Genomic DNA, 44,232 nt, shown 5'->3' on the forward strand with positions numbered 1-44,232 from the left:
CGGGCGAAGCCCCAAGTACATCCAGTACGAGGGACTCCGCCCGGGGCGCCGAGAGCACGCACCAGACGCCGCGGGGCCCGCCCTTCGGGCGGACGACGGGACTTTGCGGACACGACCTAGCCCAGCCGCGGGATCTCGATCGCCGGGCAGCGGTCCATGACCATGTCGAGACCGGCGGCCCGCGTGCGGCCGTACGCCTCCTCGTCGATGACGTCCAGCTGGAACCAGACCGCCTTGGCGCCCTTCGCGACGGCCTCGTCGGCGACGGCTCCGGCGAGGTCGCTGTTGACGAAGACGTCCACCACGTCCACGTCGAAGGGGATGTCGGCGAGCGAGGCGTAGCCCTGCTCGCCGTGCACCGTCTCCGCCTTCGGGTGGACGGGCACGATGCGCTTGCCGAAGCGCTGGAGCACGCGGGCGACGCCGTGGGCCGCGCGCCGCTCGTTGTTCGACAGGCCCACCACGGCCCAGGTGTCGCCGCTCTCGGTGAGTATCTTTCGAACGGTGGCTGCGTCGCCGTACACGGGGGCCTCCCGGGCCTTGTGGACTTCTCCTGGTGCTTCGAGCAGGAGAACGGCCGACGGCGGGCGAAGATTCCCGGCCCCGCGCACCTGCGCCCGGGCGGACCCGGGCCTACGCTCGCACCGTGCTGCGCATCATCGACGCCGGAACCGGCGAAGTCGTCGAGGCCGCCCCCGCCCGCCGCGGTCTCACCCGGGTCGAGGCCCACGCGCCGGGCCTCGACCCCACCGCCCTGCGCGTGCTGCTGGTCGCCGACCTGCTCGTCCGGGCCCTGGAACTCGGCGGGACACCGGTCTGGGGGCTGCTCCGCGCGGAGCGCCCGCAGACGGAGCTGCGCGCGGCGGCCGACACGCTCGGCATCCGTCCTCTGGAGGACCGGGCGCAGGCGGGGCCGGGACTCGGGGAGCGGCAGGTGCTGCACGTGATCGCGGAAGGAGCCGCGGCGCCCGACGGGGTGCGGGTGGGGGTGGCGGCGGTCGAACCGGCCAGGCCGGCGGATGCGCCGGGGGAGGGCACCCAGGCGCTGCTGGGCGGCGATCCGGCCGTGCTGCGGCTCGCGCTGCTGGCCCGGCCCCGGAGGGAGCCGGTCCGGCTGGACGCCGAGGCGCTGGCCGGGGCCGGGCGGACGCTGGGCCGGTGGCGGCGGGCCGTCGCCGGGTGGGCGCGGGAGCCGTCGCGACCGGTCCCCGAGGAGGTGCGCGGACGGCTCCGGGCCGCCTGGGAGGACGACCTGGACGTGCCCGGCGTGCTGCGGGTCCTGCGGCGGGTGGAGAACGAGCCGGAGCTGCCGGACGGCGCCCGTTTCGAGACGTACGTCTACGCCGACCGGCTCCTGGGTCTCGACCTCGCCCGTGACCTGGGGGTCCTCGCGTGATCAGCCGGGCGGAGGCCGGTCCGCTGCGCCGCCTGGTGGTGCTGCGGCACGCCAAGTCCGCCTGGCCGCCCGACGGCCCGGACGTCCCCGACCACGACCGTCCGCTCGCCCCGCGCGGACGCCGGGACGCCCCGGCCGCCGGACGGGCGCTCGCCGCGGCCGACTGCCTGCCGGACCTCGCCCTGTGCTCCACCGCCCTGCGCGCGAGGCAGACCTGGGAACTGGCCGCCGCCCAGTGGGGCACCCCGCCGCCGGCCCGGCACGACCCGCGGCTGTACGCCGCCGGTGTGCCCGGGCTGCTGGCCGTCGTCCGCGAGGTGCCGCCCGAGGTGAGCACCCTGCTGCTCGTCGGGCACAACCCCGGCCTGGAGGATCTGGTCCTCGACCTGGCCGGGGACGGCCTGGACGACACCCTGGACCGGGTCCGGACGAAGTTCCCGACCTCGGCGATCGCCGTCCTCGCCTGGCGCGGCGCCGACTGGGGGGCGCTCGCCCCCGGCGCGGCCCTGCTGACCTGGGTGACGGTGCCGAGGGGGAGGAAGAGGTAGCCGCCGCATAGGCTGGCCGGATGCAGGACGAGTACCGCACGGTCGCCCGCGCGGGCGTGCACGAGACCGAGGTCAACCGCTCCCGCTTCCTGTGCGCCCTCGCACCGGCGGCCACGGAGCGTGAGGCGCAGGACTTCATCGCGCGCGTGCGCAAGGAGCACGCCGACGCCACCCACAACTGCTGGGCGTATGTCGTCGGCGCCGACGCCGGGATCCAGAAGGCCAGCGACGACGGCGAGCCCGGCGGCACCGCCGGCGTGCCCATGCTCCAGATGCTGATGCGCCGTGACATGCGGTACGTCGTCGCCGTCGTCACCCGCTACTACGGCGGCGTGAAGCTCGGCGCGGGCGGGCTCATCCGGGCGTACGGGGGCGCGGTCGGCGAGGCCCTGGACGCGCTCGGCACGATCACCCGGCGCCGGTTCCGGCTGGCCACGGTGACCGTCGACCACCAGCGTGCGGGCAAGATGCAGAACGACCTGCGCGCGACCGGCCGCGAGGTGCGGGACGTGCGCTACGGCGAGGCGGTCACCCTCGAGATCGGTCTGCCGGACGCCGACGTGGACGCCTTCCGGGCCTGGCTGGCGGACGCCACCGCGGGGACGGCCGGGTTCGAACTGGGCGGGGAGGCGTACGGCGACGCCTGAACCACGGCCGCCCGTGCGCTGCCTGCGCCTCCGCTTCCGCCTCCACGCCGCTACCGCCTATGCTCCCGCCCCCGCCTGCCCCTGGGCCAGGGTCTCGCCTACCGCCTGTGCGAAGGCGCGGGCCTGCGGGGTGACGGTGTCGCGGCGGACGACCAGGCCCAGCAGGGAGTCCGGCAGGCCCTCGACCGGGACGAACGCCAGGGAGGCGCGACTGCTGTGGTACTCGGCCGTCGAGCGGCAGAGCAGCATCGCTCCCCGGTCCGCCGCCGCGAGCGAGAGGCCTTCCTGAAGGGTGTTGACCAGAGGGCCGGCAGGGATCGGCCGACCGCCCGGCGTCTCGCGGGGGGCCTGCACCCGGCGCCAGTACTCGGGCGCGGAGTCATGGACGCCGATCAGCCGGCAGTCCGCCAGTTCCTCCGCCGAGACCGACTCCCGCGCCGCCAGCGGATGCCGGGCGGAGACCGCCAGGGTCTGCGGCTGCCGCGAGAACACCGGCCCCAGCACCAGGTCGTCCTCCGCCACCGGCAGCAGCACCACCGCGCAGTCCACCTCCTTGCGGCGCACCGGCCCGAACGGATCGGACAGCGCGATCTCCGCCACCTCGATCGCGCACGTCGGGCAGCGGTCCTGGAACAGGGCGACGGCCTGGGCGAGAGCGTCGTCCACCGTTCCCTGGAAGCCGAGCCGCAGCACCCCGCCCACACCGCGGGCGGCGGCCCGCGCCTCGTCGACGGCCGCCCGCAGCGCCTCGTACGCCGGGCGCAGCGACGCCAGGAAGGACTCACCGAGCGGCGTCAGGCTCACGCGGCGGCTCGTGCGCTCCACCAGCGGAGCGCCGATCCGCCCCTCCAGTGACCGCAGCAGCTGGCTGACCCGGCTCTGGGACACGTACAGCCGCTCGCCCGTGCGGCCGAAGTGCAGTTCCTCCGCGAGCACGAGGAAGGCCTCCAGCTCGCGGACCTCCAGACTGCTCACAGCCCCCTCCCCGCGCGTCGATCGAGTAGTCCGGCTCATCGAACCATGAGAGACGGGCCGTTGTTCCCGCAGGTCGCGGCAGGTTGGCTGAACGCATGGCACAGACAGAGAAGTCGGCAGGCGTGACTCCGGACCGCTCGCGCCCGTGGGGCGGTGGCCGGCCCGCCGTCATCGCCGCCGCGGGCGCGACGTTCACGGTGGTCACGTCCGAGATGCTGCCGGTGGGCCTGCTCACCCCGATCGGCGGAGCGCTGCGGGTGACGGAGGGCACGGCCGGTCTGACGCTGACCGTCACGGGCCTGGTGGCCGCGGTGTCCGCGCCGCTGCTCACCCCGGCGCTGGGCCGCTTCGACCGCCGCCCGGTGCTGTGCGGTCTGATGGCGGTCGTCGCCGCCGGGAACCTGCTGGCCGCCTGGTCCCCGCACTTCGCGGTGATGGTGGCGGCCCGGATCCTGGTCGGTATCGGCATGGGCGGTGTGTGGGCCGTCGCGGCCGGTCTCGCGGTACGGCTGGTCCCGGGCAGGTCCGTGGGGCCGGCCACCTCGCTGATCTTCAGCGGCGTCTCGGTGGCCTCGGTGCTCGGCGTACCCGCCGGCACGTACATCGGTGAACTGGCCGGCTGGCGCATGGCGTTCCTGACCGTCGCCGGTCTCGGGCTGGTGGTGCTGTTGGCCTTGGCCGTGCTGCTGCCGAAGCTGCCGGCCGATCAGGAGGTCCGGCTCGGCGGCGTGCTGCGGCTCGGCGGCGACCCGGGGGTGGCGACCGGGCTCGGTGTGGTGGCGCTCCTGGTCACCGGGCACTTCGCCGCCTACACGTACGTGCGGCCCGTCCTGGAGGAGACCGCCGGGGCGAGCACGTCCGTGATCGGCACGCTGCTGCTGGTGTACGGCGTCGCCGGTGTGCTCGGCAACTTCGCTTCCGGCGCCGGTGCTTCGCGCTCCCCGCGCGGCGTGCTCGTGGCGATCGGCCTGGTGCTGGCCGCGACGGTCTGCCTGATGCCGCTGATCGGCGGCTCGGTGATCACGGCGACGGTGCTGCTGGCGGTCTGGGGCCTGTCCTACGGCGGAGTCTCGGTCTCCACCCAGACCTGGCTGCTCGCGGCGGCCCCCGAGGCGCGCGAGGCGGCGTCGGCGCTGTTCGTCGGCGTGTTCAACGGCTCGATCGCGCTCGGAGCGTTCGCCGGGGGCCTCGCCGCGGACGGTCCCGGCGTCGCGGCCGTGATGTATCTGGGCGCGGCGCTCGCCGCCGGGGCAGTGGCGGTGGCCGCCCTGGGCCGCGCGCCGGTCGGCGGCCGCCGCTGACCGGCGCGACGTGACCCTTGAGTGAGGTGCACAACCCTCGACAGGTCCATAACGGGCATATCCCATCATTCTCCGTCAAGTGCGTGCGGACAGTCCGAGGTCGGTGGGGGACCAGGGGCCAGAGGCGTTAGCGTGGTGACCCCCGGTGTGCGTGCCGGGACCGGTCCATGCTGGTCTTTGAGGGACTCGAGGGTTGAACGTGCAGGTCAGAGAGATTCCATGAGATTGCTGCACACGTCCGACTGGCATCTCGGCCGGGCGTTCCACCGGGTGAACATGCTCGGGGCCCAGGCCGGCTTCATCGACCATCTCGTCGGCACCGTGCGGGAGCACGGGGTGGACGCGGTGGTCGTGTCGGGAGATGTGTACGACCGCGCGGTACCGCCCCTCGCCGCCGTCGAACTGTTCGACGACGCCCTGCACCGGCTGGCCGGCCTCGGCGTGCCGACCGTGATGATCTCCGGCAACCACGACTCGGCCCGCCGTCTCGGCGTGGGCGCCGGGCTGATCGGGCGGGCGGGCATCCACCTGCGCACCGATCCCGCGGCGTGCGGCACCCCGGTCGTGCTGCGGGACGCGTTCGGAGAGGTGGCCTTCTACGGCCTGCCGTACCTCGAACCCGCCCTGGTCAAGGACGAGTTCGGAGTGACGAGGGCCGGACATGAGACGGTGCTGGCCGCCGCCATGGACCGGGTCCGCGCCGACCTCGCCACCCGGCCGCCGGGCACCCGGTCCGTCGTCCTCGCCCATGCCTTCGTCACCGGGGGCGAGGCGAGCGACAGCGAGCGGGACATCACCGTCGGCGGCGTCGCCGCCGTCCCGGCCAAAGTCTTCGACGGCGTCGACTACGCCGCCCTGGGGCACCTGCACGGCAGTCAGACCATCACCGACCGCGTGCGCTACTCCGGCTCCCCGCTGCCGTACTCCTTCTCGGAGGCGCGGCACCGCAAGAGCATGTGGCTCGTCGACCTCGACGCCGACGGCGCGGTGACCGCCGAGCGCGTCGACTGCCCGGTGCCCCGCCCGCTGGCCCGCATCCGGGGCACCCTCGAGGAACTGCTCGCCGATCCGGAGCTGGCCCGGCACGAGGAGGCGTGGGTCGAGGCCACCCTCACCGACCCGGTCCGCCCCGCCGAGCCCATGGCCCGCCTCACCGAGCGCTTCCCGCACACGCTCAGTCTCGTCTTCGCCCCCGAACGCGCCCCGGACGACCCCGACGTGTCCTACGCCCGCCGCCTGGCCGGCCGCAGCGACCGGCAGATCGCCGAGGACTTCGTCACCCATGTCCGCGGCGCCGGACCCGACGAGCGGGAACGGGCGGTGCTCCAGGAGGCGTTCGACGCGGTCCGCGCGGACCAGACGGTACGGGAGGTGTCCTCCCGATGAGGGCGTACGGGACCGACGCGGTGAAGCGGGGCATGGGCTCGGCCGGACGGACGGCGGACCCGCACGCGCGTGCCGCCGCGCGCCCACGGCGGGCGGGAGCCGCCCGATGAGGCTGCACCGGCTCGACATCACCGCCTTCGGGCCGTTCGGCGGTTCCCAGAGCGTCGACTTCGACGCGCTGTCCGCCGCCGGGCTGTTCCTGCTGCACGGGCCGACCGGTGCGGGCAAGACCTCCGTGCTGGACGCCGTCTGCTACGCCCTGTACGGCTCGGTGCCGGGCGCCCGGCAGAGCGGCCAGGGCACGGGCCTGCGCAGCGACCACGCCGCACCGGGCACCCGGACATCGGTGACACTGGAGCTGTCCGTCGCCGGACGCCGCCTGGAGATCACCCGGCAGCCGCCCTGGGAGCGCCCCAAGAAACGCGGCACCGGCACCACCCTGGACAAGGCCCAGACCTGGCTGCGCGAGTACGACGCCGAGGCCGGCGCATGGCGGGACCGCAGCCGCTCCCACCAGGAGATCGGCGAGGAGATCACCCAGCTCCTCGGCATGAGCAGGGAGCAGTTCTGCCAGGTCGTGTTGCTCCCGCAGGGCGACTTCGCACGGTTCCTGCGCGCCGACGCCGAGGCCCGCGGCAAACTGCTCGGCCGGCTCTTCGACACCCAGCGCTTCGCGGAGGTCGAGAAGCGGCTCGCCGACCGCCGCCGCGCCACCGAGGCCGGTGTGCGCGAGGGCGACGCGGTCCTGCTGGCCGACGCCCACCGGATGCAGCAGGCGGCGGGCGGCGCCATGGAGCTGCCCGAGCTGGCCCCCGGCGACCCCGGCCTGGCCGACGCGGTGCTGAGCGCCGCCGCGATCGCCCGCAGCACCGCCCGCGAGGAGCTGGCCGTCGCCCAGTGCCGCCTCGCCGCCGCCGAGTCCGCGCGGGCCGCCGCCGACCGCGCCCTGGACGACGTACGGGAACGGGCCCGCCTCCAGCGGCGGTTCGCCGAGGCCCGGCAGCGGGCCCGGCTGCTGGAGGAACGGGCCGACGACCACCGCGAGGCACAAGCGCGGATGGAGCGCGGCCGCAAGGCCGAGGCCGTCGCACCCGCCCTGGAACTGCGGGAGTCCGCCGACGCGGAGCACCGCCGCGCGGTCACCGCCGAGGCCCACGCGCGCGCGGCGCTGCCCGCGCGGTACGCCGACGCCGGTGCCGCCGGGCTCGCCGCCGACGCCCGCCGGGCCGCCGAGGAACTGGGCGGACTGGAGTCCGCCCGCCGCGCCGAGCGCCGCCTGACCGACCTCGTCACCGAACGCGCCGGCCTCGACCGCCAGGAGCGCGCCGACGAGGAGATCATGGCGGAGGCGGACTCCTGGCTCGCCGAGTGGGAGACCACCCGCGCACGGCTGCGCGCGCGCATCGAGTCCGCGCAGGAGGCCACCGGGCGGGCCGAACAGCTCGCCGAACGGCGCGAACCGGCCCGGCGGCGACTGGACGCCGCCCGGCGCCGCGACCGGCTCACCGAGGAGGCGGACGCCGCCCAGCGGCAGGCCCTGGCCTCGGCCGAAGCGGCCGTCGAAGCCCGCGCCCACTGGCTGGACCTCAAGGAACAGCGGCTGAACGGCATCGCCGCCGAACTCGCCGCGGGCCTCGCCGACGGCGAGCCCTGTGCGGTCTGCGGGGCCACCGACCATCCCGCCCCGGCCCGCAAGGTGGCCGGCCATGTCGACCGGGAGGCCGAGGAACGCGCCCTCGCCGACCACCAGCGCGCCGACGAGCGGCGCGCCGAGGACGAGCGGCACCTGAGCGCCGTACGACAGGCTCTGGCCGCGGCCGGCGCCGAGGCCGGGGACACGCCGGCCGACGTGCTCGCCCGCGAGGCGGAGGAGGTGGAGCGGGAGTACCGGCAGGCGCGCGCCGCCGCCTCCGCGCTGCACGCCGCCCAGGAGGAACTGCGCCACGCCGAGCAGGAGCACGAGCGGCGCACCGCCGCCCGGCAGCAGGCCGAGGTGCGGGCCGCCGCCCGGGTCGGCCACCGGGAGCGGCTGGAGAGCGAACGGGCCGCCCTGGAGGAGGAACTGGCGCAGGCGCGCGGCACGGCCGACAGCGTGGCCGCGCGCGCCGCCCAGCTGGAGCGGTGGGCCGCCCGGCTCACCGAGGCCGCCGAGGCCGTCCGCACCGCGGAGGACACCGCCCAGCGCCTCAAGGAGGCCGACGCCCGGCTCGCGGACGCCGCGTTCCGGGCCGGCTTCGACACCCCGCAGGCCGCGGCCGCCGCCCTCCTCGACGACACCGCCCACCGCGAGCTGCAACGGCGGCTGGACGCCCGGCAGGCCGAGGAGGCCGCCGTCCGCGCCGTGCTCGCCGAGGCCGACACCGCCGCCGCCGCCGAACAACCGCCCGCCGACCTCGCCGCCGCCGAACGGGCCGCCGCCGACGCGGAACGCCGGGTACGCGAAGCCGCCTCCGCGCGGGACGCCGCCGGCCGCCGCTGCGCGGAGCTGGACCGCCTGTCCGCGCGCGCGGCCACCGGTGCGCGCCGGCTGGCGCCGCTGCGCGAGGAGTACGACCGGGTGGCCCGGCTCGCCGGGCTCGCGGCCGGCACCTCGGCGGAGAACGGACGCCGGATGCGCCTGGAGGCGTACGTCCTCGCCGCCCGGCTGGAGCAGGTGGCCGCCGCCGCGACCGTACGGCTGCAGCGCATGTCGTCCGGCCGGTACACCCTGGTGCACTCCGACGACCGGGCCGGCCGCGGTCGCAGCGGGCTCGGACTGCATGTCGTCGACGCCTGGACGGGGCGCGAACGGGACACGGCGACGCTGTCCGGCGGCGAGACCTTCTTCGCCTCGCTCGCCCTCGCCCTCGGCCTCGCCGACGTGGTCACCGACGAGGCCGGCGGGGTCCGCCTGGACACCCTCTTCATCGACGAGGGCTTCGGCAGCCTCGACGACCAGACCCTGGACGAGGTGCTGGACGTGCTGGACTCGCTGCGCGAACGCGACCGCAGCGTGGGCATCGTCAGCCATGTCGCCGACCTGCGGCGGCGGATCCACGCCCAGCTGGAGGTCGTCAAGGGCAGATCGGGATCGACGCTGCGGCAGCGGGGTCACTGACCGAGCGGACGGCGGGGCAGCGGGGAGGAGTAGACGACACTGGTCGTCACGGAGCCCAGCGTCCCGATCCGCCCCGACACCTCCTCCAGGTGCCGCATCGACCGGGCGGCCACCTTGATGACGAAACAGTCGTCGCCGGTGACGTGGTGCGCCTCCAGGATCTCCGGGGTCGCGGCGACCAGGTCGTGGAACGGCTTGTAGTTGCCGGTCGGGTAGCGCAGCCGGACGAAGGCCAGGATCGGCAGCCCCAGCCGTTCCGGGTCCACCACGGCGGCGTATCCCTGGATGACGCCCGCCTCCTCCAGGCGGCGCACCCGCTCGGTGACCGCGCTCGGGGACATGGAGACGGCCCGGGCCAGCTCGGCGAAGCTGGCGCGGCCCTCCCGCTGGAGGACGTCGAGGATGCGCCAGTCGGTGGCGTCCGGGGAAAACGCGGTCATGGGCGATGGATAGCAGGGAGATCCCGGGCGGATCAAGGTGTGGGCCGTGGAACGGCCCTTCAGGAAGGTGATCACCGACCGTAGATTTCTGGTCATCGGACGCCACGGGTTCGGACCTCACAGGTTCGGACACCACGGGGTCGCACACCACCGGAGAGGGAGCCCCGCGATGACCGCCACCGTCACCACCACCGCCTCAGCCGCCGTCAACCCCGTCCTGCGCGTCTCCCCCGCCGCCCCGGCCGACGCCGCCGCCTACTTCCGCGCGAGCCTCGTCTTCCACGCCGATGTCTCCGACGTCGCCACCGCGCTCGCCGCCGACGGCGACCCGGGCTTCGTCGTGCTGGACTCGCGGTCCACCGCGGCGTGGGACCAGGGGTACGTACCCGGCGCGGTTCATCTGCCGACCGGGCTCATCCCGGAACAGGCCGAGCACCTGCTCGACAAGTCGGTGCCCGTGGTGACGTACTGCTGGGGGCCCGGATGCAACGGCGCGACCCGGGCGGCCCTCGCGCTCGCCGAACTCGGCTTCCGGGTCAAGGAGATGCTGGGCGGGTTCGAGTACTGGGTGCGGGAGGGATTCGCGTTCGAGACCTGGGAGGGGCGTGAGCGGCGGGTCGCCGACGCGCTGACGGCGCCGGCGGATGCCGGGGACTGTGGCTGCTGAAGCCTCCGGCGGTTCGGCAGGTGCGACTCGTGGTGGGCGGGTCGCGCGGTGCCCCGCGCCCCTGACCGGGCTGCGGTGGCCCCGTCGCCAGGGTCCCCGGGAAAGTGGGATGCCGCGGGCCCGGGTCGCCTCGCATCATGATCCGTATGCCTCGACTGCCGCACCCCACCCCCGAAGAGCTCCGTCGTGACCCGCTTCCGCTGCGCGGGCGGACCGCCCTGGTCACCGGGGCCAGCCGGCGCGGCGGCATCGGATACGCCGTGGCCCGGCGCCTCGCGGCCTACGGCGCGAGCGTCTGTCTGCACCATCACGTGCCGCACGACGCCGGGCAGCCGTGGGGCGCCGACCGGCCCGAGGAGGTCGCCGCCTCCGTCCGCGAGGTCCTCGGCGACCCGCAGGCGCGCGTCGTCCACTGCCCCGGCGACCTCGCCGACCCGGCCGCCCCCGCCGAGCTGATCGCCACCGCCGCGCAGGCGCTCGGCGGACGGCTCGACATCCTCGTCGCCAACCACGCCCTCAGCGGCTCGGACGGCACCCTCGACACCATCGACGCCGCGATGCTCGACGCGCACTGGGCGGTCGACACGCGCGCGGTGGTGCTGCTGGTGCAGGCGTACGCCCGGCTGCGCGCCGCCCTGCCGCCGCGCACCCCCGGCGGGCGGGTGGTGCTGATGACCTCGGGACAGGACCACGGGGGCGGTATGCCCGGCGAGATCGCCTACGCCCTCCAGAAGGGAGCCCTCGCCTCCATCACCCGCTCCCTCGCGACCACGCTCGCCGAGCATGCGGTCACCGTGAACGCGGTCAATCCCGGACCCGTCGACACCGACTACCTGTCGGGCGAGGCCTACGACTGGGTCGCCTCCCGCTTCCCCGCCGGACGCTGGGGCATGCCGGACGACCCGGCCCGCCTCATCGCCTGGCTGGCCACGGACGAGGCGGTCTGGGTCACCGGTCAGGTGATCGACTCCGAGGGCGGTTTCCGGAGGTGACGGGCGTGCGCGGCGCCGCGGCGGGTCAGAGCCGGGACAGCTCGTCGACCAGGTCGTCCAGGCCCAGCGATCCCTGGGAGAGGGCGGCCATGTGCCAGGCCTTGAGGTCGAAGGCGTCGCCGTGCCGCTCGCGCGCCTTCTCCCGGCCCAGCAGCCAGGCCCGTTCGCCCAGCTTGTAGCCGATGGCCTGGCCGGGGATCGTCAGATAGCGGGTCATCTCGCTGGAGACGTAGTCCTCCGGACGGCTGCTGTGCGCGCCGTAGAACTCCTCGGCCAGCTCCGGCGTCCACCGCTCGCCCGGGTGGAACGGCGAGTCCGCGGGGATCTCCAGCTCCAGGTGCATGCCGATGTCGACGATCACCCGGAGCGCCCGCATCATCTGCGCGTCGAGGTAGCCGAGCCGCACCTCGGCGTCCGTGAGGAAGCCCAGCTCGTCCATCAGCCGCTCCGCGTACAGCGCCCACCCCTCGGCGTTGGCACTGACCAGGCCGACGGAGGCCTGGTAGCGGGACAGGCTCCCGGCGACGTGCGCCCACTGCGCCAGCTGGAGGTGATGGCCGGGCACGCCCTCGTGGTACCAGGTGGAGACCAGGTCGTAGACCGGGAACCGGGTCAGGCCCATGGTCGGCAGCCAGGTGCGGCCCGGGCGGGAGAAGTCCTCCGACGGCGGTGTGTAGTACGGGGCGGCGGCGCTGCCGGGCGGGGCGATGCGCGACTCCACCCTCCGCACCCGCTCGGCGAGTTCGAAGTGGGTACCGTCCAGCTTCTCGATCGCCTCGTCCATCAGGTCCTGGAGCCACTCCCGGGTCTCGTCGACGCCCTCGATGTGGCGGCCGTGCTCGTCGAGGTGCGCGAGCGCCACCCACGGCGTCTCGGCGCCGGGCAGGATCCTCTCCGCCTCCGCGCGCATCTCGCCGAGCAGGCGGTGGAACTCCGACCAGCCGTAGGCGTACGCCTCGTCCAGGTCGAGGTCGGTGCCGTTGTAGTAGCGCGCCCAGCGGGCGTAGCGGTCACGGCCCACCGTGTCCGGGGCGCCCTCGACGGCCGGCGCGTACACCTCGCGGATCCAGTCCCGCAGCTCCGCCACGGCGGCCGTCGCCGCCCGGGCCGCCTCGTCCAGCCCGGTCCGCAGGGCCTCGGGGCCGGCCGCGGCGAAGTCCTCGAACCAGCCGCGGCCGGAGCCGTCGGTGTCCGCCCACTCGGTGAGCTGCTCCAGGAAGACGGCCGTGGGGCGGGGACCCGCGTACAGCTTGCGGTCCAGGCCGAGCGCCAGGGACTCGCGGTATCCGGCCAGCGCGGCGGGCACCGCCCGCAGCCGCTCGGCGATCGCCGCCCAGTCCTCGTCGGTGTCCGCCGGGGTCACCGTGAACACCTCGCGCACATGGTGGGCGGCCGTGCTCATGTTGCCGACCGCGCGCAGTCCCTCGTCGGCCTCGTGCACGGCGAGCTCGGCGGTCAGCCGCTCGCGCAGCAGCCGGGCGCAGCGCCGCTCGATGTCGCTGTCCGCGCCGGGCCGCCGCTCGGCCTCGTCCAGCCGCGCCAGCGTCCGGCGCGCCAGCTCCGCCAGTGCCTCCTGGCCCGCGGGCGAGGTGTCGGGCAGCCGGCTCGAACTCTCCTTCACACCGAGGTAGGTACCGGTCACCGGGTCGAGGGCGATGAGCTCGTCGACGAACGCGTCGGCGACCTCACGGGGCAGCGGGCTCTTGGTCTCTGACATGCGGACCATCCTCGTACGACGGCCCGGACCCGGCACCCGGTTTGCGCCTACGGCAACGGCGGCAGCAGGGGGCCGCAGTCCCACTGCTGGAAGATCAGACGGGTCTCCACCCGGGCCACCTCACGGCGGGCCGTGAACTCGTCGAGGACGAGCCGCTGCAGGTCCGCCATGTCGGCGACGGCGACATGGACGAGATAGTCGTCCGGCCCGGTGAGATGGAAGACGGTCCGGGACTCCGGCAGCGCCCGGATGCGGTCCACGAACGGCCCCACCAGCTCCCGGCGGTGCGGCCGGACCTGCACCGACAGCAGTGCCTCCAGACCGCGCCCCAGCTTGGCCGGATCCAGCCGGAGCTGGTGCCCGAGGATCACACCCGCGCGGCGCAGCCGGGTCACCCGGTCGAGGCAGGTGGACGGTGCGACCCCGACCTGCGCGGCGAGGTCCCGGTAGGTCGTCCGGGCGTCGTTCTGCAACAGCCGCAACAGATGGAGGTCCACCGGATCCAGTACGACAGATTCGGCCACCGGCCGAACGTAGCACGGGATTTTCGGATCCGGCCCCGGCCGGTGTTCACCCTCTCGCCATGGAGACAGCGCGCACACAGTCACCGACCCGTACCCGGGCACTGGCCACCGAGGCCGTGCACGCCGGCCGCGACGACCTCGCCGAGCAGGGCCTGCACGTCCCGCCGATCGACCTGTCGACCACCTACCCTGCCGCCGACAGCCGGGCCGAGGCCGCCCGGATCGACGCGTTCGCCACGACCGGCGCCGAGCCGGACGGCCCGCCCGTCTACGCCCGCCTCGGCAACCCCACGGTCGCTCGCTTCGAGACCGCGCTCGCCCGGCTGGAGGGCACCGAGGCAGCCGTCGCGTTCGCCAGCGGCATGGCTGCCCTCAGCGCGGTCCTGCTGGTCCGGGCCTCCCTGGGCCTGCGGCACGTGGTGGCGGTACGCCCGCTGTACGGCTGCAGCGACCACCTGCTGACCGCCGGGCTGCTCGGCTCCGAGGTCACCTGGACCGACCCGGCCGGGATCGCGGAGGCGCTGCGCCCGGACACCGGTCTCGTCCTCGTCGAGTCCCCGGCCAACCCGACCCTCGCCGAGGTCGATCTGCGGGCCGTCGCCCACGCCTGCGGGTCCGTGCCGCTGCTGGTGGACAACACCTTCGCCACACCCGTGCTCCAGCGTCCCGTCGAGCACGGCGCGCGGCTGGTGCTGCACAGCGCCACCAAGTACCTCGGCGGGCACGGCGACGTGCTGGCCGGAGCCGTCGCCTGCGACGAGGAGTTCGCGGGGCGGCTGCGGCAGGTCAGATTCGCCACCGGCGGGGTCCTCCACCCGCTGGCCGGATACCTGCTGCTGCGCGGCCTGGCCACCCTGCCGGTCCGGGTGCGGGCCGCATCGAAGACCGCCGCCGAACTCGCTCGCCGGCTCGCCGCCGACCCGCGGGTCGAGCGGGTGCACTACCCCCGCATCGGCGGCGCGATGATCGCCTTCGAGGTGTACGGCGACCCGCACGCGGTCATCGGCGGCGTCCGGCTGGTCACCCCGGCCGTCAGCCTCGGCAGCGTCGACTCCCTCATCCAGCACCCGGCGTCGATCAGCCATCGCATCGTGGACGCCGAGGACCGCCGGGGCGCCGGTGTCAGCGACCGGCTGCTGCGGCTGTCGGTGGGCCTGGAGGACGTGGACGACCTGTGGGCCGACCTGGACGGCGCCCTCGGGTGAACGAGCGAACGGCCCGGCGCGGCCGGGCCGTTCCGCCGAGCGCGCCGGGCCGGTCGCGCCGGGTCAGTCGCGGGCGGGCAGCCCGGTGGCCACCGGGGCCGCCTCCAGCCGGGCCGTGATCACCAGCGTGCCCTCCTCGATCTGGTAGTCGAGGGGCAGGCCGAGGCCGCGCATCGCGGCGACCATGCCGGTGTTGGAGGACTGGGTGACGGCGTAGACGCTCTCGCAGCCCGCCTCGGCCGCCATCGCCACCAGGCGGCCCAGCAGTTCGGTGCCGATGCCGCGCCGCTGCCAGGTGTCCTCGACGAGCAGCGCGACCTCCGTCTCGTCGCCGTCCCACAGCAGGTGGCCGAGGCCGACGATCCGCCCCGAGGTGGTCCGCACGGCGAGCGTGCGGCCGAAGCGCGGGGAGAGCAGGTGGCTGAGGTAGCGGTCCGCGTCGCCGACCGGCCCGTGGTAGCGCATGGCGAGGGTGCGGGCCGAGCACCGCTCGTGCATCTCCTTCGCCGCCTCCAGGTCGCCGGTGTCGGCCCGGTGCACGGTGATGGCGTTGCCCTCCGGCAGGGTCAGCACGTCCTGGCCGCGCGGGATGCGCGGGCCGAGCCGGGAGTCCAGTTCCACCAGCGCCCGCGCCCGCGCGAACTCGGTCGGGGTGAACGGCAGATACGGCCGCTCCACGGTGATCACACCGCCCTCCGGGGCGCGCAGCCGCAGCACGGTGTCCTCCAGGACGCCCTCCGCCGGTACGGCGCCGGCGTCACCCGCGCTCCCGGCCGGGGCCGCGGGCAGCTGGCGGATGGTGCAGCGGCCCAGCAACTGGCGCAGCGCGAGGGGCAGTTCAGCGGCGTCCAGGGCGGTGCGGGTGGCCAGGCCGAGGATCCGGGTGGGGGCGTCCACCAGGTCGTGGGCGTCGGCCCGCTCGATCCAGGTGCCGGTGCCGCCGGCCAGGGACACCGCCCGGGTGAGCTCACCGGCCGCGAGCGAGCCGGGGGCGCGCAGCAGGAACTCGTCGACCGTGCCGTCGCCCAGCGGATGGGTCTGCAGGCTCAGGATGTCCACCCGGTGGCCCGCGAGGGCCGTGCACAGCGCGGCCAGTGAGCCCGGCTCGTCCCGCACGGTCGTCCGCAGCCGCCACAGCGCGCTGCGGGGGGAGACCTCGTCGGCCGCCGTCCGCCCGGCGGTGCCCGGCCGGGCACCGGTATCGTCGGCCGGCGGTGCGTGGCCGTGGCGGCGTGCCCACCAGGTGTGGAAGGCCGCGGTGGCGATCAGCGCGACCGCGGAGACCAGCAGCAGCGTCGGGCCGTCGGGTCCGTGCCCGATCAGGTTGGCCACGGCGTCGGCGACCGCCACGGCGGTGAAGAGGGCGGCGAGTTCGACGACGTCCCGCCGCCAGTGGTGCACGGGACGGCCGTTCTTCGCGCGCGTCACATCAGTCATCTTCCGCTTCATGCACCCACTGTGAAGGAACGGTGTTGCGTGATCACGAACAGTATGTGACTGATGGGTTAAGCGGCCTTCTGTCCCATTTAGGGTTCAATTGACGGTTCAATGTGTCCGCCGCTGACCGTTCGATGTGCCATGCCGCGCACCGCGGGATGACGGCGGTGCGCGACACGGTGACGAGGGTACGGGATCTACTGGCCGACGAGGCCCGGCCGGAGCACCTTGGTGAACAGCACGGTGCCGTCCTGCTCGCGCAGCCGGACCGTCAGTTCCGCGCTGTCGCCGTCGATGTCGACCTCGCCGAAGAACTGGTAGCCCTCCGCGGGCGAGACGTTCGCCCTCGTCGGAGCCTTCACGAAGACCCGCTCCGGGCCGAACGTGCCGTCGAGCGCGTTGGCCGGGAAGGCACCGGCGTTCAGCGGGCCCGAGACGAACTCCCAGAACGGCTCGAAGTCGGTGAACGCGGCCCGCGACGGCTGGTAGTGCTGCGCCGAGGTGTAGTGCACGTCCGCCGTCAGCCAGACCGTGCCGGTGACGCGCCGGTGCTTGACGAACCGCAGCAGCTCGGCGATCTGCAGCTCACGGCCGAGCGGGGCGCCCGGGTCGCCCTGGGCCACCGCCTCGATGTTCGGCCTGCCGTCCCCGGTGTCCGGCACGACGAGACCGAGCGGCATGTCGGAGGCGATCACCTTCCACACCGCGCGCGACCGGGACAGCTCCTTCTTCAGCCACTCCAGCTGCTCGCGGCCGAGGATGCCCTGCTGGTCGGCGGCCTGGTCGCCCGGGGAGTTCGCGTTGCGGTGGGTCCGCATGTCCAGCACGAAGACGTCCAGCAGCGGACCGTGGTGCTGCACCCGGTAGACCCGCCCGCCGGGGCGGCGCAGCGTGGAGATCGGGAAGTACTCCGAGAACGCCCGCCGGGCCCGCGCGGCGAGCACGTCCACGTTCTTCTCCGTGTACCGGCCGTCGGCGAGGATCTCGCCCGGGTACCAGTTGTTGGTGACCTCGTGGTCGTCCCACTGGATGATGGACGGCACCCGGGCGTTGAACGCGCGCAGGTTCTCGTCCAGCAGGTTGTAGCGGAAGTTGCCGCGGAACTCGGCCAGGGTCTCGGCGACCTTCGCCTTCTCCTCGGTCGTGACGTTCCGCCAGATCCGCCCGTCGGGCAGGGCCACCGTCCCGGTGATCGGGCCGTCGGCGTAGACGTTGTCGCCGGAGCAGAGGAAGAAGTCGGGGTCCACGGCCGCCATCGCGTCGTAGATGCGGTAGCCGCCGAGCTCCGGGTTGATGCCCCAGCCCTGCCCGGCCAGGTCGCCGGACCAGACGAACCGCACGCCGTCGCGGCGCCGGACGGACGCCGTGCGGAAGGTGCCGGTGACCGGTTCGCCGGTACGGCGCGGGTCGTCCGGGTCGGCCAGCAGCACCCGGTAGTGGATCTGCTCGCCGGGCGGCAGGCCGCGCAGCCGGGTGGTCCCGGTGAAGTCGGTGTCCGCGCCCAGCAGCGGGCCGTGCCATCTGCGCGGATTGCGGAAGGACTCGGTGGCCGACGTCTCGACGATCATCCGGGCGGGCCGGTCCGAGCGCACCCACACCAGCCCGGAGTCCGTCGTCACATCGCCCGTCTGCACGCCCCAGCCCGCCCGCGGACGCCCCGACAGGGCGAGGGCGGGAGCCGCGCCGAGACCGACGGGCAGGGTCAGGGCGGCGGACGCGGCGAGTGAACCGCGCAGCACGGTGCGGCGGTCGGGGAGCGGACGAGATGCCATGAAAGGGCCTCCAGGCGGGATCCGGCCAATGGGTGAAGCCACACCTACTGGTGCACCGCGGCGGACACGGAAACCGCAAGTGAACAACTGCCGCACCCGGCGGGGAACCGCCGCGCGCGTCACACCGCCTCGGCCATCAGCCGGACGCCCTCCCGGATCCGGCCCGGCGACAGGTGCGCGTATCCCACCACCAGCCGTACGGCAGCGGCCTTCCCCGGATCGCCCCCCGGCCGGTACCGGCAGTCCGACAGCGGGCGTACGGCGACCCCGGCACCGGCCACGCGCGCGAGGAAGCGGTCCTGAGGGCCGTACCGCTCGGGCAGCGTGGCGATGACATGCAGGCCCGCCGCGATCCCGGACACCTCCGCGCCGGGGAAGTGCTCCGCCAGCGCGGCGACGAGCGCGTCCCGCCGTTCCCGGTAGGCGCGCTGGCAGCGGCGCAGCTGGCGGTCGTAGTCGCCGCGCTCCAGGAACCGGGCGAACACCGCCTGGTCGACGCTGGGGTGGCCGAGGTCGATGGTCCGCTTGCGCCGGACGACGTCCTCCGCCAGCCACTCGGGGACCATGAGCCAGCCCAGCCGCAGCCCGGGCGCCAGGGACTTGCTCACCGAGCCCGTGTAGGCGACCCGTTCCGGGTCCAGGCCCTGGAGGGCGCCGACGGGCTGGCGGTCGTAGCGGAACTCGCCGTCGTAGTCGTCCTCCAGGATCAGCCCGCCGGTCCGGCGGGCCCAGTCGACGACGGCCGCGCGCCGTTCGGGCCGCAGCGTCACCCCCATGGGGAACTGGTGGGAGGGGGTCAGCAGGACGGCGCGTTCGCCGGCGAGGCCGTCCGGGTCGGTGCCGGACGCGTCGAACGGCAGCGGCCGGGTCCGCAGCCCCGCCCGTTCGGCCAGTGACCAGTGCACGTCGAGGCCGTACGACTCGACCGCGAGGGTGCGCAGCCCGCGGGCGTGCAGGACCTGGGAGAGCAGGCGCAGGGCGTGGGCGAAGCCGGCGCTGACCACGATCCGGTCCGGGTCGGTGCGCACGCCGCGGGCGCGGGCGAGGTAGCCGGCGAGGGCGGTGCGCAGTTCGGCGCGGCCGCGGGGGTCGCCGTAGCCGAGGGCGTCGTTGGGAGCGGCGGCCAGGGCGCGGCGGGCCGCCTTGAGCCACTGGGTGCGAGGGAAGGAGGCGAGGTCGGGGCTGCCGGGGATCAGGCTGTACGCGGGGCGTCCGGTGCGGCTCGGGGTGGGGTCCGGGTGCCGGGCGGGCGGCGGTACGGGGCGGTCGGCGACCCGGGTGCCGGAGCCCTGGCGGGCGGTGAGCCAGCCCTCGGCGACCAGGTCGGCGTAGGCGCCGGCGACGGTGTTGCGGGCGAGGCCGAGGTCGGTGGCGAGCGAGCGGGAGGAGGGCAGCCGGGTGCCGGGGGCGAGCCGGCCGGTGCGGACGGCGTCGCGCAGGGCGACGGTGAGGCCGCGGCGCACCCCGCCGCCGGCCGGCTGCAGATGGAGGTCGATGCCCAGAGTGGCCCACGGTTTCTCCATGGAAATGGACCATACGCGCGGGCAGCTTTCTCCCTAGGGTCGGGGGCATGACCACAGAGACCGTCAGCTATGCGACCGAAGCGGCCCCCCGACTGGAGTGGGCCAAGCTCGTCCCCGATGTCTACAAGGCGATGATCAGGCTCGACACGGCCGCCAAGCAGGGCCTGGACCACAAGCTGTACGAGCTGGTGAAGATCCGCGCCTCCCAGATCAACCACTGCGCCCTCTGCATCGACATGCACTCCAAGGACGCCCTCGCGGCCGGGGAGAGCGTGGAGCGGATCATCCAGCTCAGCGCGTGGGAGGAGTCCCGGCACTTCTACACCGAGAGGGAACTCGCGGCGCTGGAGCTGACGGAGGCGGTGACCGTCCTGACGGACGGGTTCGTCGCGGACGAGGTGTACGAGAAGGCCGCCAAGCACTTCGAGGAGGCGGAGCTGGCGCAGCTGATCGCCGCGATCACGGTGATCAACGCCTGGAACCGGTTCGGTGTGACCTGCCGGATGACGCCGGGTCACTACCAGCCGGGCGCCCACAAGTGACCGCGCGCACCACCCGCCTCGCTCCCGAGGTCCGCACCGCGATGCAGTCCCTGAGCGCCGCCGCCAAGCGCGGCCTCGGGGACCCGGCCCTCGCCGAGCTGGTCCAGATCCGCGCCTCGCAGCTCAACCGGTGCGCGTTCTGCCTGGACATGCACGTGGCGATCGCCCGCAAGGAGGGAGTGAGCGAGCGTCGGCTCGATCTGCTCGCCGTCTGGCAGGAGGCCGGGGACGAGGTCTACGACGAGCGGGAGCGGGCCGCCCTCGCGCTCACGGAGGCGGTCACCGTGCTGACGGACGGGTTCGTGCCGGACGAGGTGTACGAGACGGCGGCCAAGCACTTCGACGAGGCCGAACTCGCCCACCTGATCGCTCTGATCACCGCCATCAACGGCTGGAACCGGCTGATGGTGGCCCGCCGGATCCCCCCGGGAGGGCCGGCTTGGTGAGCGAGGGCGGGCTGAGCAAGGCCGAGGTCTTCCGTGCCCTCCACCACGGCCGGGCCCCCGGCGATCCGCTGGTGCTGCCGGGGCCATGGGACGCCGCCTCCGCCCGCGCCCTCGTCGCCGCCGGGTTCCCGGCGCTGGCCACACCGAGCGCCGGTGTGGCCGCCGCCCTCGGCTACGCGGACGGCGAGACGCCCGCCGACGAGATGTTCGCGGCGGTGGCGCGGATCGCGCGGGCGGTGGACGTGCCGGTGTCGGCGGACGTGGAGGACGGGTACGGACTGGCGCCCGGTGAGCTGGTGGAGCGGCTGCTGGAGGCGGGGGCCGTGGGCTGCAACCTGGAGGACTCCGCGCACGGGGTGCTCAAGGACCCGCACGAGCAGGCCGGGTTCCTGGCCGGGGTGCGGGCCGCGGCGGGCGACCGGCTGTTCGTCAACGCGCGCGTCGACACCTTCGTACGGCAGGTCCCGGACGTGGCGGAGACGATCGAGCGGGCGCGGCTGTACGTGGCGGCGGGCGCCGACTGCGTGTATCCGATCCTCGCCCCCGTGGACGCCCTGCCGCTGCTGCGGGCCGCGGTCGAGGGCCCGCTCAACGCCGTCGCGACGGTGGGCGACGGCCCCTCGCCCGCCGAGCTGGGCGAGCGGGGGGCCACCCGGATCACCTTCGGGCCGGGCCTGCAGCAGCGGGCGACGGCCGCGCTGCGGGAGATCGCCATGACACTGCGCCGCGGGCGGAGGGGCTGACGGAGCTACGTCCCCCCGCGGCCACGCCCGTCACGGCTGCCACGCGGTCACGGCAGCCACGCCCGCCAGGTGGACTCGTGCCGCTCCACCCACTTCTTCGCCGCCTCCTCCGGGCTGAGCTTCTGTTCGGCGATCATGAGGGAGACCTCGTTCTGGTCCTCGGTGGTCCACCGGAGGTTCTTCAGGAAGGCCGCCGCCTCGCCGCCGGTCTCGGCGAAGTCGGTGTTGAGGTACTTCTGCAGCGGGGTGTGCGGGTAGCCGCAGGCGACCTTCGCCGGGTCCGCGTCGCAGCCCTCCTTGTGGGGCGGCAGCTTCACCTCGGTCATCGGGACCTTCTCGAACAGCCACTGCGGGGAGTACCAGTACGTCAGGAACGGCTTCCTCTCCTTGGCGAACTGCCTGATCTGGGTGATCTGCGCGGCCTCGGAGCCGGCGAAGACGACCTGGTAGTCCAGGTCCAGGTTCTCCACCAGCGCCTTGTCGTTGGTGACGTAGGACGGCGAGCCGTCCATCAGCTGGCCCTTGCTGCCGCTCTCGGGGGTCCGGAACTCGTCGGCGTACTTGTCCAGGTTCCGCCAGTCCTTGATGTCCGGGTGCTGCTCGGCGAAGTACGTGGGCACGTACCAGCCGATGTGCCCGGTCACCCCGAGATCGCCCGCCCGGGTGACGGTCTTCTTGTCCTTGACGTACCGCTGTTCCTGCTCGGGGTGTCCCCAGTCCTCCAGGAGCGCGTCCACCCGGCCCTGGCTGAGGGCGTCCCAGGCAGGGACCTCGTCGACCTGGACGGTGTCGACGCGGTAGCCGAGTTCGTGCTCCAGCAGGTACTGGGCGACGGCCACATTGGCCTGCGCGCCCACCCAGGACTGCACGGACAGGGTCACGGTCTTCGCACCCCCGGCGTTCGCGAACGGCGAGGCCTGCCGGGTCATGTCGGCGGCGCCGCAGCCGGTGGCCAGCGTCAGCACGGCCGCCGAGGCGGTCAGGGCCGTACGCCGGATCGTGCGGCGGGTCGTACGGCGGGTGGTACCGCGGGTGGTACGGCGGAACATGTCACGCTCCCTTCGCCGTGCGGCGGTCGGTGGGCTGCGTCACCCGGTCGAGCATCAGCCCCAGGCAGACGATCGCGGCACCGGCGACCAGGCCGGTCGCGAGGTCGCCCTGGGCGAGGCCGAAGACGACGTCGTAGCCGAGTGCGCCGCCGCCGACCAGGCCGCCGATGATGACGACGGCGAGGACGAGCACCACGCCCTGGTTGACCGCGAGCAGCAACGAGCGCCGGGCGAGCGGGAGCTGCACCTGCCGCAGCTGCTGGCCGCTGGTCGCGCCGAGCGAGCGGGCCGACTCCAGTGCGGCCGGGTCGACCTGGCGCAGGCCCTGCGCGGTGATGCGGACGACGGCGGGCAGGGCGTAGACGACGGCCGCGGCGACGGCCGGGGCGCGGCCGACACCGGCGAGCGCGACGACCGGGATCAGGTACACGAACTGCGGCATCGTCTGGCAGACGTCCAGGACCGGCCTCAGCAGCCGTTCGACACGGTCGCTGCGGGCCGCCGCGACACCGGTCGCCACGCCCAGCACGAGGGTGACGGCGACCGCGGCCAGCACCTGAGACAGAGTGTCCAGCGACGGCTCCCACACCCCGAGGACGCCGATCGCGGCCATCGCGAGCACGGCGGTCAGCGTGGTGCGCCAGGTGCCGATCAGCCAGGCCAGCGCCGCGACCACCAGCAGCACCGACCACCAGGGCAGCCACTGCAGGCCGTCCCGGAGCGGGTCGAGCACCCAGGTGGTGAAGCGGCCCGCCCAGTCGGCGGTGCCGCCGATGACGGGGACCCCGGTGTAGAGGTGCCCGGTCATCCAGTCGACGGCCCGGTTGACCGGCTCGGCGATGTTCACCGTCCACGCGTCCGGCCAGTCGGTACGGCCCGTCAGGCGCCCGGCGACCGCAACGGCCACGGCGGCGCCCAGCGCGAAGGGCCACGCCCTCCGGCCGGTCGAGGCCGCGCCCGCACCGGGCGCACCCGATCCCGCCGCGCCCGTCACCCGGTCGAGGACGACCGCCAGCAGCACGATCGGGATGCCCGCCGCCAGCGCGGCGCCCACGTCGACCGAGGCCAGCGCCTGGTAGACGCGGTCACCGAGGCCGCCGGCGCCGATGACCGAGGCGATCACCGCCATGGACAGCGCCATCATGATCGTCTGGTTGACGCCGAGCAGGAGCTCCTTGCGGGCCAGCGGGATCCGGGCGGTCAGCAGCCGCTGCCGGGACGTCGCGCCCAGCGACTCCACCGCCTCCAGGACGCCCCGGTCGGCGCCGCGCAGTCCGAGCGCGGTGAGCCGGGCCATGGGCGGGGCGGCGTAGACGACGGTGGCGAGGACGGCGGCGGGCACGCCGATGCCGAAGACCAGCACGACCGGCAGCAGGTAGGCGAACGCGGGGAGCACCTGCATGGTGTCCAGGACGGGCCGCAGCATCCGGTCCAGCCGGTCCGACAGCCCGGCGGCGAGCCCCAGCAGGGCGCCCACCGCGACCGACGCGAGCACCGCGACCGCCATCAGGGCCAGCGTCTGCATGGTCGGCACCCACATGCCGAGCAGCCCGCAGGCGAGGAACGCGGCCGCCGTGCCCAGTGCGAGCCGCACCCCCGCGGCCCGCCAGGCGACGAAGGCGCAGAGCGCCGTCACGCCCGCCCAGCCGGCGGCCAGGAGGGCGAGGTAGACGGCGCGGACGCAGAGCACGACCGCGTTGCTGACGTGGCCGAAGAAGTAGAGGAACAGCGGGTGGCTGTCCCGGTTGTCGATGATCCAGTCGCTGGTGTCGGTGAGCGGGCCGGACAGGTCGACGGTCAGCGCGTCGGGCCAGGTGCCGCTCGCCCAGCGGGCGTGGGCCAGCGGGACGAGGACCAGCGCGACGAGCGCGAGGGCCGCCAGCTTGGCCGCGGCGCGGTTCCTCAGGAGCGCGGGCAGGGTGCGCGCCGGGGTCGCGGTGATCGTCGCCATCAGACCGCCTCCGGGTGCGGGCTGGCGTCGGGGCGCTTCGCCGGCCCGCGCCGGCGGGAGGCCACAGCGTCCACCCGGGCCGCCCCGGTGACGCGGCCGTCCCCGACTCCGTCGGCTCGGCCGCCCGCGGTCGCGTCGGCGCGTACGTCCTCACCGGCACCCGGGACCGCGTCGGCGCGCGCGTCATCGCCGTCGCCCGCGGCCACCTCGTCGCGGCGGGCGGGGGCCACGCCCGCCACCACGTCCAGCAGCCCCTCGTGGTCCACGACGCCCAGGCAGCGCGGGCCGTCCATCACCCGCGCGGGTCCGCCGCTGCGGGCGACGGCCTCGATGGCCTCCGCCACGGTCGCGCGCGGGGACACGGCGGGCCCGCTCCCGGCCTCCTCCACGGACGCGGCGCGCATGGCCGCGCGGACGGTCATGACCTGTTCGCGCGGCACGTCGCGGACGAACTCGCGGACGTAGTCGTCGGCCGGGGAGCCGACGATCTCCTCCGGCGTGCCCAGCTGCACGATCCGGCCGTCACGCATCAGCGCGATCCGGTCGCCGAGTTTGAGGGCCTCGCTGAGGTCGTGGGTGATGAAGACCATCGTGCGGCCCTCCTCGCGGTGCAGCCGGACGACCTCCTCCTGCATGTCCCGCCGGATCAGCGGGTCGAGGGCGCTGAACGGCTCGTCGAAGAGCAGCACCTCGGGGTCCACGGCCAGGGCCCGGGCCAGACCGACGCGCTGCTGCTGGCCGCCGGAGAGCTGGCCCGGCCGCCGCTGCTCCATGCCCTCAAGGCCGACCTTGGCGACGACCTCGGCGGCCTTGGCGCGCCGTTCGGCCCTGCCCATGCCCTGGATCTCCAGGCCGTAGGCGACATTGTCGAGGACCGTGCGGTGCGGGAGCAGGCCGAAGTGCTGGAAGACCATCGCCGCACGGTGCCGGCGCAGTTCGCGCAGCCGGGCCTTGTCCATGGCGCGGACGTCCTCGCCGTCGATGGCGATGGTGCCGGCGGTCGGCTCGATCAGCCGGGTCAGACAGCGCACCAGGGTGGACTTGCCGGAGCCGGACAGGCCCATGACCACGAAGACCTCGCCCTTGCGGACGTCGAAGGAGACGTCCCGGACGGCCGCCGTGCAGCCGGTGCGGGCGCGCAGCTCGGCGGGGGCGAGGGCGGTCAGTTCGGGGTCGGCGGGGACCCGGTCTGCCTTGGGGCCGAACACCTTCCACAGGCCGTCGACCGAGAAGACGGGCGGCGTGAGGGTTTCGGGAGTGGGGTGGGCGGTACTCATCGGGCGTCACCACCGATCAGGTCGACGGCGCGCTCCCCGACCATCAGCACCCCGATCATCGGGTTGACGGCGGTCATGGTCGGGAAGACGGAGGCGTCGGCGATCCGGATGCCCTCCAGGCCGCGGATGCGCAGTTCGGGGTCGACGACAGCCGTGTCGTCGTCGACGGCACCCATCTTGCAGGTGCCGGCCGGGTGGTAGACGGTGTGCGCGACCTTGCGGGCGTACTCGCTCAGCTCGGCGTCGCCGACGACCTCGGGCCCGGGGCACACCTCGCGCTTGAGCCAGCCGGCCAGCGGCTCGGTCTTGGCGATCTCGCGGGCGATGCGGATGCCGTCGACGAGGGTGCGGCCGTCGTAGTCGTCCTCGTCGGTGAAGTAGCGGAAGTCGAGGGCGGGCTTCACGGCCGGGTCCGGGCTGGTCAGGTACAGCCGGCCGCGGCTCTTCGGCTTGGGGATGTTCGGGGTCATGGACACCCCGTACGGCGGCCGCTCGTAGCCCAGGCGTTCCGGGTTGTCCGTGAAGGGGATCTGGTAGAAGTGGAACATCAGGTCGGGGCCCTGGTGTCCGGGGTCGCGGCGCACGAACAGGCCGGCGTCGGAGTCCATCGCGGAGTTCTCCGGGATGGGGCCGTGGGTCTCCCAGACGATCACCGACTCGGGGTGGTCGAGCAGGTTCTCGCCGACGCCCGGCAGATCGTGGACCACGGGCAGCCCGAGCGCCTCCAGGTCCGCCGCCGGTCCGATGCCGGAGTGCAGCAGCAGCCGCGGGGAGTCGATCGCGCCCGCGCACAGCACGACCTCGTTGCGGGCCCGGATCAGCAGTTCCTCGCCGTCCTTGGTGCGCACGTGGACGCCCTCGGCGCGGGTGCCGTCCAGCTCCAGCCGGTACGCCCAGGTCTCCAGCAGGATCGTGAGGTTGGGGCGCTCGTCCATCACGGGGTGCAGGTACGCCACCGACGCGGAGGACCGCTTGTTGTCCTCCGGGTGGTAGGCGAGGTCGAAGAAGCCGACGCCGTCGGTGAACGGCTTCCTGTTGAAGCCCTCGACGCGCGGCACGCCGAGCGCGGCCTGCGCGGCGTCGACGAAGTCGCGGGCGATGGCGTTGCGGTCCTTCTCGTCGACCGGGACGATGTTGTTCTTCAGGCGCGCGAAGTACGCCTCCATGGGCACCGAGCCCCAGCCCTTGGCGCCCGCCTCCTCCCACTCGTCCCAGTCGGACGGCAGCGGCTTGAAGGCGATCAGCGTGTTGTGGGAGGAGCAGCCGCCGAGGACGCGGGCGCGGCTGTGCCGGATGTGGGAGTTGCCGCGGGGCTGTTCCACGGTCGGGTAGTCGTAGTCGAGTTCGCCGCCGAGCAGGCCCATCCAGCGGCGCAGGGTGAGCACGTCGTCGCGGCCGACATCGCTGGGGCCGCCCTCGATGACGGCGACGGTGACGTCCGGGTCCTCGGTCAGCCGGGAGGCGATGACGGAGCCTGCCGTGCCGCCGCCGATGACGACGTAGTCGTAGACGTGGTTGTTCTCGGGCATGGGGGTACTCCAGGTGGGGCTGGTGCGCGAAGGGAGGTGAGGGGTGTTCAGCCGGCGAACCAGCGGACGGGCTTGGGGGCGAGGTTCTGGTAGACGTGCTTGGGCTCGCGGTACTCGGCGAGCCCGGCGGGGCCGAGTTCGCGGCCCGTTCCGCTCTTCCCGAAGCCGCCCCACTCCGCCTGTGGGAGGTAGGGGTGGAAGTCGTTGATCCAGACGGTGCCGTGCCGCAGCCGGCCCGCGACCCGGCGGGCCCGGCCCGCGTCGGCGGTCCACACGGCGCCCGCGAGGCCGTACTCGGTGTCGTTGGCCAGGGCCACGGCCTCGTCCTCGGTGCGGAACGTCTCGACGGTGACGACCGGGCCGAAGACCTCCTCGCGCACGACCCGCATCTCGCGGTGGCAGTGGTCGAGGACGGTCGGCTCGTAGAACCAGCCGGTCGCTGGGCGGACGTCGCTGGGCTGCGGGCGCTTGCCGCCGCACCGCAGTACGGCGCCTTCCGCCAGCGCGGAGGCCACGTACGCCTCGACCTTCGCGCGGTGCTGCTCGGAGACGAGCGGGCCGCACTCCACGCCGTCGGCGGTGCCGCGGCCGAGGCGGATCCGCTCGGCGCGGCGGGCGAGTTCGGTGACGAAGCGGTCCCGGACGGACTCCTCGACGATGAGCCGGGCGCCCGCCGAGCAGACCTGTCCGCTGTGGATGAAGGCGGCGTTGAGCGCCTGGTCGACGGCGGTGTCGAAGCCCTCCTCGGTGGCGCAGGCGTCGGCGAAGACCACGTTGGGATTCTTGCCGCCGAGTTCGAGGGCCACCTTCTTCACGGTGGGGGCCGCCGCCCGCGCCACCTTGGTGCCGCTGGCCAGGCCGCCGGTGAAGGAGACCAGGTCGACGTCGGGGTGCTCGGCGAGGCGGGCGCCGACGGTGTGGCCGGGGCCGGTGACGATGTTGGCGACGCCCGCGGGGAGCCCGGCCTCGGCCAGCAGCCCGATCAGCGCGATGGTGGTCATGGGGGTGATCTCGCTCGGCTTGACCACGAAGGTGTTGCCGGCCGCGAGCGCCGGGGCGATCTTCCAACTCGCTTGGAGCAGCGGGTAGTTCCAGGGGGTGATCAGCGCGCAGACGCCGACCGGCTCGTGCACGACGACGCTGTGGATGTCCGGCGAGCCCGCGTCGACGACCCGGCCGGGGGCCTCCGCGGCGACGAGGTCGGCGAAGTAGCGGAAGGCGTCGGCCACGCAGTCGATGTCGACCCGGCCCTCCTCCACGGTCTTGCCCGCGTCGCGGCTCTCCAGCAACCCCAGTTCCTCGCGGTCTCGGACGAGGAGGTCCGCGACACGGCGCAGCAGGGCGGCGCGCTCGGCGACGGGGGTGCGCGGCCAGGCGCCGGCACCGCCGTCGAAGGCGGCGCGGGCGGCCTCGACGGCGAGGTCCGTGTCCTTCTCGTCGCCCTCGGCGACCAGGGCGAACGGTGCGGCGTCCGCGGGGTCGAGGATCGCGCGCGTGGCCCCGGAGACGGCGTGCCGCCATTCGCCCGCCGCGTGGATGCTCTTCCGAGCCTGGAGTTCCGTACTGTCCGCCATGCCTGGTGCTGCCTTCCGTTCCTGTGCGTCCCCCGTTCAGGACCGGGAGCGCCTGCCCTTGCCCCCTTCGATGCATGCGCGATCCATGGCCGAAAGTGCGCTGCGTCACTGACACTGCGGACATGTGGGGGCGAAACGTAAGCTGAAAATTGATGCGCACCACCGGGTGACGCCATGGCCGCGGAGGTGACGCCATGGTCCGGAAGGCTCTGGCCGGCGCGCTGGCGAGCGCGGGCCTGCTGTTCTCACCCGTCTCACCGCTCTCCCTCCTCTCCCCCGCCCCGGCCGCCGCGAGCGACGCCGACGGCCGCACCGCCGCGGAACTCGCCGAACAGGCGGAGGACCACCTCCTCGACGCCGAGTCGGTCCGCCTGACCATGACCGACCGGATCGCCGAGGCCGAGGGCACCGTGACCGAGCCGTCCGCGATGGACCTCGCCCTGGACCGGGACGGCAACTGCGTCGGGACGATCGAGACCGGCGGCGAGGGCGGCGGACGCGTCGAGATCGTCAAGCGCGGCGAAGAGGTGTGGCTGAAACCGGACGCCGCGTTCTGGAAGGCCCATGTGCCCGGCGGTGAGGGCGACGCGGTGGCCGGACTGCTGAAGGACCGCTACCTGCACGGCACCACGGACGACCCCGCCCTCGAGGGCATGGCCGGCGTCTGCGATCTGGGCCGGTTCCAGCGGGAGATCGGCACCGGGGCGTCCTCCGGGGGCGCCTCCCTGATCAAGGGCGAGGAGACGACCCGGCAGGACACCGCGGTCGTCCCGCTGACGGGCGAGGAGGACGGCGGGACGGGCGAGGAGGACGGCGAGAGGACGACCCTGTACGTCACCGCCGACGCCCCCCACCGGCTGATCGAGGCGGACCGGCGGGGCGAGGGCACCGATGTGACGCTGACCTTCGAGGACTACGGCAAGCCGGTGCCGGCCGGCACCCCGTCCCCGGCCGAGACGGTGGACATCGGCAGGCTGGAGGAGGAGCTGCTGGACGCGTGAGACGCGTGGCCGGCCCCGGAACGCGGTGATCCCCGGGCCGCCTGGGCGGACCGGGGATCAGCGGTGGGACCGGACGGCTCAGCCGCGGAACGGCGGCTCGGCCGGGGGCCGGGGTGGCTCAGATCAGGCCGAGGGCGCGGACCGCCTCGCGCTCCTCCGCCAGCTCCTGGACGGAGGCGTCGATGCGGGTGCGGGAGAACTCGTTGATCTCCAGCCCTTGGACGATCTCGTACTTGCCGTCCTTGCAGGTGACGGGGAAGGAGGAGATCAGGCCCTCCGGGACGCCGTAGGAGCCGTCGGACGGGATGCCCATGGAGACCCAGTCGCCCTCCGGGGTGCCGTTGACCCAGGAGTAGACGTGGTCGATGGCGGCGTTGGCGGCGGAGGCGGCCGACGAGGCACCGCGGGCCTCGATGATGGCGGCGCCGCGCTTGGCGACGGTCGGGATGAAGTCGTCGGCCAGCCACTGCTCGTCGTCGACGACCTCGGCGGCGTTCTTGCCGGCGATGGTGGCGTGGAAGATGTCCGGGTACTGGGTGGCGGAGTGGTTGCCCCAGATGGTCAGGCGCTTGATGTCGGAGACCGTCGAGCCCGTCTTCTTCGCGAGCTGGGTCAGCGCGCGGTTGTGGTCCAGGCGGGTCATCGCGGTGAAGCGCTCGGCCGGTACGTCCGGGGCGGCGGCCTGCGCGATGAGCGCGTTGGTGTTGGCCGGGTTGCCGACGACGAGGACCTTGATGTCGTCCGCGGCGTGGGCGTTGATGGCCTGACCCTGCGGCTTGAAGATGCCGCCGTTGGCCTCCAGCAGGTCACCGCGCTCCATGCCCTTGGTGCGCGGGCGGGCGCCCACCAGGAGGGCGACGTTGGCGCCGTCGAAGGCCACGTTCGGGTCGTCGGTGATGTCGATGCCCTGGAGCAGCGGGAACGCGCAGTCGTCCAGCTCCATCGCGGTGCCCTCGGCGGCCTTGAGGGCCGGGGTGATCTCCAGGAGGCGCAGGCGGACCGGCACGTCCGCGCCGAGCAGCTGGCCGGAGGCGATGCGGAAGAGCAGGGCGTAACCGATCTGGCCGGCCGCGCCGGTGACGGTGACGTTCACGGGAGTGCGGGTCATGGCGTTCTCCGTATGACAGCTGGCGGTGGGGCGTCCCTGCCCCGGGGGGTTCGGATGATCGATCTCTCGGCGTCAAGAGATATCCGCGGGTCAGGCTATCGCGCATCCGGGATCACCGGCCCCCGGGTCGGTGTGGCCCAGCCCACAGACCGCCCGAGTGCCACGGTTCACCACCCCGTACGGAGAAAAGGCGGCCGCCCGTCAGGGAGAGGGGGAGACGGAGGCGGCCGCCGTGCGGGGGTACCGAGTCTTGCCGGACTCCCGTGGGGGTACTGTCCGCCTGCCCCGGATCGCGGCGGCCATACCTGTTTCCCCGGCACTTTTTCCGGCGGTTCTCCCGGCCGGTTTCCCACCGGCCGGGGCCGAGCGGCTACGGCTGCCGGGTGCAGCCCTTCTCGCCCGAGGCCAGCGTCACGCAGGCGTTCGCCTCACCGGCGTCCTTGACGGCCACCATCGGGGTGTACGCGCTCCTGTCGCCGGCCACGGCGACGGAGCCCTGCTGCCGGGACCTGTCCGTCGACACCTCGACCTGGTCCCCCTGCGCGGCCTGGGTGATACGGCCCCAGGCGGCGCCGCAGGCCCGGCTGTAGCGGACCTCGACGACCGTGGTGCCGACGGTGGCGGTCTGGGTGGTGGTCACCAGGTCGCCGCTGCACCCCATGCTCTCCGCGTCCTTGCCGGTGCAGCCGTCCCCGGTGCACTTCACGCCGGGCGGCGGCGCGGCGTCGGTGGTGACGGTGGGCGACGGCGGAGGCGTCGCGCCGGCCTTGTCGGCACCGCGGCCGCTGGTGACCCAGAACGCCGCGGCGGCCACGACCAGCACGCCGACGGCGCCCGCGGCGAACATGGTCGTCCGGCGCATGCCCCCTCCCGGGGGCGCGGCGGGGGCCCTCCTGGACGCCCGCCCGCCAGATCCCGCGCCACCGGCTCCCCCGCCGGCAGCCACACCGGCACCGGCTACGGCACCGGCTCCCGCGCCGCCCGCCGGGCCGCCCCGCCTGCGGTGGCCCGTCGGGGACGGCCCGGCGTACCCGGCGACGCCCCAGGAGTTGGTGCCGGTGGAGCGCTGACCGGTCGACGGGGTCCGGGCGTCCGCGTCCGACGCGGTCGGCTGCGCCGGGACGGTCGGGGCCACACCGGCCGGGCCCGCGAGGCCGGGCGTCGCCGTGGCGCTGCCGCCGCGGCGGGCGGGCCTGCCCTTGGCGTTCGCGGGCGGCGGGCCGAACTCGCTGAGGGCGGCGCGCGCCTGGGAGATCCGGATGGCCTCGATGGTCATGTCGTGGCGCATCTCCGAACGGCTCCAGGCGCGTTCGGCCAGCTCCCACATGGTGGTCAGATGGATCGGATGGGTGCCGGTGACCTCGGCCAGGGCCACGATCGCGCCCTTGGGCGCGAGCAGCCGGCCGCCCAGGTAACGCTCCCAGGACGTCTTGCTGTAACCGGTGCGGTCGGCGAGCGCGGCGACGCTCAGGCCGCTGCGGTCCACGAGCCGCCGCAGCTGATTGGTGAACTCCGCGATCTGCGGATCCAGTTCCTCCGGCAAGGCCTTCCATCGAGGCATTGCTTCCCCCTCTTCCCCCCGGTACGTGCTTGCTGTTCCCCCGCCCACGGGGATGCGCGTCGTCAGGATCTCAGGTCCCCCGGCGACGGCACACCCCCGCACCGCCCCGATTGCCCGATCTGCCGCCCAATGGGCACGGTCTCGCCCGAATCAGGCGTTTTCCGATCACTCACCGGCACCGTCGTGCCGATGTGCGACAACGCGCGGACACCGTAGCGGAACGGTCACTTCCGTGCCACAGCGAACTGACAGGCGTTGATCCGGCCGTCCGACGTGCGGAAGGTTGGTCGTGGGCGGCGGCCCGTCTTCTCACGGGGGTGAGGACGGGCCGCCGCGCCGCAGGTCAGCCGCTGACCGTGAAGTGCAGGGTGTCCTTCAGGAACGGGATCTCGAGCCAGGGATTGGGCTGCACCATCAGCGCCAGCAGGACGATCACCGACCCCAGCGCACCGTACGTCGCGATGTCCGTGAACCGGGACCGCACCGCGAGCATCCCGACGCCGGGCAGCAGCCAGCGCAGCACCGCGCCACCGAGCAGCGCGACACCCACCAGCAGCGTGCCGAGCCGGAACATGTCGAACGCGGTCAGCAGCAGCCCGAGGCCGACCGTGCCCAGCACGGCGAGCGTCGGCCACTGCCGGGCGGGCGCCGGAGCGGCACCCGAGGCGGCCCGCCCGCCGCCCTCCGGGCGGGCTGTGTCCCGGGTGAACAGCGGGAAGCGGCGGGTGGCGCGACGCGGTACGCCGTCGGCGTCCGGCGCGCTGACCGGATCCCGCACCTCGATGGTCTCGGGCGTACTGCCGATGACCCGCGGCTCGCCGTCCTCGTCGGCGCTCCGCGCGTCCCGCGGCCCACTCTCACCGGCGGTGCCGTGCCGCGGCCCACCCTCACCGGCGGTGCCGCGCGGCCCGGCGTCACCGTCCGCGCCCCGCGGCCCCCTGTCACCGGAGGTGCCCCGCGCGTCGTCGGGCCCGGCGCCCGCCGCGGTGCCGATCGCGTCGTGCTCCTCAGCCGACACCGCGCTCCGCCGCCTCGACCACGTTGACCAGCAGCTGGGCCCGGGTCATCGGGCCGACGCCGCCCGGGTTCGGGGAGATCCAGCCGGCCACCTCGGCGACGCCGGGGTGCACATCGCCGACGATCCTGCCCTCGGCGTTGCGGGAGACCCCGACGTCGAGGACGGCCGCGCCCGGCTTGACGTCCTCGGGGCGGATCAGATGGGCGGACCCGGCGGCGGCGACGATGATGTCCGCGCGGCGCAGGTGGGCGGAGAGGTCACGGGTGCCGGTGTGGCACTGGGTCACGGTCGCGTTCTCGCTGCGCCGGGTGAGCAGCAGCGGCATCGGGCGGCCGATGGTCACTCCGCGGCCGACGACCACGACCTCGGCGCCCTTGATCTCGACGCCGTAGCGGCGCAGCAGGGTGAGCACGCCGTTGGGGGTGCAGGGCAGCGGGGCGGGCTCGTTCAGGACCAGCCGGCCGAGGTTCATCGGGTGCAGGCCGTCGGCGTCCTTGTCCGGGTCCATGAGTTCCAGGATCCGGTTCTCGTCGATGCCCTTGGGCAGCGGCAGTTGGACGATGTAGCCGGTGCAGGCCGGGTCCTCGTTCAGCTCCCGGACGACCGCCTCGATCTCCTCCTGCGTCGCGGTGCCCGGCAGTTCGCGCTGGATGGAGGCGATGCCGACCTGCGCGCAGTCGCGGTGCTTGCCGGCGACGTACTTCTGGCTGCCGGGGTCGTCCCCGACGAGGATCGTGCCGAGGCCGGGCGTGACGCCCCTCTCCTTCAGCGCCGCCACGCGGGCGGTCAGATCGGACTTGATCTCGGCTGCGGTGGCCTTGCCATCGAGAATCTGGGCGGTCATGGCCCCATCCTCCCGGATGACCGGCCCCCGGTTCCAATCCGGGCCGCCGTTCCCGAGCCGTGACCTTGTTGCACTTGCACAACACATGGGAAACCCGGCTGGACAATCCGCCCGTGACTGAAGAACGATTGAGGCCACAGTGCCGCGGGCAGTACCGGGGGGACGAACCGCATCTGTAGAACCTTCCTCCGCATCGCGCCGCGTCGTCCCCGCACATCAGGCAACGGAGGAAAGACCGCCATGAGTTTCGGCGACCCGAACAACCCCTACGGGCAGCCGCCCCAGCAGCCCCCGGCCGGCGCTCCCGGCTACGGCTACCCGCAGCAGCCCCCCGGCGTTCCCCCGCAGGCGAACTACGGCTACCCGCAGCAGCCGGCGTACCCCGGCTACCCGGGCGGCAACATGATGCTCCCGCAGTCCATGCCGGGCCTGCTGGTCACCGCCCGTGTCTTCCTCTTCATCATCTCCGCGGTGCAGATCCTGGGCGCGCTGGCGTTCCTGTACTTCGCGGCCTTCGCGAGCGACGTCTCCGACGGCGCGGACGAACTGGGCTTCAGCTCGGTCGGCGACGGCGGTGACGCGGCGGCCGGCATCTTCGCCATATTCGCCCTGATCGCCGCGGCGCTGGCGGCGCTCTCCATCACCCTCGGCGTCAAGTTCGGCCGGGGCGGCCAGGGCATCCGCATCACGACGGTGATCTACGGCGCGCTCGGCGCGATCGTCGGCCTGGTCGGGCTGTTCGTCGGCCTCGACACCGGCATGGCCTCGTCCGTCATCGGCCCGCTGCTCTGGCTGGTCTTCGGCGGCATCATCGCGGCGGCCCCGGTCGTCCCCAGCGGCACCGCCTGGTTCGCCCGCCCGCGCTACTGAGCGCAGCTCCGGCACCGTTCACACCAAGGGCCGTGTCTCACCCGATCGAGGGGGGACACGGCCCTGGTGCGTCCGCGGGAGCCGGGCTGGGTAGCACTCGGGCGGCCGGTCCGTGGAGCCGTCGAGCACGGGCCGGGCTCGGGAGACGCACCGTGTACAGCATCATCGTGGTACCGCCGCCGGCCACGACGAACGACACCCGCCCCGCACAGCTCCGCCTCGCCCCCGGCGAGCGGCTGGCCTTCGGGCGCGGCGCCGGGAACGGCCTCGTGATCGCCCACGACGGGGTCTCCCGCAGAGCGGGCGAGATCGCCGCGCAGGGCGCCTTCTGGATACTGAGCAACCTCAGCCGGGAACAGACGTACGTCGTGGAGAACCCGGAGGGGGCCGGCGAGCACATCAAGGTCGCCCCGGGGCGGCTGGACGCGCCCGTGCCCTTCGAGTTCTCCCGGATCGTGCTGCCCGCCGCCGGTGATCTGCTGCCGGTCGAGGTGTGGGCGCCGCGCCACGACCACCTCCGCCCCGAGTCCGGGCTCGACGGTGTGACCACCGCGCCCGCCTTCTCCCTGGACCCCACCAAGCGCTACTTCGCGGTGCTGGCCGCCCTGTGCGAACCCCGGCTGCGCGGCGCGCCGCACGCCCCGCTGCCCACCGTGGACCAGGTCGTCGACCGGCTGCGCCCCGGCTGGCCGGCCGCGTCGCGCGCCTCGGTGCAGTGGAACATCGACTACCTCGCGGTGAAGCTCCGGCTGAAGCCGGGCCCGGAGACGGCCGACGCCGGGCCCCGGCTCAACGGCAAGAAGGAGTCCCTGGTGTCGCTGGCGCTCCGCTTCGACCTGGTCCGGGAGGAGGACCTCGGCCTCCTCGCCCCGGGGCGGCCGGCCGCGGACCGGGCGGCCGGGTGACCGGACGGGACGGGCCGTACGCGGTACCGGTGCCACGCGGGTACCGGGTGGGCGCATGGGAGGTGCGGGCTCCGATCGCGACCGGGGCGTTCGGCAGCGTGTACGAAGGGTGCCGTGTCGGAGACGGTGGCGCCCTCCCCCGCACCGCCGCCCTGAAGTTCCTGCCCACCGGCACCAGCACCCCGCGCCACCTGGCCCATCTGCGCGAGCTGACCGACCGGGAGGTCGAACTGCACCGCCGGGTGACCCGGTCCCGGCTGATCCGGATGTACGAGACGCTGACCGTCGACGATCCGGGCCGCCCGGGACTCGACGGTGCCACCGTCCTCGTCCTGGAGAAGGCGGAGGGCTCGCTGGCGGCGCTGCTCGCCCGGGCGCCCCGACCGCCCCGCGGCCCCGCCCTGCTCGCGCAGATCTGCGAGGGCCTGCACCAGCTGCACGGCGCGGGCTGGGTGCACGGCGACCTGAAACCCGCCAACGTGCTGCTGATGGGCGACGGTTCGGCCCGCCTCGCCGACTTCAACATGGCCGCCGAGTTGGAGGGCACCCACGCCTACACGCCCGCCTTCGCCACCCCCGACTACACCCCGCCGGAACTCCTCTGGTCGGAGATCGGCGAACGCGGGCGCCGGATCCGCCCGTCGGCCGACATCTGGGCCTTCGGCGTCCTCGCCCACCTCGTCCTCACCGGCGCCTTCCCGCTGCCCGGCGGCACTCCGGCGGCCCGCCGCGACGCGGCCGTCGCGTACGCCCGCGGCGCGGAGGAGCTGCGCCTCTCCCCCGGGCTGCCGGAGTGCTGGCGGGAGATCGTGCGGTCCTGCCTGGCCCGGACGCACGAGGAGCGGATCGGCGGTGAGGCGCTGCTGCGGGGGGGTGCGGGAGGCGGCGGGCGAGGCCGGGGCGCGCCGCCCGCGCCGCCGTACGGCCGGTCTGGCCGCGGCGGTCGCCACGATGGCCGCGGTGGTGGTGCTCGGCCACGGCGACACCGCCCGCACGGGGGGCGAGGGTGCCGCCGGTCCGGGCCGCGCGGGCACCACCGCGCCGGCCCCCGCGCCGGCTGCCGGCTACGGAGCCGACGAACTCCGTACCGACAAGGGCGTCCCGGTCGCCTACCGCCGGCTCATCGTCGACTCGGCGCACGCCTGCGTCCGGCCGCTGATCAGCCCGGTGCTCATCGCGGCGATGCTGAAGGCGGAGAGCGACTTCGACCCCGGCCTCGCCGATCCCGCGCGGGACGAGTACGGCATCGCCCGCTGGACCCCGCGCGTGCTGCGCTGGTGGATCCGGGCGGACGGCCTGCCCGCCGACGAGGTCCCCGAGCCGCCGTTCACCCCCGCCGAGTCGATCCCGGCGATGGGCCGCTACCTCTGCGCCATCGAAGCGCGTCTGCACCGGTCCCTGCCGGGCGACCGCCGGCTGCTGGTCGCCGCCGCGTACCGGACCTCGTACGGGACGGTGAACAGGACGCGCAAAGTGCCCGCGGCGTACCGCGCCTACACCGACCGCGTCGCCCGCTACCTCCAGGAGTACACCCCCGCCCCGGCGCTGCTGTGACCCTCGGAAGTCCGAGGTACCGGCGCGGGCGGCGGGGCGGCACGGTGGAGCACGACCAAGGACGGTCGCCGGCTCCCCCGGGGGAGGGCCGGGGACCGGCCGCACCACCGCACACGACTGGGGGAACAGTCATGTCCACCACCTTCCGCAAGGCCCTCGCCCTCGGCGCCGCCGCCGTCACCGCCGGCGCCGCGCTCACCCTGACCTCGGCCGCCAACGCCCAGGCCGCCGCGCCCTGCTGGCAGGACGGCTCCGTCTGGTACTGCAACAACGCCACCGGCGCGAACGTGTACGCGGGTGCGAACAGCAACCGGGTCGTCGGCCGGATGTACTCCAACCCGTCCTTCTTCGTCTGCAAGTTCGACGGCGGCCAGAACCACGGCGGCCCGCACCCCACCCGCTGGGTCCACACCCAGGCGGACAACGGCCAGTGGGGCTGGATGAGCGACAACGACATCTCCTCGGAGACGAACCCGCTGCCGTCCTGCTGAGTCAGCGGCGAGGATGTTCGGCCACTCACACGGAGTGTGGGTGGCCGACTCGCCTTGTCCGGCGAAAGCTTCGCGGCCGGGGCGCCGGGCAACCTACCCTTTCCCTCACGTATGCGGGGGAAGGGGACGACCGGTGTACAGCATCATCGTCGTGCCGCCGGCGTGCGGCACACCCGACGGCCAGATCAGGATCGCGCCCGGGGACCGGCTCGCCTTCGGCCGGGCGGAACTCGACGGCGGGCTCGTCCTCGCCCACGACGGAGTGCCCCGGATGGCCGGCGAGATCACCGCGCACCGCACCTACTGGCTGCTGAGCAACCTCAGCGAGCACCAGACCTACGTGGTCGAGAACCCGGAAGGCGCCGGGGAACACGTCAAGGTCGGCCCGGGACGGCTGGACGCGCCCGTCCCCTTCGAATTCTCGCGGGTGGTGCTGCCCGCCGCGGGCGACCTACTCACCCTCGACGTCTGGGCGCCGCGCCACGCCTTCCGCAGCGCGGGCCGCGCCGTACTCTCCGGGGCCGCCACGGCACCGGCGTTCACCCTGGACCGCACCAAGCGGTACTACACCGTGCTGGCCGCCCTGTGCGAGCCCCGGCTGCGCGGCGCGCCGCACGCCCCGCTGCCCGCCGTCGAGGAGCTGGTGGAGCGGCTGCGCCCGGTGTGGCCCGCGGTCACCCGGTCCGCCGTCTACTGGAACATCGACTACCTCGCCGTCAAGCTCCGTCTGCGCCCGGGCCCCGACACGGCGGAACCGGGCCGGCGCGTCCACGGCAAGAAGGAGTCGCTGGTCTCCCTCGCGCTCCGCTTCGACCTGGTGCGCGAGGAGGACCTCGGTGTGCTGAACCCGGCCGGCGACGAGGCCGCCCGATGACCGGGGAACACGGCGAGAGCCACACGGTGACCGTCCCCAAGGGCTACCGCGTCGGCCCCTGGGAGGTCCGCGAGCCCCTCGCGTCCGGCGCCTTCGCCACCGTCTACGCCGCGCACAACTCCGCCGGGGACGACGGACTGCCGGCCCGGGCGGCCCTGAAGTTCCTGCCCACCGGCACCCGCACCCCCCGCCAGCTCAGTCATCTGCGGGACCTCGCCGAGCGGGAGGTGGCGCTGCTGCGGCGGCTGCGCGCGCCGCGTCTGATCCGGATGTACGCCGCGCTGACCGTCGACGACCCGGACCGCCCGGAACTGGACGGGGCCACGGTGATCGTCCTGGAACGGGCCGAGCGCGCCCTGCAGGATTCTCTGGACCGGGTTCCACGACCGGGCGTCCTGCTCACCCAGATCTGCGAGGGACTGTGCCAGCTGCACGACGCGGGCTGGATCCACGGCGACCTCAAGCCCGCCAACGTCCTGCTCATGCGGGACGGTTCGGTGCGCCTGGCCGACTTCGCCCTGGCCGCCGAACTGGAGGGCACCCACGCCTACGCGCCCGCCTTCGCCACCCCCGACTACACCCCGCCGGAACTCCTCTGGTCGGAGATCGGCGAACGCGGCACCGTCGTCCGCCCGTCGGCCGACATCTGGGCCTTCGGCGTCCTCGCCCACGTGGTGCTCACCGGCTCCTTCCCCTTCCCCGGCGCCACCACGGAGGCCCGCACGGACGCGGCGGCGCGCTACGCGCGCGGAACGGAGGAGCTGCGGCTGCCGGATGACCTCCCGGACGAGTGGGCGCAGATCGTGCGAGCGTGCCTGGCCCGCGAGCACACCGGCCGGATGGACGCCGGGACGCTGCTGCGCCGGGTGCGCGAGGCCGCCGCGGGGGCGCGTCGCAAGCGCCCGGCCAGGGCGCGCGGGCCCGGATTCCGGCGCGGCCACCCCGTCCTGGCGGGGTGCCTCGCGGCGGTGCTGCTCGCCACGTCGGGCCTCGCGGTCGCGTCCTTCGCGGCGCACCGGTGGGCGACCCGGCCCGACGGCACACCGGTGTACGAGGCCCTGCCGAGTGCCTCGGCGGCCCCCACCGGCCCTGCGGGCGAGGTGGTCTGGGGGTACCACCGCTGCGCGGAGGACCGGGTGTGCTTCTTCAGCGAGCACAACGGCAACGGGCAGATGTGCAGCTGGCGCGAGAGCGACCCGGACTGGGGAACGGGGGCCGAGACCTGTCCCTGGGCCGCGCACAGCCCCGTCCGCTCGGTCTTCAACAACATCGCGGACGACCAGGGCTTCCTCGGCGTCGTGTACTACCGCGGCGCCGACTTCGCCCCCCGGGGCCACGACCGCCGCCGCCCGGCCCAGCGGGCCGGTTGCAGCAACATCAACAGCATGGGGAACCTGGCGGGCACCTACGCGCCGCGCTCGCACAGACTGGTGAAGAGCTGCTCCTTCTCACCGTCGGTGTGGGGGCTGCTGTCGTCGCTCTGGTGAACCGCCTCCCGCGGGAGTGACGGGCGAACCGGGACCCTGGAACGTTCGAGGTACCGCGCCTCGCGGGGCCGCTGCCATCGTGGTTCCTGCAACGGCACGACATCTTCAACGGGGGAAGGACCCATATGAACTTCCGTACCTCGCGGGCCCGGCTGGCCACCGGCGCGGTGGGCGCCGTCGTCGCGGGCGCGCTCGCGCTGAGCGCCTCGCCGGCCTCGGCGTCCTCGTCCAACGGCTTCATCAGCGGCGGCGGGTCGTTCTACGACGACTTCGGCGACGAGGGCACGCTGTCCACCTCGTCCCACAAGGACACCAACGCCACCTGCCTGTGGCAGATCATCCTGTACGCGGAGGGCGTCAAGGAGAGCAACGGAACGCAGTTCGACCACGCCGACATCGACGGCAGGTTCGGCTCGAACACCGCGTACGCCACCAAGCAGCTGCAGAAGGCCTGGGGTCTGACGCAGGACGGCAAGGTCGGCACCAAGACCTTCGGTTCGGCCGACGAGAAGTGGAACCCCACCACCCGTGCGGGTGAGCTGGAGTTCCGGAGCACCGGATCGACCGACGCCACCAAGTACAAGCTGCGGTACCACGGTTCGCGCTACTACTTCGACGTCTTCCGCACCGCCGACGGCAAGTACCGCTTCTACCACAAGAACGTCTGGCACTACGCGTCGTACAAGAACAACAGCGGCTGCAGCTGACGCCGCCCGCACGGACGCGCCGGCCCGCCGGTCACCACCGGCGGGCCGGCGCCCTTGCGCACGGCTCAGTGGAAGAAGTGCCGCGTGCCCGTGAAGTACATCGTGACGCCCGCCTTCTTCGCGGCCTCCACAACCAGCTCGTCACGGACCGAGCCGCCCGGCTGGACGACCGCCTTGACGCCGGCCGCGGTGAGGATCTCCAGACCGTCGGGGAAGGGGAAGAAGGCGTCGGACGCGGCGTAGGAGCCCTGGGCGCGCTCGGCGCCCGCGCGCTCGACGGCCAGCTTCGCGGAGTCCACGCGGTTGACCTGGCCCATGCCGACACCGACGGAGGCGCCGTCCTTGGCGAGCAGGATCGCGTTGGACTTGACCGCGCGGCACGCCTTCCAGGCGAAGGCCAGGTCGGCCAGTTCCCCGGCGGACAGGGCCTCGCCCGTCGCCAGGGTCCAGGTGGCCGGGTCGTCGCCGGCGGCCTGGAGACGGTCGGTCTCCTGGAGCAGGACACCGCCGTCGACCGGCTTGACCTCGACCGGGTTCGCCGGGCCCTCGGGGCAGCGCAGGACGCGGATGTTCTTCTTCTTGGTGAGCGCTTCGAGGGCGCCCTCCTCGTAGTCCGGCGCGACGATGACCTCGGTGAAGATCTCCGCGACCTGCTCGGCCATCTCCTTCGACACCGGGCGGTTGACGGCGATCACACCGCCGAACGCGGACAGCGGGTCGCAGGCGTGCGCCTTGCGGTGGGCCTCGGCGACGTCCGCGCCGACCGCGATGCCGCACGGGTTGGCGTGCTTGATGATCGCGACGCACGGCTCGTCGTGGTCGTACGCGGCACGGCGGGCGGCGTCCGTGTCCGTGTAGTTGTTGTACGACATCTCCTTGCCGTGCAGCTGCTCGGCCTCGGCGAGGCCGCCGCCGGCACCGGTGACGTACAGCGCGGCGGGCTGGTGCGGGTTCTCCCCGTAGCGCAGCGTGCTCTTGCGCTCCCAGGTGGCGCCCAGGAAGTCGGGGAACGGCGAGTCGTCGACCGGGGCGTACTCGCCGGCGAACCAGCCGGCCACCGCCACGTCGTAGGCCGCCGTGTGCTGGAAGGCCTCGGCGGCGAGCCGCTTGCGGGTGGCCAGGTCGAAGCCGCCGTTCTTCGCCGCGTCGAGGACGTCGGCGTAGCGGGCCGGGCTGGTGACCACGGCGACGGACGGGTGGTTCTTGGCGGCGGCGCGGACCATGGACGGGCCGCCGATGTCGATCTGCTCGACGCACTCGTCGGGCGAGGCACCGGAGGCGACGGTCTCGCGGAACGGGTAGAGGTTCACCACGACCAGGTCGAACGGCTCCACGCCCAGCTCGGCGAGCTGCCGCTGGTGGTCCTCCAGGCGCAGGTCGGCGAGGATGCCCGCGTGCACCCGCGGGTGCAGGGTCTTGACCCGGCCGTCCAGGCACTCGGGGAAGCCGGTCAGCTCCTCGACCTTGGTGACGGGGACGCCGGCGTCGGCGATGCGGGCGGCGGTGGACCCGGTGGAGACGAGGGCGACGCCCGCCTCGTGCAGGCCGCGCGCGAGGTCTTCGAGGCCCGTCTTGTCGTAGACGCTGACGAGCGCCCGGCGAAGGGGCCGCTTGTTGCTCTCGGCGGTCACTGGATAACTACCTTTCGTCCCTCAATGCGATAGCCGTTGCGGGCGAGCCGCCCCACGACCTCGACGAGCAGCCTTCGCTCGACTTCCTTGATGCGCTCGTGCAGCGCGCTCTCGTCGTCCTCGTCCCGGACCTCGACCACGCCCTGCGCGATGATCGGCCCGGTGTCGACGCCGTCGTCGACGAAGTGGACGGTGCAGCCGGTGACCTTGGCGCCGTACGCGAGCGCGTCGCGGACACCGTGGGCGCCGGGAAAACTGGGGAGCAGGGCGGGGTGGGTGTTCACGAACCGCCCGCCGAAGCGGGCCAGGAACTCCTTGCCCACGATCTTCATGAACCCGGCGGAGATCACCAGGTCGGGCTCGTACGCGGCGACGGCCTCGGCGAGCGCGGCGTCCCACGCCTCGCGGCTGCCGTGGTCCTTGACCCTGCACACGAAGGTGGGCAGTCCGGCGCGCTCGGCCCGCGCCAGCCCCTCGATGCCGTCGCGGTCGGCGCCGACGGCCACGATCTCGGCCCCGTACGCCTCGGCGCCGGTGGTCGCGATGGCGTCGAGGAGCGCCTGCAGATTGGTGCCGGATCCGGAGACCAGCACGACGAGGCGCTTGGCCACGGGCTTGGCGGCCACGGTGGGGCCCTTTCTCGGGGGTACGACGGTACGGTCGGCCGGGTACGCCGCCGTATGTGCGTTCGTACGAATGCTTCGCGCCCCCGGATACGGGGAAGCCTACGAAGCGGCCGACCGTCAGCAACGATACCGGCACTCCGGACGGCCCCCACGGGACGGGGGCGGGGCCGGAAGGTAGCGTCTGGGGGAAGCCGGGTCGGGAACGCACCGCGGATGCGGCACGTTCGTACAGTGACGGGCCTGGCCGCGACAGCTTGCCGTCGCCCGTCGTCACGCATTCCGTCAGCCGTACTCACCAGGGGAAGACGCTCACTTGATGCCGGACCGCAGCCTGCGACTCCTCACGCTCACCCCGCAGTCGGTGCAGGGAGGGCAGCGCAGCGGCGTGCTGCTGCGGGAGCGCCCCACCTCGCCGCCCGACGCCCCCTCGGGCAGCCCCGACGGCGGCGGGCGCGGAAGCGCCGGCCAGGAGGACAACCCGTTCGCGCCGCCGCCCGAGGGCACCCCGGACCGGCCCTGGCAGCCGCGCCGGCCGGCCGACGGCCGGGGCGAGGGCGGGCAGGACGAGGGCGGCGGCCGTCCCGGCTGGGGCAGCCAGTGGAGCGACCGCCAGCCCGGCCGCTCCCCCGGCGGCTTCGGCGAGCGGCCCGGCGGCGGACCCGAGAAGCAGGGCGCCGGCCCCGGCGGGATGCGCTGGGACCCCACGGACCCGGCCCAGCGCCGCGCGCGCTACGCCCTGCTGTCCGGCATGTGGGCGTTCTTCTTCGCGCTCTTCTCCTGGGCGTACGTCGCCCTTCTGCTCGGCGCCCTCGCCCTC

39 protein-coding genes and 2 pseudogenes are annotated in these 44,232 nt (G+C 74.0%); 22 read left to right on the forward strand and 19 right to left on the reverse strand.

Annotated elements, in window-relative coordinates:
• Positions 1–116: 116 nt before the first annotated feature.
• Positions 117–524 carry a CoA-binding protein gene (locus tag CCN42_RS03285; protein ID WP_086732974.1) on the reverse strand — a complete coding sequence of 136 codons (408 nt, stop codon included), beginning with the start codon at positions 522–524 and terminating at the stop codon, positions 117–119.
• A 122-nt stretch (positions 525–646) separates the two neighbouring features.
• On the opposite strand from CCN42_RS03285, the gene CCN42_RS03290 reads away from it, so the two are divergent.
• From CCN42_RS03290 to CCN42_RS03300, 3 genes are read left to right on the forward strand one after another with little or no spacing between them, the layout of a single operon-like run.
• Entirely contained in the window at positions 647–1,396 is a 750-nt protein-coding gene (locus CCN42_RS03290) for a hypothetical protein (RefSeq protein WP_086732975.1), read from the forward strand.
• Positions 1,393–1,944 (forward strand): SixA phosphatase family protein, encoded by a 552-nt coding sequence (locus CCN42_RS03295; RefSeq protein ID WP_086173035.1) that lies wholly within the window; start codon positions 1,393–1,395, stop codon positions 1,942–1,944. The genes CCN42_RS03290 and CCN42_RS03295 overlap by 4 nt, the downstream gene beginning before the upstream one ends.
• A 20-nt stretch (positions 1,945–1,964) precedes the next feature.
• A complete protein-coding gene (locus CCN42_RS03300) occupies positions 1,965–2,591 on the forward strand; it encodes a YigZ family protein (protein ID WP_086732976.1) in 627 nt (208 codons plus the stop codon).
• A 57-nt stretch (positions 2,592–2,648) separates the two neighbouring features.
• Here the strand turns inward: CCN42_RS03300 and CCN42_RS03305 are convergent, their stop codons facing one another.
• Positions 2,649–3,566, reverse strand: coding sequence for a LysR family transcriptional regulator (locus tag CCN42_RS03305; protein ID WP_086732977.1), 918 nt, complete (start codon positions 3,564–3,566; stop codon positions 2,649–2,651).
• A gap of 95 nt (positions 3,567–3,661) precedes the next feature.
• Here CCN42_RS03305 and CCN42_RS03310 point away from each other — a divergent pair, with 95 nt between their 5' ends.
• The 3 genes from CCN42_RS03310 to CCN42_RS03320 all read left to right on the forward strand — a co-directional run bounded on the left by CCN42_RS03310 (position 3,662) and on the right by CCN42_RS03320 (position 9,350).
• The gene (locus tag CCN42_RS03310; RefSeq protein ID WP_086732978.1) at positions 3,662–4,867 is read left to right on the forward strand and encodes an MFS transporter; all 1,206 of its coding nucleotides are present in this window, start codon (positions 3,662–3,664) and stop codon (positions 4,865–4,867) included.
• Positions 4,868–5,086: 219 nt separating this feature from the next.
• Positions 5,087–6,253, forward strand: a complete 1,167-nt coding sequence (locus CCN42_RS03315; RefSeq protein ID WP_086732979.1) for an exonuclease SbcCD subunit D — start codon at positions 5,087–5,089, stop codon at positions 6,251–6,253.
• A 106-nt stretch (positions 6,254–6,359) separates the two neighbouring features.
• Positions 6,360–9,350, forward strand: coding sequence for an AAA family ATPase (locus CCN42_RS03320; protein WP_086732980.1), 2,991 nt, complete (start codon positions 6,360–6,362; stop codon positions 9,348–9,350).
• On the opposite strand, the gene CCN42_RS03325 is transcribed toward CCN42_RS03320, so the two are convergent.
• Positions 9,344–9,790, reverse strand: coding sequence for an Lrp/AsnC family transcriptional regulator (locus CCN42_RS03325; RefSeq protein WP_086172618.1), 447 nt, complete (start codon positions 9,788–9,790; stop codon positions 9,344–9,346). The two genes, CCN42_RS03320 and CCN42_RS03325, sit on opposite strands and share 7 nt — an antisense overlap.
• Positions 9,791–9,959: 169 nt before the next feature.
• On the opposite strand from CCN42_RS03325, the gene CCN42_RS03330 reads away from it, so the two are divergent.
• The gene (locus CCN42_RS03330; RefSeq protein WP_086732981.1) at positions 9,960–10,457 is read left to right on the forward strand and encodes a rhodanese-like domain-containing protein; all 498 of its coding nucleotides are present in this window, start codon (positions 9,960–9,962) and stop codon (positions 10,455–10,457) included.
• A gap of 146 nt (positions 10,458–10,603) precedes the next feature.
• Entirely contained in the window at positions 10,604–11,449 is an 846-nt protein-coding gene (locus tag CCN42_RS03335) for an SDR family oxidoreductase (protein ID WP_086732982.1), read from the forward strand.
• A 25-nt stretch (positions 11,450–11,474) separates the two neighbouring features.
• Here the strand turns inward: CCN42_RS03335 and CCN42_RS03340 are convergent, their stop codons facing one another.
• Positions 11,475–13,166, reverse strand: a complete 1,692-nt coding sequence (locus tag CCN42_RS03340; RefSeq protein WP_086732983.1) for a DUF885 domain-containing protein — start codon at positions 13,164–13,166, stop codon at positions 11,475–11,477.
• A gap of 47 nt (positions 13,167–13,213) precedes the next feature.
• Positions 13,214–13,690, reverse strand: coding sequence for an Lrp/AsnC family transcriptional regulator (locus tag CCN42_RS03345; RefSeq protein ID WP_086732984.1), 477 nt, complete (start codon positions 13,688–13,690; stop codon positions 13,214–13,216).
• 59 nt (positions 13,691–13,749) lie between these two features.
• On the opposite strand from CCN42_RS03345, the gene CCN42_RS03350 reads away from it, so the two are divergent.
• Positions 13,750–14,895 (forward strand): trans-sulfuration enzyme family protein, encoded by a 1,146-nt coding sequence (locus CCN42_RS03350; protein WP_086732985.1) that lies wholly within the window; start codon positions 13,750–13,752, stop codon positions 14,893–14,895.
• A 63-nt stretch (positions 14,896–14,958) separates the two neighbouring features.
• Here the strand turns inward: CCN42_RS03350 and CCN42_RS03355 are convergent, their stop codons facing one another.
• The 3 genes from CCN42_RS03355 to pdxR form a co-directional block, all read right to left on the reverse strand.
• Positions 14,959–16,332 carry a GNAT family N-acetyltransferase gene (locus tag CCN42_RS03355; protein WP_211294620.1) on the reverse strand — a complete coding sequence of 458 codons (1,374 nt, stop codon included), beginning with the start codon at positions 16,330–16,332 and terminating at the stop codon, positions 14,959–14,961.
• A gap of 197 nt (positions 16,333–16,529) precedes the next feature.
• On the reverse strand, positions 16,530–18,104 hold the full coding sequence (locus CCN42_RS03360; RefSeq protein WP_086732986.1) for an alkaline phosphatase D family protein: 1,575 nt from the start codon (positions 18,102–18,104) through the stop codon (positions 16,530–16,532).
• A 119-nt stretch (positions 18,105–18,223) separates the two neighbouring features.
• Complete coding sequence (gene pdxR / locus CCN42_RS03365) at positions 18,224–19,627, reverse strand: MocR-like pyridoxine biosynthesis transcription factor PdxR (RefSeq protein ID WP_086732987.1); 1,404 nt, start codon at positions 19,625–19,627, stop codon at positions 18,224–18,226.
• Positions 19,628–19,674: 47 nt separating this feature from the next.
• On the opposite strand from pdxR, the gene CCN42_RS03370 reads away from it, so the two are divergent.
• From CCN42_RS03370 to CCN42_RS03380, 3 genes are read left to right on the forward strand one after another with little or no spacing between them, the layout of a single operon-like run.
• Entirely contained in the window at positions 19,675–20,169 is a 495-nt protein-coding gene (locus CCN42_RS03370) for a carboxymuconolactone decarboxylase family protein (RefSeq protein WP_086732988.1), read from the forward strand.
• Entirely contained in the window at positions 20,166–20,615 is a 450-nt protein-coding gene (locus CCN42_RS03375; protein ID WP_086732989.1) for a carboxymuconolactone decarboxylase family protein, read from the forward strand. Before CCN42_RS03370 ends, CCN42_RS03375 begins: the two co-directional genes overlap by 4 nt.
• Before the next feature lie 11 nt (positions 20,616–20,626).
• The gene (locus CCN42_RS03380) at positions 20,627–21,358 is read left to right on the forward strand and encodes an isocitrate lyase/PEP mutase family protein (RefSeq protein WP_086733002.1); all 732 of its coding nucleotides are present in this window, start codon (positions 20,627–20,629) and stop codon (positions 21,356–21,358) included.
• Positions 21,359–21,405: 47 nt separating this feature from the next.
• On the opposite strand, the gene CCN42_RS03385 is transcribed toward CCN42_RS03380, so the two are convergent.
• From CCN42_RS03385 to CCN42_RS03405, 5 genes are all read right to left on the reverse strand, one after another.
• Positions 21,406–22,287, reverse strand: coding sequence for an ABC transporter substrate-binding protein (locus CCN42_RS03385; protein ID WP_422641189.1), 882 nt, complete (start codon positions 22,285–22,287; stop codon positions 21,406–21,408).
• A gap of 121 nt (positions 22,288–22,408) precedes the next feature.
• A complete protein-coding gene (locus CCN42_RS03390) occupies positions 22,409–24,358 on the reverse strand; it encodes an ABC transporter permease (protein ID WP_086732991.1) in 1,950 nt (649 codons plus the stop codon).
• A complete protein-coding gene (locus tag CCN42_RS03395) occupies positions 24,358–25,635 on the reverse strand; it encodes a quaternary amine ABC transporter ATP-binding protein (RefSeq protein WP_245877123.1) in 1,278 nt (425 codons plus the stop codon). Before CCN42_RS03395 ends, CCN42_RS03390 begins: the two co-directional genes overlap by 1 nt.
• Positions 25,632–27,164: a GMC family oxidoreductase gene (locus tag CCN42_RS03400; protein ID WP_086167978.1), complete on the reverse strand. Its 1,533-nt coding sequence runs from the start codon at positions 27,162–27,164 to the stop codon at positions 25,632–25,634. Before CCN42_RS03400 ends, CCN42_RS03395 begins: the two co-directional genes overlap by 4 nt.
• A 47-nt stretch (positions 27,165–27,211) precedes the next feature.
• Complete coding sequence (locus CCN42_RS03405; protein ID WP_086732992.1) at positions 27,212–28,738, reverse strand: aldehyde dehydrogenase family protein; 1,527 nt, start codon at positions 28,736–28,738, stop codon at positions 27,212–27,214.
• Positions 28,739–28,932: 194 nt separating this feature from the next.
• Between CCN42_RS03405 and CCN42_RS03410 the strand changes: the two genes are divergently transcribed.
• Entirely contained in the window at positions 28,933–29,739 is an 807-nt protein-coding gene (locus tag CCN42_RS03410; protein WP_086732993.1) for a hypothetical protein, read from the forward strand.
• Between the two features lie 118 nt (positions 29,740–29,857).
• Here CCN42_RS03410 and CCN42_RS03415 read toward each other — a convergent pair whose 3' ends face one another.
• The 4 genes from CCN42_RS03415 to CCN42_RS03430 all read right to left on the reverse strand — a co-directional run bounded on the left by CCN42_RS03415 (position 29,858) and on the right by CCN42_RS03430 (position 34,270).
• On the reverse strand, positions 29,858–30,847 hold the full coding sequence (locus CCN42_RS03415) for a malate dehydrogenase (protein ID WP_086732994.1): 990 nt from the start codon (positions 30,845–30,847) through the stop codon (positions 29,858–29,860).
• 370 nt (positions 30,848–31,217) lie between these two features.
• Complete coding sequence (locus tag CCN42_RS03420) at positions 31,218–32,408, reverse strand: helix-turn-helix domain-containing protein (protein WP_086732995.1); 1,191 nt, start codon at positions 32,406–32,408, stop codon at positions 31,218–31,220.
• Between the two features lie 343 nt (positions 32,409–32,751).
• A complete protein-coding gene (locus CCN42_RS03425) occupies positions 32,752–33,213 on the reverse strand; it encodes a DUF3017 domain-containing protein (protein WP_086733003.1) in 462 nt (153 codons plus the stop codon).
• 202 nt (positions 33,214–33,415) lie between these two features.
• Positions 33,416–34,270: a bifunctional methylenetetrahydrofolate dehydrogenase/methenyltetrahydrofolate cyclohydrolase gene (locus CCN42_RS03430; RefSeq protein WP_086167973.1), complete on the reverse strand. Its 855-nt coding sequence runs from the start codon at positions 34,268–34,270 to the stop codon at positions 33,416–33,418.
• Between the two features lie 240 nt (positions 34,271–34,510).
• Between CCN42_RS03430 and CCN42_RS03435 the strand changes: the two genes are divergently transcribed.
• From CCN42_RS03435 to CCN42_RS03460, 8 genes and pseudogenes are all read left to right on the forward strand, one after another.
• The gene (locus CCN42_RS03435) at positions 34,511–35,140 is read left to right on the forward strand and encodes a hypothetical protein (protein ID WP_086167972.1); all 630 of its coding nucleotides are present in this window, start codon (positions 34,511–34,513) and stop codon (positions 35,138–35,140) included.
• Between the two features lie 152 nt (positions 35,141–35,292).
• Positions 35,293–36,045 carry an FHA domain-containing protein gene (locus tag CCN42_RS43655; RefSeq protein ID WP_211294621.1) on the forward strand — a complete coding sequence of 251 codons (753 nt, stop codon included), beginning with the start codon at positions 35,293–35,295 and terminating at the stop codon, positions 36,043–36,045.
• Positions 36,046–36,143: 98 nt separating this feature from the next.
• A pseudogene (locus tag CCN42_RS44140) lies at positions 36,144–36,851 on the forward strand (protein kinase domain-containing protein); the annotation flags it as partial.
• A 46-nt stretch (positions 36,852–36,897) separates the two neighbouring features.
• The gene (locus CCN42_RS44145; protein WP_245877125.1) at positions 36,898–37,599 is read left to right on the forward strand and encodes a lytic transglycosylase domain-containing protein; all 702 of its coding nucleotides are present in this window, start codon (positions 36,898–36,900) and stop codon (positions 37,597–37,599) included.
• Positions 37,600–37,730: 131 nt separating this feature from the next.
• Positions 37,731–38,090 carry a hypothetical protein gene (locus CCN42_RS03445; protein ID WP_086732996.1) on the forward strand — a complete coding sequence of 120 codons (360 nt, stop codon included), beginning with the start codon at positions 37,731–37,733 and terminating at the stop codon, positions 38,088–38,090.
• A gap of 133 nt (positions 38,091–38,223) precedes the next feature.
• A complete protein-coding gene (locus CCN42_RS03450; protein ID WP_086732997.1) occupies positions 38,224–38,964 on the forward strand; it encodes a hypothetical protein in 741 nt (246 codons plus the stop codon).
• On the forward strand, positions 38,961–40,451 hold the full coding sequence (locus CCN42_RS03455; RefSeq protein WP_086732998.1) for a protein kinase domain-containing protein: 1,491 nt from the start codon (positions 38,961–38,963) through the stop codon (positions 40,449–40,451). The genes CCN42_RS03450 and CCN42_RS03455 overlap by 4 nt, the downstream gene beginning before the upstream one ends.
• 125 nt (positions 40,452–40,576) lie before the next feature.
• Positions 40,577–41,158, forward strand: coding sequence for a peptidoglycan-binding domain-containing protein (locus CCN42_RS03460; RefSeq protein ID WP_086732999.1), 582 nt, complete (start codon positions 40,577–40,579; stop codon positions 41,156–41,158).
• 65 nt (positions 41,159–41,223) lie between these two features.
• Here the strand turns inward: CCN42_RS03460 and purH are convergent, their stop codons facing one another.
• On the reverse strand, positions 41,224–42,789 hold the full coding sequence (gene purH, locus CCN42_RS03465) for a bifunctional phosphoribosylaminoimidazolecarboxamide formyltransferase/IMP cyclohydrolase (RefSeq protein WP_086733000.1): 1,566 nt from the start codon (positions 42,787–42,789) through the stop codon (positions 41,224–41,226).
• The gene (gene purN, locus CCN42_RS03470; protein WP_043503467.1) at positions 42,786–43,415 is read right to left on the reverse strand and encodes a phosphoribosylglycinamide formyltransferase; all 630 of its coding nucleotides are present in this window, start codon (positions 43,413–43,415) and stop codon (positions 42,786–42,788) included. Before purN ends, purH begins: the two co-directional genes overlap by 4 nt.
• Before the next feature lie 316 nt (positions 43,416–43,731).
• On the opposite strand from purN, the pseudogene CCN42_RS03475 reads away from it, so the two are divergent.
• Positions 43,732–44,232: pseudogene (locus tag CCN42_RS03475) on the forward strand (hypothetical protein); the annotation flags it as partial.

This window comes from Streptomyces glaucescens (assembly GCF_002154375.1).
In the GTDB taxonomy this organism is placed as follows: domain Bacteria; phylum Actinomycetota; class Actinomycetes; order Streptomycetales; family Streptomycetaceae; genus Streptomyces; species Streptomyces glaucescens.

Bases quoted from the DNA above. Each gene is read 5' to 3' on its own strand.
- CCN42_RS03300 (WP_086732976.1), top strand. From the start codon at position 1,965: ATGCAGGACGAGTACCGCACGGTCGCCCGCGCGGGCGTGCACGAGACC.
- CCN42_RS03310 (WP_086732978.1), top strand. From the start codon at position 3,662: ATGGCACAGACAGAGAAGTCGGCAGGCGTGACTCCGGACCGCTCGCGC.
- CCN42_RS03315 (WP_086732979.1), top strand. From the start codon at position 5,087: ATGAGATTGCTGCACACGTCCGACTGGCATCTCGGCCGGGCGTTCCAC.
- CCN42_RS03320 (WP_086732980.1), top strand. From the start codon at position 6,360: ATGAGGCTGCACCGGCTCGACATCACCGCCTTCGGGCCGTTCGGCGGT.
- CCN42_RS03325 (WP_086172618.1), bottom strand. From the start codon at position 9,790: ATGACCGCGTTTTCCCCGGACGCCACCGACTGGCGCATCCTCGACGTC.
- CCN42_RS03330 (WP_086732981.1), top strand. From the start codon at position 9,960: ATGACCGCCACCGTCACCACCACCGCCTCAGCCGCCGTCAACCCCGTC.
- CCN42_RS03335 (WP_086732982.1), top strand. From the start codon at position 10,604: ATGCCTCGACTGCCGCACCCCACCCCCGAAGAGCTCCGTCGTGACCCG.
- CCN42_RS03340 (WP_086732983.1), bottom strand. From the start codon at position 13,166: ATGTCAGAGACCAAGAGCCCGCTGCCCCGTGAGGTCGCCGACGCGTTC.
- CCN42_RS03350 (WP_086732985.1), top strand. From the start codon at position 13,750: ATGGAGACAGCGCGCACACAGTCACCGACCCGTACCCGGGCACTGGCC.
- CCN42_RS03355 (WP_211294620.1), bottom strand. From the start codon at position 16,332: ATGACTGATGTGACGCGCGCGAAGAACGGCCGTCCCGTGCACCACTGG.
- CCN42_RS03360 (WP_086732986.1), bottom strand. From the start codon at position 18,104: ATGGCATCTCGTCCGCTCCCCGACCGCCGCACCGTGCTGCGCGGTTCA.
- pdxR (WP_086732987.1), bottom strand. From the start codon at position 19,627: ATGGAGAAACCGTGGGCCACTCTGGGCATCGACCTCCATCTGCAGCCG.
- CCN42_RS03370 (WP_086732988.1), top strand. From the start codon at position 19,675: ATGACCACAGAGACCGTCAGCTATGCGACCGAAGCGGCCCCCCGACTG.
- CCN42_RS03385 (WP_422641189.1), bottom strand. From the start codon at position 22,287: ATGACCCGGCAGGCCTCGCCGTTCGCGAACGCCGGGGGTGCGAAGACC.
- CCN42_RS03390 (WP_086732991.1), bottom strand. From the start codon at position 24,358: ATGGCGACGATCACCGCGACCCCGGCGCGCACCCTGCCCGCGCTCCTG.
- CCN42_RS03395 (WP_245877123.1), bottom strand. From the start codon at position 25,635: ATGAGTACCGCCCACCCCACTCCCGAAACCCTCACGCCGCCCGTCTTC.
- CCN42_RS03400 (WP_086167978.1), bottom strand. From the start codon at position 27,164: ATGCCCGAGAACAACCACGTCTACGACTACGTCGTCATCGGCGGCGGC.
- CCN42_RS03405 (WP_086732992.1), bottom strand. From the start codon at position 28,738: ATGGCGGACAGTACGGAACTCCAGGCTCGGAAGAGCATCCACGCGGCG.
- CCN42_RS03410 (WP_086732993.1), top strand. From the start codon at position 28,933: ATGGTCCGGAAGGCTCTGGCCGGCGCGCTGGCGAGCGCGGGCCTGCTG.
- CCN42_RS03415 (WP_086732994.1), bottom strand. From the start codon at position 30,847: ATGACCCGCACTCCCGTGAACGTCACCGTCACCGGCGCGGCCGGCCAG.
- CCN42_RS03420 (WP_086732995.1), bottom strand. From the start codon at position 32,408: ATGCCTCGATGGAAGGCCTTGCCGGAGGAACTGGATCCGCAGATCGCG.
- CCN42_RS03430 (WP_086167973.1), bottom strand. From the start codon at position 34,270: ATGACCGCCCAGATTCTCGATGGCAAGGCCACCGCAGCCGAGATCAAG.
- CCN42_RS03435 (WP_086167972.1), top strand. From the start codon at position 34,511: ATGAGTTTCGGCGACCCGAACAACCCCTACGGGCAGCCGCCCCAGCAG.
- CCN42_RS03445 (WP_086732996.1), top strand. From the start codon at position 37,731: ATGTCCACCACCTTCCGCAAGGCCCTCGCCCTCGGCGCCGCCGCCGTC.
- CCN42_RS03455 (WP_086732998.1), top strand. From the start codon at position 38,961: ATGACCGGGGAACACGGCGAGAGCCACACGGTGACCGTCCCCAAGGGC.
- CCN42_RS03460 (WP_086732999.1), top strand. From the start codon at position 40,577: ATGAACTTCCGTACCTCGCGGGCCCGGCTGGCCACCGGCGCGGTGGGC.